49 protein-coding genes (1 of these 49 cut by a window edge) are annotated in these 47254 nt (G+C 67.6%); 19 read left to right on the top strand and 30 right to left on the bottom strand.

Translation table 11 applies throughout. The features are described 5' to 3' along the window. The first annotated feature begins 227 nt into the window (after nucleotides 1–227). Nucleotides 228–1127, top strand: coding sequence for a LysR family transcriptional regulator (locus tag CR157_RS09740; RefSeq protein WP_110283322.1), 900 nt, complete (start codon nucleotides 228–230; stop codon nucleotides 1125–1127). Nucleotides 1128–1173: 46 nt separating this feature from the next. Here the strand turns inward: CR157_RS09740 and CR157_RS09735 are convergent, their stop codons facing one another. The 6 genes from CR157_RS09735 to CR157_RS09710 all read right to left on the bottom strand — a co-directional run bounded on the left by CR157_RS09735 (nucleotide 1174) and on the right by CR157_RS09710 (nucleotide 7638). After that, nucleotides 1174–2157, bottom strand: a complete 984-nt coding sequence (locus tag CR157_RS09735) for a branched-chain amino acid ABC transporter permease (RefSeq protein WP_110283321.1) — start codon at nucleotides 2155–2157, stop codon at nucleotides 1174–1176. Between the two features lie 4 nt (nucleotides 2158–2161). After that, a complete protein-coding gene (locus CR157_RS09730; protein WP_110283320.1) occupies nucleotides 2162–3049 on the bottom strand; it encodes a branched-chain amino acid ABC transporter permease in 888 nt (295 codons plus the stop codon). A gap of 56 nt (nucleotides 3050–3105) precedes the next feature. Further along, nucleotides 3106–4326, bottom strand: a complete 1221-nt coding sequence (locus CR157_RS09725; protein ID WP_110283319.1) for an ABC transporter substrate-binding protein — start codon at nucleotides 4324–4326, stop codon at nucleotides 3106–3108. 95 nt (nucleotides 4327–4421) lie between these two features. Then, the gene (locus CR157_RS09720; RefSeq protein WP_110283318.1) at nucleotides 4422–5168 is read right to left on the bottom strand and encodes an ABC transporter ATP-binding protein; all 747 of its coding nucleotides are present in this window, start codon (nucleotides 5166–5168) and stop codon (nucleotides 4422–4424) included. Further along, on the bottom strand, nucleotides 5165–5938 hold the full coding sequence (locus CR157_RS09715; RefSeq protein ID WP_110283317.1) for an ABC transporter ATP-binding protein: 774 nt from the start codon (nucleotides 5936–5938) through the stop codon (nucleotides 5165–5167). Before CR157_RS09715 ends, CR157_RS09720 begins: the two co-directional genes overlap by 4 nt. Nucleotides 5939–6258: 320 nt before the next feature. After that, nucleotides 6259–7638, bottom strand: a complete 1380-nt coding sequence (locus tag CR157_RS09710) for an L-serine ammonia-lyase (protein WP_110283316.1) — start codon at nucleotides 7636–7638, stop codon at nucleotides 6259–6261. Nucleotides 7639–7830: 192 nt separating this feature from the next. Between CR157_RS09710 and CR157_RS09705 the strand changes: the two genes are divergently transcribed. Continuing rightward, nucleotides 7831–8757 (top strand): LysR substrate-binding domain-containing protein, encoded by a 927-nt coding sequence (locus CR157_RS09705; protein ID WP_110283315.1) that lies wholly within the window; start codon nucleotides 7831–7833, stop codon nucleotides 8755–8757. A gap of 80 nt (nucleotides 8758–8837) precedes the next feature. Then, nucleotides 8838–9494 carry a hypothetical protein gene (locus CR157_RS09700; RefSeq protein WP_110283314.1) on the top strand — a complete coding sequence of 219 codons (657 nt, stop codon included), beginning with the start codon at nucleotides 8838–8840 and terminating at the stop codon, nucleotides 9492–9494. Between the two features lie 72 nt (nucleotides 9495–9566). On the opposite strand, the gene rpoD is transcribed toward CR157_RS09700, so the two are convergent. From rpoD to rpsU, 3 genes are all read right to left on the bottom strand, one after another. Beyond that, a complete protein-coding gene (rpoD, locus tag CR157_RS09695; protein WP_110283313.1) occupies nucleotides 9567–11417 on the bottom strand; it encodes an RNA polymerase sigma factor RpoD in 1851 nt (616 codons plus the stop codon). Nucleotides 11418–11659: 242 nt separating this feature from the next. Next, a complete protein-coding gene (dnaG, locus tag CR157_RS09690; protein ID WP_110283312.1) occupies nucleotides 11660–13489 on the bottom strand; it encodes a DNA primase in 1830 nt (609 codons plus the stop codon). Nucleotides 13490–13620: 131 nt separating this feature from the next. Further along, nucleotides 13621–13836, bottom strand: a complete 216-nt coding sequence (gene rpsU, locus CR157_RS09685) for a 30S ribosomal protein S21 (RefSeq protein ID WP_086622362.1) — start codon at nucleotides 13834–13836, stop codon at nucleotides 13621–13623. Between the two features lie 313 nt (nucleotides 13837–14149). Here rpsU and tsaD point away from each other — a divergent pair, with 313 nt between their 5' ends. Beyond that, nucleotides 14150–15187 carry a tRNA (adenosine(37)-N6)-threonylcarbamoyltransferase complex transferase subunit TsaD gene (gene tsaD, locus CR157_RS09680; protein WP_110283311.1) on the top strand — a complete coding sequence of 346 codons (1038 nt, stop codon included), beginning with the start codon at nucleotides 14150–14152 and terminating at the stop codon, nucleotides 15185–15187. A gap of 292 nt (nucleotides 15188–15479) precedes the next feature. Here the strand turns inward: tsaD and plsY are convergent, their stop codons facing one another. Continuing rightward, complete coding sequence (gene plsY, locus CR157_RS09675; RefSeq protein WP_110283310.1) at nucleotides 15480–16082, bottom strand: glycerol-3-phosphate 1-O-acyltransferase PlsY; 603 nt, start codon at nucleotides 16080–16082, stop codon at nucleotides 15480–15482. A gap of 144 nt (nucleotides 16083–16226) precedes the next feature. Between plsY and folB the strand changes: the two genes are divergently transcribed. Then, nucleotides 16227–16592, top strand: a complete 366-nt coding sequence (gene folB, locus CR157_RS09670) for a dihydroneopterin aldolase (RefSeq protein ID WP_110283309.1) — start codon at nucleotides 16227–16229, stop codon at nucleotides 16590–16592. Then, nucleotides 16592–17110, top strand: coding sequence for a 2-amino-4-hydroxy-6-hydroxymethyldihydropteridine diphosphokinase (gene folK / locus CR157_RS09665; protein WP_110283308.1), 519 nt, complete (start codon nucleotides 16592–16594; stop codon nucleotides 17108–17110). The genes folB and folK overlap by 1 nt, the downstream gene beginning before the upstream one ends. Before the next feature lie 28 nt (nucleotides 17111–17138). On the opposite strand, the gene CR157_RS09660 is transcribed toward folK, so the two are convergent. The 8 genes from CR157_RS09660 to CR157_RS09625 all read right to left on the bottom strand — a co-directional run bounded on the left by CR157_RS09660 (nucleotide 17139) and on the right by CR157_RS09625 (nucleotide 25403). Next, on the bottom strand, nucleotides 17139–18278 hold the full coding sequence (locus tag CR157_RS09660) for a polynucleotide adenylyltransferase (RefSeq protein WP_110283307.1): 1140 nt from the start codon (nucleotides 18276–18278) through the stop codon (nucleotides 17139–17141). Between the two features lie 3 nt (nucleotides 18279–18281). Beyond that, nucleotides 18282–18611 carry a thiosulfate sulfurtransferase GlpE gene (gene glpE / locus CR157_RS09655; RefSeq protein ID WP_110283306.1) on the bottom strand — a complete coding sequence of 110 codons (330 nt, stop codon included), beginning with the start codon at nucleotides 18609–18611 and terminating at the stop codon, nucleotides 18282–18284. After that, the gene (locus CR157_RS09650) at nucleotides 18608–19474 is read right to left on the bottom strand and encodes a symmetrical bis(5'-nucleosyl)-tetraphosphatase (protein ID WP_110283305.1); all 867 of its coding nucleotides are present in this window, start codon (nucleotides 19472–19474) and stop codon (nucleotides 18608–18610) included. The genes glpE and CR157_RS09650 overlap by 4 nt, the downstream gene beginning before the upstream one ends. Before the next feature lie 28 nt (nucleotides 19475–19502). Further along, a complete protein-coding gene (apaG, locus tag CR157_RS09645; protein ID WP_110283304.1) occupies nucleotides 19503–19901 on the bottom strand; it encodes a Co2+/Mg2+ efflux protein ApaG in 399 nt (132 codons plus the stop codon). Then, a complete protein-coding gene (gene rsmA / locus CR157_RS09640) occupies nucleotides 19898–20716 on the bottom strand; it encodes a 16S rRNA (adenine(1518)-N(6)/adenine(1519)-N(6))-dimethyltransferase RsmA (RefSeq protein ID WP_110283303.1) in 819 nt (272 codons plus the stop codon). Before rsmA ends, apaG begins: the two co-directional genes overlap by 4 nt. Nucleotides 20717–20863: 147 nt before the next feature. Continuing rightward, the gene (gene pdxA / locus CR157_RS09635) at nucleotides 20864–21922 is read right to left on the bottom strand and encodes a 4-hydroxythreonine-4-phosphate dehydrogenase PdxA (RefSeq protein ID WP_110283302.1); all 1059 of its coding nucleotides are present in this window, start codon (nucleotides 21920–21922) and stop codon (nucleotides 20864–20866) included. Then, complete coding sequence (locus CR157_RS09630) at nucleotides 21922–22926, bottom strand: peptidylprolyl isomerase (RefSeq protein ID WP_110283301.1); 1005 nt, start codon at nucleotides 22924–22926, stop codon at nucleotides 21922–21924. Before CR157_RS09630 ends, pdxA begins: the two co-directional genes overlap by 1 nt. A gap of 44 nt (nucleotides 22927–22970) precedes the next feature. Continuing rightward, nucleotides 22971–25403, bottom strand: coding sequence for an LPS-assembly protein LptD (locus CR157_RS09625; protein ID WP_110283300.1), 2433 nt, complete (start codon nucleotides 25401–25403; stop codon nucleotides 22971–22973). Nucleotides 25404–25575: 172 nt separating this feature from the next. Here CR157_RS09625 and CR157_RS09620 point away from each other — a divergent pair, with 172 nt between their 5' ends. The 3 genes from CR157_RS09620 (at nucleotide 25576) to CR157_RS09610 (ending at nucleotide 27791) form a co-directional block, all read left to right on the top strand. Further along, nucleotides 25576–26601 carry an aminoglycoside phosphotransferase family protein gene (locus CR157_RS09620; protein ID WP_110283299.1) on the top strand — a complete coding sequence of 342 codons (1026 nt, stop codon included), beginning with the start codon at nucleotides 25576–25578 and terminating at the stop codon, nucleotides 26599–26601. After that, nucleotides 26598–27269, top strand: coding sequence for an N-acetylmuramate alpha-1-phosphate uridylyltransferase MurU (gene murU / locus CR157_RS09615; RefSeq protein WP_110283298.1), 672 nt, complete (start codon nucleotides 26598–26600; stop codon nucleotides 27267–27269). The genes CR157_RS09620 and murU overlap by 4 nt, the downstream gene beginning before the upstream one ends. A 102-nt stretch (nucleotides 27270–27371) precedes the next feature. Beyond that, nucleotides 27372–27791: an OsmC family protein gene (locus CR157_RS09610; RefSeq protein WP_110283297.1), complete on the top strand. Its 420-nt coding sequence runs from the start codon at nucleotides 27372–27374 to the stop codon at nucleotides 27789–27791. Between the two features lie 115 nt (nucleotides 27792–27906). Here the strand turns inward: CR157_RS09610 and coq7 are convergent, their stop codons facing one another. Beyond that, the gene (coq7, locus tag CR157_RS09605; protein ID WP_110283296.1) at nucleotides 27907–28551 is read right to left on the bottom strand and encodes a 2-polyprenyl-3-methyl-6-methoxy-1,4-benzoquinone monooxygenase; all 645 of its coding nucleotides are present in this window, start codon (nucleotides 28549–28551) and stop codon (nucleotides 27907–27909) included. A gap of 159 nt (nucleotides 28552–28710) precedes the next feature. Next, the gene (locus CR157_RS09600; protein WP_110283295.1) at nucleotides 28711–29052 is read right to left on the bottom strand and encodes a histidine triad nucleotide-binding protein; all 342 of its coding nucleotides are present in this window, start codon (nucleotides 29050–29052) and stop codon (nucleotides 28711–28713) included. A gap of 286 nt (nucleotides 29053–29338) precedes the next feature. Between CR157_RS09600 and CR157_RS09595 the strand changes: the two genes are divergently transcribed. The 8 genes from CR157_RS09595 (at nucleotide 29339) to tal (ending at nucleotide 37330) form a co-directional block, all read left to right on the top strand. Further along, complete coding sequence (locus CR157_RS09595; protein WP_258364124.1) at nucleotides 29339–30070, top strand: SDR family oxidoreductase; 732 nt, start codon at nucleotides 29339–29341, stop codon at nucleotides 30068–30070. Between the two features lie 263 nt (nucleotides 30071–30333). Next, nucleotides 30334–31272, top strand: coding sequence for an ABC transporter substrate-binding protein (locus CR157_RS09590; protein ID WP_110283294.1), 939 nt, complete (start codon nucleotides 30334–30336; stop codon nucleotides 31270–31272). A 58-nt stretch (nucleotides 31273–31330) separates the two neighbouring features. Then, entirely contained in the window at nucleotides 31331–32833 is a 1503-nt protein-coding gene (locus tag CR157_RS09585) for a sugar ABC transporter ATP-binding protein (protein WP_110283293.1), read from the top strand. Further along, a complete protein-coding gene (locus tag CR157_RS09580; protein ID WP_110283292.1) occupies nucleotides 32830–33810 on the top strand; it encodes an ABC transporter permease in 981 nt (326 codons plus the stop codon). The genes CR157_RS09585 and CR157_RS09580 overlap by 4 nt, the downstream gene beginning before the upstream one ends. Nucleotides 33811–33817: 7 nt before the next feature. Then, entirely contained in the window at nucleotides 33818–33940 is a 123-nt protein-coding gene (locus CR157_RS23015; protein WP_258364123.1) for a hypothetical protein, read from the top strand. Between the two features lie 10 nt (nucleotides 33941–33950). Next, nucleotides 33951–35504 carry an FGGY-family carbohydrate kinase gene (locus CR157_RS09575; RefSeq protein WP_110283291.1) on the top strand — a complete coding sequence of 518 codons (1554 nt, stop codon included), beginning with the start codon at nucleotides 33951–33953 and terminating at the stop codon, nucleotides 35502–35504. Further along, nucleotides 35501–36232, top strand: a complete 732-nt coding sequence (locus CR157_RS09570) for an SDR family oxidoreductase (RefSeq protein WP_110283290.1) — start codon at nucleotides 35501–35503, stop codon at nucleotides 36230–36232. Before CR157_RS09575 ends, CR157_RS09570 begins: the two co-directional genes overlap by 4 nt. Nucleotides 36233–36376: 144 nt before the next feature. Next, a complete protein-coding gene (gene tal / locus CR157_RS09565; protein ID WP_110283289.1) occupies nucleotides 36377–37330 on the top strand; it encodes a transaldolase in 954 nt (317 codons plus the stop codon). A gap of 166 nt (nucleotides 37331–37496) precedes the next feature. Here the strand turns inward: tal and CR157_RS09560 are convergent, their stop codons facing one another. From CR157_RS09560 to phaR, 4 genes are all read right to left on the bottom strand, one after another. Continuing rightward, nucleotides 37497–38495 (bottom strand): LacI family DNA-binding transcriptional regulator, encoded by a 999-nt coding sequence (locus CR157_RS09560; protein ID WP_110283288.1) that lies wholly within the window; start codon nucleotides 38493–38495, stop codon nucleotides 37497–37499. A 25-nt stretch (nucleotides 38496–38520) separates the two neighbouring features. Continuing rightward, nucleotides 38521–39393 (bottom strand): phosphoribulokinase, encoded by an 873-nt coding sequence (locus tag CR157_RS09555; protein ID WP_110283287.1) that lies wholly within the window; start codon nucleotides 39391–39393, stop codon nucleotides 38521–38523. A gap of 43 nt (nucleotides 39394–39436) precedes the next feature. Continuing rightward, a complete protein-coding gene (purD, locus tag CR157_RS09550) occupies nucleotides 39437–40732 on the bottom strand; it encodes a phosphoribosylamine--glycine ligase (RefSeq protein ID WP_110283286.1) in 1296 nt (431 codons plus the stop codon). Between the two features lie 80 nt (nucleotides 40733–40812). Continuing rightward, nucleotides 40813–41277: a polyhydroxyalkanoate synthesis repressor PhaR gene (phaR, locus tag CR157_RS09545; RefSeq protein WP_110283285.1), complete on the bottom strand. Its 465-nt coding sequence runs from the start codon at nucleotides 41275–41277 to the stop codon at nucleotides 40813–40815. A gap of 88 nt (nucleotides 41278–41365) precedes the next feature. Here phaR and CR157_RS09540 point away from each other — a divergent pair, with 88 nt between their 5' ends. Beyond that, entirely contained in the window at nucleotides 41366–42079 is a 714-nt protein-coding gene (locus CR157_RS09540; protein ID WP_110283284.1) for a 16S rRNA (uracil(1498)-N(3))-methyltransferase, read from the top strand. An 8-nt stretch (nucleotides 42080–42087) separates the two neighbouring features. Here CR157_RS09540 and rloA3 read toward each other — a convergent pair whose 3' ends face one another. Further along, nucleotides 42088–42678 carry a retropepsin-like aspartic peptidase RloA3 gene (gene rloA3, locus CR157_RS09535; RefSeq protein ID WP_373681015.1) on the bottom strand — a complete coding sequence of 197 codons (591 nt, stop codon included), beginning with the start codon at nucleotides 42676–42678 and terminating at the stop codon, nucleotides 42088–42090. Between the two features lie 195 nt (nucleotides 42679–42873). Here rloA3 and CR157_RS09530 point away from each other — a divergent pair, with 195 nt between their 5' ends. Next, nucleotides 42874–43458: a PRC-barrel domain containing protein gene (locus CR157_RS09530; protein WP_181422023.1), complete on the top strand. Its 585-nt coding sequence runs from the start codon at nucleotides 42874–42876 to the stop codon at nucleotides 43456–43458. A gap of 46 nt (nucleotides 43459–43504) precedes the next feature. Here the strand turns inward: CR157_RS09530 and CR157_RS09525 are convergent, their stop codons facing one another. The 5 genes from CR157_RS09525 to CR157_RS09505 form a co-directional block, all read right to left on the bottom strand. Then, a complete protein-coding gene (locus CR157_RS09525) occupies nucleotides 43505–44785 on the bottom strand; it encodes a lytic murein transglycosylase (RefSeq protein ID WP_258364122.1) in 1281 nt (426 codons plus the stop codon). Nucleotides 44786–44914: 129 nt separating this feature from the next. Then, nucleotides 44915–45319 (bottom strand): monovalent cation/H(+) antiporter subunit G, encoded by a 405-nt coding sequence (gene mnhG, locus CR157_RS09520; RefSeq protein WP_110283283.1) that lies wholly within the window; start codon nucleotides 45317–45319, stop codon nucleotides 44915–44917. Continuing rightward, on the bottom strand, nucleotides 45312–45581 hold the full coding sequence (locus CR157_RS09515; RefSeq protein ID WP_110283282.1) for a monovalent cation/H+ antiporter complex subunit F: 270 nt from the start codon (nucleotides 45579–45581) through the stop codon (nucleotides 45312–45314). The genes mnhG and CR157_RS09515 overlap by 8 nt, the downstream gene beginning before the upstream one ends. A 13-nt stretch (nucleotides 45582–45594) precedes the next feature. Next, entirely contained in the window at nucleotides 45595–46068 is a 474-nt protein-coding gene (locus tag CR157_RS09510) for a Na+/H+ antiporter subunit E (RefSeq protein WP_110283281.1), read from the bottom strand. Then, nucleotides 46065–47254, bottom strand: the 3' portion of a protein-coding gene (locus CR157_RS09505; protein WP_110283280.1) for a Na+/H+ antiporter subunit D. The gene runs 346 nt beyond the window's last position; the window shows 1190 of its 1536 coding nt (coding positions 347–1536); its start codon lies off the right edge, out of view; the stop codon is at nucleotides 46065–46067. Before CR157_RS09505 ends, CR157_RS09510 begins: the two co-directional genes overlap by 4 nt.

Here is a 47254-nt window from a genome sequence, read left to right as displayed (position 1 = left end):
ACCAGCACCTCGCCGGCCCTGGGGCCCTCGACGTCGATCTCGGTCAGCTCCAGCGGCTGGCCCGCGGCCAGGGCGACGGCGGCGCGTGATTTCATGTGACTCTCCTGCGATGGCATGGGTGATGGGGGACAATTTTCAGTCTAGATAACCCGACGGCACGAGATAAACCGCACCAACTACACTACATTATTGCCAACGAGCAATAATCCCCCCACTCTGGAGCCCCGATGCAACGCTGGGATCGAATCGAAGCCTTCGTGGAGGTGGTGCGCCTGGGGACCTTCGCGGCGGCGGCGAGCCACCTCAAGGTCTCCAACTCCCATGTCAGCCGGCTGGTCAGCCAGCTGGAGAATCAGCTCGGTACCACCCTGCTCTACCGCACTACGCGTCAGATCCGCCTGACCGATGCCGGCGCCCTCTACTATGAGCACTGCCACCACCTGTTCGACGGCTTCCGCGAGGCCGAGGCGGCCATCAACGACCTCCAGGCCCGCCCGCGCGGGGTGCTCAAGCTGACCTCGGCCACCACCTTCGGTGAACGCTTCATCGCGCCGCTGATCAATGACTTCCTCTGCCTGCACCCCCAGCTCGAGGTGCGCATGCACTTCACCAACCGCCAGGTGGACATCATCGACGAAGGCTACGACATCGCCATCCGCATGGGCACGCTCAAGGACTCGACGCTGATCGCCCGGCGGATCTGCGAGCGGCGCGAGTACGTGGTGGGCTCTCCGGCCTACTTCACCCGGATCTCGCAGCCCCACTCGCTCGCCGAACTGGCCCACCACCGCTGCCTGGTCGGCTCCCGGGACCACTGGCGCTTCGATGTCGAGGGCGTGCGCCGAGAGGTCCGGGTCGAGGGGGCCTGGGAGGCCAACTCCGGCCCGGCCCTACTGGATGCCGCCCTCAAGGGGCTGGGGCTCGCCCAGTTGCCCGACTACTACGTCGATGAATACCTGGATAGCGGTGCCCTGGTGGCGGTGCTCGATGCCTACCGCCACAGCGACACCGCGGTCTGGGCGGTCTATCCCCGCCACCGCCACCGCTCGCCCAAGGTCCGCCAGTTCATCGACTACCTGGTCGAGCATATCGGCGAGATGCTGCCGGCACCGCGCCAATCGCCCTGACCGCCGGCACCCCCAAGAAGGGCGCCCCGCGGGGCGCCCGAACGGCTCACTTGAAGTTCTTGCGCACGCTCTTGGCGATCTCGCCGACGATGCCGCTGCGGAAGCTCAGCACGCAGAGCACGAAGATCAGGCCCAGGATCACGCTCACCCAGTTGCCCAGCGGCGACTGCGCCAGTTGGGTCTGCAGGCTGACCACCAGGCCGGCCCCCACCAGCGGGCCGAACAGGGTGCCGACGCCGCCGAGCAGGGTCATCAGGATTACCTCGCCGGACATGTGCCAGTGGGCATCGGTGAGCGAGGCGAGCTGGAAGACCACTGTCTTGGTCGAGCCCGCCAGGCCGGCCAGGCCCGCGGAGAGCACGAAGGCGAGGAGCTTGTAGGCGTCGACGTTGTAGCCCAGCGATACCGCCCGCGGCTCGTTCTCGCGGATCGCCTTGAGCACCTGGCCATAGGGCGAGTGCACGGTGCGCTGGATGATGGCGAAGCCGATCAGGAAGACGGCGAAGACGAAGTAGTACATCGCCAGGTTGCTGCGCAGGCTGATCAGGCCGAACAGCTCGCCACGCGGCACGCCGTGCAGGCCATCCTCGCCGCCGGTGAAGGGCGACTGGACGAAGACGAAGAACACCAGCTGCGCCAGGGCCAGGGTCACCATGGCGAAGTAGATCCCCTGGCGACGAATGGCCAGGGCCCCGAACAGGGTGCCCAGCACCACGGCGGCCAGGGTACCCGCCAGGATGCCCAGTTCCGGGGTCAGCCCCGGGTAACTGGCCAGCAAATAGCCGGTGACGTAGCCACCGGTGGCCAGGAAGGCGGCGTGGCCGAAGGAGAGCAGGCCCGCATAGCCGAGCAGCAGGTTGAAGGCGCAGGCGAACAGCGCGAAGCACAGCACCTTCATCAGGAACACCGGATAGGCGACGAAGGGCGCCGCGAGGCCGATGGCGATCAGCACCAGATAGAGCAGGCCACGGCGCAGGCGAGCATTGCGCTGGCGCTCCATGGCCGGGGTCAGGGTTTGCGTGGTGGCCATGTCGTCATGTCTCCTTGCCGAAGAGTCCCGCGGGACGCAGCATCAGGACCAGGATCATCACCAGGAAGATCACGGTGTTGGCGGCCTCGGGGTAATAGACCTTGGTGAGCCCCTCGATCAGCCCCATGGACAGGCCGGTGATGATGGCCCCCAGGATCGAGCCCATGCCGCCGATCACCACCACCGCGAAGACCACGATCAGCAGGCTCGACCCCATGGTGGGCGACACCGGGTAGAGCGGCGCGGCGAGCACCCCGGCAAACGCAGCGAGCGCCACGCCGAAGCCGTAGGTCAGGGTGACCAGCAGCGGCACGTTGACCCCGAAGGCCTGCATCAGCGCGGAGTTCTCGGTGCCGGCCCGCAGGTAGGCGCCGAGGCGGGTGCGCTCGATGATGAACCAGGTCCCCAGGCAGACCACCAGGGCCGCCACCAGTACCCAGGCGCGGTAGGTGGGCAGGAACATGAAGCCCAGGTTGATGCCGCCCTGGAGGGCCGCGGGCGTCGGGTAGCTCGAGCCCGACACCCCGAAGAGGTTGACCAGGCTGCCCTCGGCGATCAGCGCCAGGCCGAAGGTGAGCAGCAGCCCGTAGAGGTGGTCGAGGTGGGCGATCCGGCGCAGCAAGTAGCGCTCGATCACCATCCCCAGCCCCCCCACCACGAGAGGCACCAGCAGCAGGGCCACCCAGTAGTTGATCCCCAGGTACTCCAGGGCCAGCAGCGCCGCGAAGGCGCCGAGCATGTACTGGGCGCCATGGGCGAAGTTGACGATCTTCAGCAGGCCGAAGATCACCGCCAGCCCGAGGCTGAGCAGGGCGTAGAAGGCACCGTTGATCAGGCCCAGCATCAGCTGGCCCATGAACACCGCCAACGGCACCCCGAATATCATCGTCATGGCATGGACCTCCCGTCAGGGGCGGCGGCCGAGGCCGCCGCCGGTTCGGGCTCTGCTCAGTTCTGAACCAGGTCGCACTGGCTCTCGGAAAGCGGCCGGTAGGCCTCCTCGGCGGGGATGGTGGCGAGGATCTCGTAGACGTCCCACTCTCCGGTGGACTCGTCCGGCGACTTCACCTGGGCCAGATACATGTCGTGGACCATGCGGCCATCCTCGCGGATGCGACCGTTACGGGAGAAGAAGTCATTGACCGGGGTCCCTGCCATCCTTGTCTTGACCGTCATGGGGTCGTCGGTGCCGACCTCCTCCATCGCCTTCAGGTAGTGCATGGTGCTGGAGTAGATGCCCGCCTGGACCATGGTCGGCATGCGCTCGGTGCGCTCGTAATAGCGCTCTGCCCACTCGCGTGCCTCGTCATCCATGTCCCAGTACCAGCCGGTGGTCAGCAGCAGGCCCTGGGTGGCCTCGAGCCCCATGGCATGGACATCGCTGAGGAAGATCAGCAGGCCGGCGAGCTGCTGGCCGCCCTGCACCACGCCGAACTGGCTAGCTGTGGTAATGGCATTGACGGTATCGGCACCGGCGTTGGCCAGGCCGATGATCTTGGCCCCGGACCCCTGGGCCTGAAGGATATAGGAGGAGAAGTCATTGGTCGGAAACGGATGGCGAATCTTGCCGACGATGGTGCCGCCGCTGTCCTCCACCACCTTGATCACATCGCCCTCCAGGGCATGGCCGAAGGCGTAGTCGGCGGTGAGCAGGAACCAGCTGTCGCCCCCCTGCTCGACGACCGCCTTGGCGGTGCCGTTGGCCAGCGGGTAGGTGTCATAGACCCAGTGGATGTGATTCGGCGTACAGTGCTCGTTGGTGATGCTCGAGGCCGCGGAGCCGGACACGATGCCCAGGCCGTTGTGCTCTTTCAGGACATTGGTCACGGCGATGGTCACCGAGGAGGCCACCAGGCCCGCGACCAGGTCGACGTTCTCTTGGTCGAACCAGCCGCGCACGGTGTTGGCACCGACGTCGGCGCTGTTGCGGTCGTCCGCGCTGAACACCTCGATGGGCGCGCCATTGACGCTGCCGCCGAAGTCCTCCACGGCCATCTCGAGGGCCACGAGACCGCCCGGGCCGGCCAGGTCACGGTAGGTGCCGGACATGTCGGCGAGATAGCCGATGCGTACCGCGTTGTCGCTGATCTCGGCCTGGGCGCCGGTGGCCATCATGGCGGTGGCGGCGAGGGCGATGCCGCTGGCGAGGGTCTTCCTGAGGAAAGTCATCTTCGTCTCCATGGGCCCCGTCGGGGCCTTTGTTGTTGTAGCAGTGGTGAGTAGTGAACGTTGCCCGGATGTTGGGGGGAACGAGCGAGCGGCGCTCAGACCCCCAGCAGCGTGTTGAGGTGATCGCGTCGCGAGGGTAGCTCGGCGGCGCCGATCTCCTCGATGATCTGGCCGTGTTCCATCACGAAGTGACGGTCGGCCAGCGGCGCGGCGAAGCGGAAGTTCTGCTCCACCAGCACGATGGTCATGCCGCGCGCCTTGAGCTTGACCAGCACCTCGCCCAGGGCCTGGACGATGACCGGGGCCAGCCCCTCGGTGATCTCGTCGAGCAGCAGCATGCGGGCGCCGGTGCGCAGGATGCGCGCCATGGCCAGCATCTGCTGCTCGCCCCCCGAGAGCCGGGTGCCCTGGCTGCGCCGCCGCTCGTAGAGGTTGGGAAACATCGCGTAGATGTCGTCGATCGACATGCCGCCGGAGCGCACCGTGGGGGGGAGCAGCAGGTTCTCCTCGACGTCGAGGCTGGCGAAGATGCCGCGCTCCTCCGGGCAGTAGCCGATGCCCTGGCGCGGGATGCGGTGCGGCTTCATGGCCAGGGTCTCGGTGCCGTTGATCACGATGGAGCCGGTGCGCCGTCCGACCATGTTCATGATCGCCTTGAGGGTGGTGCTGCGCCCGGCGCCGTTGCGCCCCAGCAGGGTCACCAGCTCGCCGCGCTTCACGTCGAAGTCGACGCCGTGCAGGATGTGCGACTCGCCGTAGAAGGCGTGCAGGTCGCTGACCCGCAGCATCTCGGCGCCGTCGAGGTCGTGATAGTCGGTGATCTTCTCGGCCGCCTGGCTCATGCGCTGGCCTCCTCTTCCGCCGCCTCGCTGCCCATGTAAGCCTCCCGGACCCGCGGATCGCGGGAGACGCTCTGGTAGTCGCCCTCGGCCAGCACGGCGCCGCGGGCCAGCACGGTGATGCGGTCGCACAGCCGGCTGACCACGCTGAGGTTGTGCTCCACCATCAGCACGGTGCGCCCCTTCGAGACCCGCCGGATCAGCTCGACGATGCGGTCGACGTCCTCGGCGCCCATGCCCTGGGTCGGCTCGTCGAGCAGCATCAGGGTGGGCTCCAGCGCCAGGGTAGTGGCCACTTCCAGGGCGCGCTTGCGACCGTAGGGCATCTCCACGGTGAGCACCTCGGCGTAGTCATCCAGGCCGACCTCCTCGAGCAGCGCGAAGGCGCGGTCGTTGAGGTGATCGAGGGTGCGCTCGGATTTCCAGAAGTGGAAGGAGGTGCCCATGGGGCGCTGCAGGGCCACACGCACGTTCTCCAGGGCGGTCATGTGGGCGAACACCGCGGAGATCTGGAAGGAGCGCACCAGGCCCAAGCGAGCGATCTCGTTGGCCTTCAGGCCGGTGATCGGCTTGCCGCGATAGAGGATCTCGCCGCGAGTGGGCGGCAGGAACTTGGTCAGCAGGTTGAAGACGGTGGTCTTGCCGGCCCCGTTGGGGCCGATCAAGGCGTGGATATGCCCTTCCCGGACCTGCAGGTTGACGTCGTCCACGGCGGTGAAGCCGCGGAATTCCTTGGTCAACCCGTGAGTCTCCAGTATGAACTCCTGGGTCATGTGTCGCCTCTCTGGATCGCCTCGGACGATCCGCCATTGGTTCTGTTGTCGTTGTTGTCTGCCGTTGTGGTTGTTCTGGCCTTGCCGGCATCGGGGGCAGGTCGGTGGCGAGAGCCGGCCCCGGAGAACTCTCTAACCTTTACGTTAACGTAAGCTAGAGGAGTCGAAACCGCTCGGCAACAGTTGAATGGGCGGACTCGACCAATGGTGTAGAGACACGGAACTTCAATAGCGCACCAAACAAAAGCGCGATGCCCCGGGAGGACATCGCGCCGCGATGCAGTCATCGATTGTTCTGCAAGGTGTTTCGGAGTGCGGCCTCAGCACTCGATGGCATTGACCGCGAGACCGCCGCGCGAGGTCTCCTTGTACTTCTCCTGCATGTCGGCCCCGGTGTCGCGCATGGTGCGGATCACCTTGTCCAGCGAGATGAAGTGCTCGCCGTCGCCACGCAGGGCCATCTGGGCGGCGTTGATCGCCTTCACCGAGGCGATGGCGTTGCGCTCGATGCAGGGCACCTGCACCAGCCCGCCCACCGGGTCGCAGGTCAGTCCCAGGTTGTGCTCCAGGCCGATCTCGGCGGCATTCTCCACTTGGGGCACACTGCCTCCCATGACCTCGGCGAGCCCCGCCGCCGCCATGGCGCAGGCCGAGCCCACCTCGCCCTGGCAGCCCACCTCGGCGCCGGAGATGGAAGCGTTCTTCTTGCACAGGATGCCCACGGCACCGGCGGCGAGCAGGAAGTCGACCACATCGCGCTCATCCGCGCCGGGCTGGAACTTCATGTAGTAGTGGAGCACCGCGGGAATGATGCCGGCCGCCCCGTTGGTAGGCGCAGTGACCATGCGGCCGCCGGCGGCGTTCTCCTCGTTCACCGCCAGGGCGAAGACATTGACCCAGTCCATGGCGGAGAAGGTCGAGGCGATCAGGCTGCCGTCATTCTCCGTGGCCAGCAGGCGACGATGCAGCGCCGCGGCACGCCGGCGCACGTTGAGGCCGCCGGGCAGGATGCCCTCGTTGTGCAGGCCGGTCTCCACGCAGGCCTGCATGGCCTGCCAGATCTCCCACAGCCCGCCGCGTACCTCGGCCTCGCTGCGCCACGCCTTCTCGTTCTCCAGCATCAGCTCGCTGATGCGCAGGTCGTGCATGCGGCACAGCGCCATCAGTTCGGCGGCGGAGTTGAAATCGAAGGGCAGGGCCGTCCTGTCGCTGTCCAGCTCGCCGGAGCTGGCCTGAGCCTCGTCGACCACGAAGCCGCCACCCACCGAATAGTAGGTATTGCGATGCAGCTCCTCAGTGTGGCCATGGGCGATCAGGCGCATGGCATTGGGATGGTGCGGCAGGCTCTCGTCGTGCAGCTGCATGTCCCGGGCCCAGAGGAAGGGAATCGCCAGGTGACCGTCCAGCAGCAGGGTGCCCGATTCCAGCAGCTCTTCGATGCAGGGGCCGATGATCGCCGGGTCGATGCGATCGGGGCGCTCCCCCATCAGCCCCACGATCACCGCCCGGTCGGTCCCATGGCCGATGCCGGTGGCCGAGAGCGAGCCGAAGAGATGCACCTCGATCCGTGCCACCCGCTCCAGCAGGTCCCGGGCGCGCAGCTCCTCGACGAAGTCGTGAGCCGCGCGCATGGGCCCCACGGTATGGGAGCTGGACGGGCCCACGCCGATCTTGAACAGGTCGAACACGCTGATGGACATCTCGCTTGCTCCAGGGCGACACCGACCGTCGCCATCAAGACATTGTTTTCACGATACATGAGCCTGGCTAAATCATCCCGCTTCCGCATCGCGCATGACAGATGCCTCGACGAGGCATTTGCGCTATGTTCAACGCTCCTGCAAACCAGCACAATCGATAATATCTCGTCCTGAATTTAGCAGAGCTGAACCATGAGCCGCCATCTCAATGCCCAGACCCACGCCTGGCTGAAGGTCTTCGCGATCAGTGCCCGCCACCTCTCCTTCACCCGGGCCGCCGAGGAGCTCCATGTGACCACCGGCGCGGTGAGCCAGCAGATCAAGCAGCTGGAGGAGCGCCTGGGCTTCAAGCTGTTCCGGCGCCGCCCGCGCCAGCTGGAGCTCACCGAGGAGGGCATGCGCCTGGCGGCGGTGGTGGACCAGGCCTACCAGGCGGTGGGCCTCGAGGTGAAGCGGCTGCGCTCCGGGGTGATGAGCGGCATCATCCGCCTGCGCTCGGTGCCCTCCTTCCTCGCCCGGTGGCTGATGCCGCGACTGCCGCGCCTGCAGGCACGCTTTCCCGACATCGAACTGCACGTGATCGCCGAGGACAGCAACATCTCGCTGCGTGACGGCGACTTCGACCTGGCCATCGATCTCAACGACGGCCACTACCCCGGCTTCTCGATCACGCCGCTGATGGAGGAGCGGATCTTCCCGGTCTGCTCCCCCGCCCTGCTGCGCGGCCGCCCGCCACTGCGCCGGCCCGAGGACCTGGCCTGGTACCCGTTGCTGCATGACGTCACGGCCTGGCGCGGCAGCCACGACTACGCCGAGTGGGAGCACTATCTGCAGGCCATCGAGGCGGCCCATGTCAATGTGCGCCGTGGCTACACCTTCAACCGCAACCAGCTGATCATGGAGGCCGCCACCGCCGGCATGGGCGTGGCCATCGCCCGCCAGACCCTGATCAGCGGCGAGCTCGGTAGCGGCACCCTGATCGCCCCCTTCCCGCAGCGGGTGGCCACCGGCATGCATTACGGCATCGTGCATGCCCAGGGGGCCCTGGACGACCGCCGGGTGCTGGCGGTGCACGACTGGATCGTCGAGGAAGCGAGACGCACCGCCGCGCCGGACTGAACGCGGCCATAGGCAGCGTGGCACGATGACGATACAATACGATACAACATTGCATGTCATTGTCACCGCGGAACTCCCAGATGCCCCACGAGCTGCCTCCCGGCCAGCCCTGGCCGATCGGCTTCGCCGCCACCTGCCTGCGCGCCACCCTCTATATCCTGCTGATCGGCGCCCTGGCCCAGGGGGCCTTCCTCGAGGCACTCCACTTCCCTGAGGCACGCTTCTCGGAGCGCGGCTTCATCGAGCTGGCCCAGAGCGGGCTACTGGCGATCGCCTCGGCGCTGTTGCTCTATACCCGTCAGGTGCTGAGGCAACTGCCCACCGTCACCCTGCTGATGTTCGCCTTCATCTTCAGTTCGCTGATCCGCGAGCAGGACGCCTTCCTCGACAACCATGTCTTCGACGGCGCCTGGCAGCTGCTGGTGACCCTGGTGGTCGTGCCGAGCCTCTACCTGGTGATCCGCGCACGGCGACGCTTCCTGGCCGAATTCGCCGCCTATGCCAACAGCTTCTCGTTCGGCCTGTTCGCCGCCGGCGTGCTCGCCACCTATGTCTTCTCGCGGCTCTACGGACGCAGCGCCTTCTGGGAAGCGGTGCTCGAGGAGCACTATGCGCGCACCTTCAAGGATGCCGCCGAGGAGGTGGTGGAGCTGTTCGGCTATGCACTGATCCTGATCGCGGTGATCGAACTGGCCCTGCTGGCCCGGCGCTGGACGCTGGCTCGACAGGCAAGCTAGCCATCGAGGTGGCCGAAGCGACAACGCCCGCGGCCAAGGCCGCGGGCGTTGTCGTTGATACGGGGCCCAGGCTCACTCGTCGAGGAAGGAACGCAACGGCTCCGAACGGCTGGGGTGGCGCAGCTTGCGCAGCGCCTTGGCCTCGATCTGGCGAATCCGCTCACGGGTGACGTCGAACTGCTTGCCGACCTCCTCGAGGGTGTGGTCGGTGTTCATGTCGATGCCGAAGCGCATGCGCAGCACCTTGGCCTCGCGGGCGGTGAGGCCGCCGAGCACGTTGCGGGTGGCCTCGATCAGCCCCTCGCCGGTGGCCGAGTCGACGGGCAGCAGGATGCTGCCATCCTCGATGAAGTCACCCAGGTGCGAATCGTCGTCGTCACCGATGGGCGTCTCCATGGAGATCGGCTCCTTGGCGATCTTGAGCACCTTGCGCACCTTGTCCTCGGGCATCTCGAGACGCTCGCCGAGCTCTTCCGGTGTCGGCTCTCGCCCCATCTCCTGGAGCATCTGTCGCGACACGCGGTTGAGCTTGTTGATGGTCTCGATCATGTGCACCGGGATGCGGATGGTCCGCGCCTGGTCGGCGATCGAGCGGGTGATCGCCTGACGGATCCACCAGGTGGCATAGGTGGAGAACTTATAGCCGCGACGGTATTCGAACTTGTCCACCGCCTTCATCAGGCCGATGTTGCCCTCCTGGATCAGGTCCAGGAACTGCAGGCCGCGGTTGGTGTACTTCTTGGCGATGGAGATCACCAGGCGCAGGTTGGCCTCGACCATCTCCTTCTTGGCCCGGCGCGCCTTGGCCTCGCCGATGGAAAGGCGACGGTTGACCTCCTTGATCTCGGTCACCGGCAGCTGGACCATCTCCTCCTCGAAGGCGATCTTGCGCTGGGCACGCTGGATGTCCCCGCGCAGCGGCTCGAGGCGGTCGGCATACTTCGGGTTCGCGGCGGCGAAGTCGTCCAGCCACTCCGGGCGGGACTCGCTGCCGGGGAACGCCTTGATGAAGGTCTTGCGCGGCACCCGGGCCTTCTTGACGCAGAGCTGCATCACGGCCTTCTCCTGGGCGCGCACCTGCTCGACGCTGATGCGAACCTGATTGACCAGCCGCTCGAAATGCTTGGGCACCAGCTTGATCGGCGAGAACAGCTCGGCCAGACGCGCCTGCTCGGCAAGGGCCTCAGGGGAACGGCGACCGTGCTTCTCGATGGCGGCCTGCACCAGGGCATTCTGCTCGCGGATCTGCTCGAAGCGCGCCCTGGCCTCTTCGGGATCCGGCCCCCCCTCGCTGCTGCTGGTGTCGTCGTCCTCGGCGTCATCATCGCCGTCCTCGTCGCCGTCGAGATCGTCACTGACCTCGGGCTCGGGGACCTCCGCCTCGGCCACGCCGGGAATGCCCTCGTCGGGATCGATGAAGCCGGAGAAGAGGTCGGACAGCCGCCCGGGCACCTCTTCGTCCTGGGTGGCATCATAGGCCCCGAGGATGGACTCCACCGCGCCGGGCAGGTAGGCCAGCGCCGACATCACCTCGCGCGTGCCCTCCTCGATGCGCTTGGCGATCTCGATCTCGCCTTCGCGGGTCAGCAGCTCCACGGTTCCCATCTCGCGCATGTACATGCGCACCGGGTCGGTGGTCCGGCCGACATCGCTCTCCACCGCCGCCAGCGCCGCCACGGCTTCCTCGGCGGCCGACTCGTCGGTGGAGTGATCGGACATCATCAGGGTATCCTCGTCGGGAGCTTCCTCGACGACGCTGATGCCCATGTCGTTGATCATGCCGATGATGTCTTCCACCTGATCCGGGTCGGCGATATCCTCGGGTAGATGGTCGTTGACCTCGGCATAGGTCAGGTAGCCCTGTTCCTTGCCGCGCGCGATCAACTCCTTCAGACGTGACTGCTGCTGCGCATTTCCAGCCATAGAAACCCTATCTCGACGAAGAAGAATGAAGCACCTGAAGCACTGAGGCGGAGAAAACTCATCAAGCCGAACAGTATAGCGGTAGAAAGCACCTTTCTGCCAGTTCGATCTATTTGCGCGGTCATTCAGGTGTGTTAGGTTGTCAGGTTACGCCGGTGCTGGACGCTGTCTCCTACATGGTGATAGTAGGAGAAAATTCAACCCCGACGCCAAAGTTCCGGGGCGGCGGCGGCCCCGCGATCTCAGCCATGCAGTTCGCTGAGCAGTGCCATCAGGCGCTGCCGCTCCTCCCGTGTCAGCCGCTCCCCGGCCTTCTCCCTGGCCAGCAGGGCATCGATCTCCTCTCGGGGCGACCGGCGCCGCTGGTGTCGGCGAAAATGCTCGACCAGCCCATCCAGCTCGGCCCCCCTTGCCGTACGCGGGATCAGCAGCTCACGACCCGCCAGCGCCGCCAACCGCTCGCCCTCGTGGCTGCCGTGGAAGTGCGCCAGCAGCACCTGGGCGCTGCGGTAGCGGCCCGCCCGCAGCAGCCGGATCACGTCCCGGCACAACGCACCATCGCTATCCTCCCCCGGGCACCAGTCGTCGCCTTCGGGCACCCGCTCGATCAGGGACGGCTCGTGCACCAGCAGCTGCAGCATTCGCGCCACCAGGCTCAGCGACCCGCTGCCGGCCCCGCGCCGACTCTCCCCCCTCGGGGGCGGCGCCTCGTCTCCCGATACACCGGCCGCGTCACCCACGGCGCTCGCCTCGACAGGCGACGGGGCGTTGCGCGCCATCAAATTCTCGAAGCTTGACTGGTCGACGCCGGTACGACGCGAGAGTTCACTGAGCATCAGCGATTTCAGCACGCCCTCCGGCAGCCTGCCGAGTGCCGCCAGCACCTGGCTGGCATAGCGCTCGCGATCCTCGACGCGGGCCAGGTCGCGCCCGGCGGCCGCCTGGTCGAAGAGGAACTCCGACAAGGGGCTCGCACAGGTGATCCGGTCGTTGAAGGCCTCCGGCCCCTCGCGACGCACCAGGGTATCCGGATCCTCGCCTTCGGGCAGGAACAGGAAGCGTGCCTGGCGGCCATCGATCATCAGCGGCAGCACCGTCTCCAGCGCCCGAGTGGCCGCCTGGCGACCGGCCCGGTCGCCGTCGAAGCAGAACACCACCTCGCCCACCAGCCGGAACAGCCGGGAAAGATGCTCCTCGCTGGTCGAGGTCCCCAGCGTCGCCACGGCATTGCGGATGCCGAACTGTGCCAGGGCCACCACATCCATGTAGCCCTCGACGATCACCAGGCGCTCGAGGCGCGACTCGGCCTGGCGCGCCTCGAACAGCCCGTAGAGCTCGCGCCCCTTGTGGAACACCGGCGTCTCGGGCGAATTCAGGTACTTGGGCCTGGCATCGCCCAGCACCCGCCCGCCGAAGGCGATGGTGCGCCCCTTGATATCGCGGATCGGGAACATCACCCGATCGCGGAAGCGGTCATAGGTACGCCCGCTCTCCTCGCGGTGCACCAGCAGGCCGTACTCCACCTGCACCGCCTCGGACACCCCCCGCTCCCCCAGGTGACGCTTGAGCGCCTCCCAGTCGTCGGGGGCGTAGCCGATACCGAAGGCCTGCTGCACCTCCGGCGACAGCCCGCGACGCGCCAGGTAGTCCCGGGCGGCGCCGGCTTCCGGCATCTTCAGCCGCTCGCGGAAGAAGGATGCCGAGAGCTCGAGCAGGTTGACCCCCTCCTTGCGCTTGCGCTCCCGGGCCTGGGCCCGCGGATCGTCGGCACCCTCCCGGGGCACCTCCATGCCGAGGCGGGAGGCGAGCTGCTCCACGGCCTCGGGGAAGCGCAGCTTGTCGTACTCCATCAGGAAGCGCAGGGCATTGCCGTGAGCGCCGCAGCCGAAACAGTGGTAGAACTGCTTGTCGGCGCTGACGGTGAACGACGGCGTCTTCTCCTGGTGAAAGGGGCAGAGCCCCGAATGGTTGCGCCCGGCCTTCTTCAGCTGCACGCGCTCGCCGACTACCTCGACCACGTCGACACGGGCCAACAGGTCATCGATGAAACGCTGCGGAATCTGACCGGCCATCCTGGTGAACTACCTCGAGCGGTGCGGCAACGAACGCGCGACGGAAAAAACAAGCGGCCACCGAATGGCGGCCGCTTGGCGTCCCTCCTGAGACGGCCCGCGCAGCGCGCTACGGCCGACTCCAGTACGGATCAATAGAGCCGTTCGAAACGCTTGCGCTCGCGCTGAAGCTTCTTGGCGTGGCGCTTGACGGCGGCAGCCGCCTTGCGCTTGCGCTCTGCGGTCGGCTTCTCGTAGTTCTCGCGACGACGAACCTCGGAGAGAACACCGGCTTTTTCACAGGAACGCTTGAAGCGACGCAGCGCGACGTCAAACGGCTCGTTATCACGTACTTTGACAGAAGGCATTAAGCACTCACCTACCTTAGGAAACTTGAGTTCGGTTAGCACGCACACCCCTGCGGGCGGCTCCTGCCGCGAACACCATGCCCGAACCTTCGCGCTTGGCCGGCGAGCCATCGTCGGTCAGACGGCACCGGACAGACCAGGTTCGAACGGATGCGTCACGGGAAATCGCCACCTGGGCGCACGACCCAGTCTTGCAGCGCACAGTATTCTAGACCCCACACCCAGGCTTTGCAAACCGTTTCCCCCTGGCCCTGCCGCCCCGCGGCCAAAGCGCGTAGAATACGCCCCTTCCCTGCACTACCGAGCCATCACCATGCGCGTACTGGGCATCGAGACCTCCTGCGACGAGACCGGCGTCGCCCTCTTCGACAGCGAGCGCGGCCTCGTGGCCGACGCGCTCTACAGCCAGGTCGCCATGCACGCCGAATATGGCGGCGTAGTGCCCGAGCTCGCCTCCCGCGATCACACCCGCCGCCTGCTACCGCTGATCCAGCAGGTGCTCGACGAGGCCGGCCTGGGCCGTCACCAGCTCGATGCCATCGCCTACACCGCCGGCCCCGGCCTGGTGGGCGCGCTGATGGTGGGCGCCAGTACCGCCCACGGCATGGCCCGCGCCCTGGGCATCCCGGTGCTCGGTGTCCACCATATGGAGGGTCACCTGCTGGCGCCGATGCTCGAGGATGCCCCCCCGGCCTTTCCCTTCGTCGCCCTGCTGGTCTCCGGTGGCCACACCCAACTGGTCGAGGTGCGGGGGCTCGGCCGGTACCGGTTGCTGGGGGAGTCGATGGACGACGCCGCCGGCGAGGCCTTCGACAAGGCCGCCAAGATGCTCGGCCTCGACTACCCCGGCGGTCCCCATGTGGCCCGGCTGGCCGAGGCGGGCGACCCGGGCCGCTTCCGCTTCCCGCGGCCGATGACCGACCGGCCGGGCCTGGACTTCAGCTTCTCGGGGCTCAAGACCCACACCCTGACGGCGATCCGCGAGCTGGAGGCGGCCGGGAACCTGGACGACCAGGCCCGTGCCGATGTGGCCCGGGCCTTCGAGGAGGCGGTGGTGGACACCCTGGTGATCAAGTGCCGCCGCGCCCTGGATGCAACCGGCCTCAAGCGACTGGTGGTGGCCGGCGGGGTGAGCGCCAACGTGCGCCTGCGCGAGCGCCTGGAGCGCGAGACCGACAAGCGTGGCGCCCGCGCCTACTATCCCCGCGGCCGCTTCTGCACCGACAACGGGGCGATGATTGCCTACGTGGGGGCCCAGCGACTGCTGGCCGGCGAGCGCGACGAGACCGGCATCATGAAGGCCGTGCCGCGCTGGCCGATGGATAGCCTCGAAGCACCTGCCGGCACCTGACGGCTGGCGACCTTCTCCCGCGGCTGACCCTCGGGCAGGCGCTCAGCCAAGAGCCAGTTGCCGCCTGGCTACCAGAAGCGGGCGAGACAGGGTAACGAAGCGAAGCGATATATACCCGGGGACGCTGACAACGAGCGCTGCGGCGCGCGGGAATCGACAGGGATGTCGATTCAGGGCCGGCAAGAGGGACCTTGTTCCGGCCCGACGCGCAGGCCGCAAGCGATGTGTCAGGGTTTCGTCCACGGGATCGCGAGCTTCGTCACCCTCCCGAGCCACCGACGTCGCGGGTTGACTAGTCGTGACGGCGCCCCAACCCTGGCTCGTCGCCGCGGCCCAGACGGCGGATATTGAGCACATGGCGCGCCAGCACCAGCAGGGTGAAGGCGATCACCACCCCGACGTAGTCCGGCGCCAGCCAGATACTGGCCAGCGGCGCCAGGGCGGCACTGGCCAGGGTGGCGATGGCGGCGGTGCGCACCCACCAGGCCAGCAATGACCAGAGTGCGGCGCAGACCAGCGCCACCCAGGGGGTCAGTACCAGCATCACGCCGAAGGCGCTGGCCACCGCCTTGCCGCCGCGGAAGCGGTGCCAGGCCGGATAGCTGTGGCCCAGCAGCACGCCGAGACCGACCAGGCCCTGGGCCCAGGGCGGCATTCCCATGGCCATGGCCAGCCACAGCACCGGCATGCCCTTGGCCGCATCCACCACCAGGGTGGCCAGGGCCAGGCGCGTGCCGTAGAGGCGCAGCACATTGGAGAAGCCGGGGTTGCAGGAACCGGCCAGGCGCGGGTCACGCACGCCGGCGAGCCGGCACACGGTCAGGGCGCCGAGCCAGGTGCCGCTGAGATAGCCCAGTGCCACCAGCGGAAGTAGGAGTTCGGGTTGCGCCGCCACGGGCCGACCTCTCGTGATTGTCTGGGGACGGATTCTGCCAGCCACGAGCGCAACGGGACAGCAGGACGTGGTCGGCACGGTGTCGTCCCGCGGCCGGCTCGCGTACAATCGCCGCCACACCAACGCCCGGAAAAGCCGTTCATTATGGATCTTGTGCTGATCGAGTCACTCGGCGTGGACACCGTGATCGGGGTCTACGACTGGGAACGCACCATCACCCAGCGCCTGGTGCTCGACCTGGAACTCGCCACCGACATCCGCCCCGCCGCGGCGGACGACGACATCGCCCTGACACTGGACTACGCCGCCATCAGCGCACGCATCGCGGCCTTCGCCGGGGAGCACGACTTCGCCCTGGTGGAGACCTTCGCCGAGCGGCTCGCGGCCACCCTGCGCGAGGAGTTCGCCATCGCCTGGCTGCGCCTGACCGTCCGCAAGCCCGGCGCCGTGGCCGCCGCGGCGGCGGTGGGCGTGCGCATCGAGCGCGGCACCCCACCGGAGGGCAACTGATGGCTCGGGTCAGCGTCAGCATCGGCAGCAACATCGACCGCGACCGCCACGTGCGCGCCTGCCTGGATGCCCTGGCGGCCACCTTCGGCGCACTGGCCGTCTCGCGGGTCTTCGAAAGCGAACCGGTGGGCTTCGAGGACGGTCGCAACTTCTACAACCTGGTGGCGGTGTTCGCGAGCGACTGGCCGGTGGGTGAACTGCAGGCCTGGTGCAAACGGCTGGAGTTCGCCAACGGCCGGCGCAAGGACAGCCCCAAGTTCAGTCCCCGTACCCTGGACATCGACCTGCTGACGGTGGGCGACCTCACCGGCTTCCAGGACGGCGTCGAGCTGCCACGCGCCGAGATCCTCCACCACGCCTTCGTGCTGCTGCCGCTGGCCGAACTGCTGCCGGACGCGCGCCACCCGCTCACCGGCCGGACCTACCGTGACCACTGGGCGAGCTTCGCGGCCGGCGACCAGCGCCTCTGGCCGGTGGAGTTCGTCTGGGCCGGCCGCACGATCTCCCGGGCCGACTGATCGCCGACCCCTCCCGCGCTCGCCGCCTTCACAGCGCGGCATCGATCGCCTCCCGGCGTCGCCGGGCGAGCTCCTCGCCGAGCGCTCGCCCCTTGAACCCCTCTTCCACCAGCACCCTCGGCAGGATCTGCGCCGCCAGCCGCCAGGCCAGCGCCAGGCCCACGGCCAGGCCGGGATCATCCAGGCTGACCAGGCTGACCAGGGGGGCGACCCGCTCGCTGCGCCGCCAGGCATCGATGCCATCGAGCCAGGCCAGCACCCTCGCCCCATCCGGCGTCTCGCACCCAGCCTCCAGCCTCAGTTGCCGGGTCAGAGCAGCCTGACGCGCCAGGTCGACATGGGCCCTGGGCAGGCGCAGCCGCTCGGCCAGGGCCGTCCGCGCCGATTCCCCCAGGTGCTCGACCAGCCGGGCCCAGCGCCAGCGAATCTCCTGCTCGGCCTCGATGTCCTCGGGCAGCCGGTGCAGGCGTCCCAGCGCCTCGTCCAGGGCCTCACGATCGGCCACCAGCTCCGGCAGCAACTGCGCCAGGGCACCGCACTCGTCCAGGGCCTGGAAGTAGACCTCAGGCCAGGGCTCGCCGAGGGCCTTCTCGGTCTCGGTCCAGACCCGCTCGGCCACCAGGTGGGTCAGCTCGCCACTGTCCACCAGTTCGGCCATCAGGGCCCGGGTCTCGTCGGCGATGACGAAGCCGAGTCCGGCGTAACGGGCCAGGAAGCGGGCGGTGCGCAGCACCCGCAGCGGATCCTCGACGAAGGCCGGCGACACATGGCGCAGCCGCCGCGCCTCCAGGTCGGCCAGCCCGCCGTGGGGGTCGACCAGCTCGCCCTCCGGAGTCTCGGCCATGGCGTTGATGGTCAGGTCGCGCCGTGCCAGGTCCTCCTCCAGGGTGACCGCCGGGCTGGCGTGCACCGTGAAGCCCGTGTAGCCGTGGCCTGACTTGCGCTCGGTGCGGGCCAGGGCGTACTCCTCATGGGTCTCGGGATGCAGGAAGACCGGGAACTCACGCCCCACCGGCTTGAAGCCCCGGCGCGTCATCGCCTCCGGGGTGGCACCGACCACCACCCAGTCGTTGTCATAGACCGGCCAGCCGAGCCGCGCATCGCGCACCGCCCCGCCGACCCGATAGACCTCGAGCCCGTGCAGGTGCGGGTCCCGTCCCTCGGCCATGACTCAGCGCTCCACGCGGTCGGGATGCCGCAGCTGCCAGTCGGTGAAGCCGCCGTCGAGGCTGTAGACCTCGGCGAAGCCCTGGCCGGCCAGCCAGGCAGCCGCCTGCTGGCTGGAGTGGCCGTGGTAGCAGACCACCACCAGCGGGCGGTCGCGTGGGGCCACCTCGAACAACGCCGGCACGCTGTCGTTGTCCAGATGGCGGCTGCCGGGAATATGGCCCTCGGCGAAGCTAACGGGGTCGCGGATATCGACCAGGGTGAGCGGCTCGTCACCGGCGAGCCACTCGCCCAGGGTCGGAATGTCCAGGTGTCGAAAAGCAGGCGCGTTCATGGCGAGCTCCGGGTCGTCGGAAAGGGGGATCGGGGGCGGTCCCGACGGCTCGGCACGCTGACACGCTCGCCGTTCGCCAGGTTCAGGGCCGTCAGGCGGCCGCCCCAGACGCAGCCGGTATCCAGCGCCTCGGCACGGACCCGGCTGCCGGGAACCCGGCCCTGCAGGGCGGCCCAGTGGCCGAACAGCAGCCAGGGGTCGTCGTGGCACGGGTACTGGAACCAGGGGGCGAAACCGGGAGGGGCGCTGTCGAGCCCCTCCCTGGCGGTGAAGTCGAGCCGCCCCTCGGCGTCGATGAAGCGCATGCGGGTGAAGGTGTTGACGATCACCCGCAGCCGGTCGACGCCTTCGAGGTCGTCCCGCCAGCTGGCCGGCCGGTTGCCGTACATTCGTTCGAGGAAGGCCCCGGCGTGCTCGCCGGTCAGCGTCGCAGCAAGCTCCCCGGCCAGGTCGGCGGCGCGCGCCACCGACCACTGGGGCGGCAGCCCGGCATGGGTCATCACCGTCTCGCCGCTCCCGGGCGTCCCGGCGGCACGCAGCAACAGGGGGCGCGACTGCAGCCAGTCGAGCAGCCGCTCGCGGTCCGGCGCCTCGAGCACCTCCGCAAGGGTGTCGCCGGGCTTCTCGCGCTCTCCCCCCCGCGCCACCGCGAGCAGGTGCAGGTCGTGGTTGCCGAGTACCGTGGTGGCCGCCTCGCCCAGCGCCATCACCTCCCGCAGACAGGCCAGCGAGTCGGGCCCGCGATTGACCAGATCACCGGCGAGCCACAGCCGGTCGCGGCGCGGATCGAAATCGAGCCGTTCGAGCAGTTCGACGAATTCGACGTGACAGCCCTGCAGATCGCCGATGGCGTAGGTGGTCATCTCCGCTCCTTGCGACGCGTGTGGTGGCTCAGTGCACCTGGTTGGGGCCGGCCAGGCGGAAGGGCGCGATGGCCACCTCGAAGGGGTGCTGACTGGCGGTATCGACACAGGTGTAGGCCCCTTCCATCACCCCCACCGGGCCATCGAGGATCGCCCGGCTGGTGTAGCGGAAGGTCTGGCCCGGGCCGATCATCGGCTGCTGCCCCACCACGCCTTTGCCGCGCACTTCCTGCACCTTGCCACTGCCCTGGGTGATCTTCCAGTAGCGGGCGAGCAGTTGCACGCTGCGCCGGGAGTGGTTGTGCACCGTGACCGTGTAGCTGAAGACGAAGCGCCGCTCGTCGGGGGCGGACTCCTCCACGCGGAAGACCGGCTCCACGTCGACACGCACGGCATCGACGAACTCTTCGGGAGGTGTCAGCGTCATGGGGTCGCTCCTTGCCCGGCGTCGGCCAGGTGGTTGGCGATGCGCACGAACTCGGCCACCGTCAGGGTCTGGGGGCGGCGACCGGGGTCGACCCCCAGCCCCTCGAGGTCGGCCGCCGCGATGCGGCCCTTGAGGTTGTTGCGCAGGGTCTTGCGCCGCTGGCCGAAGGCCTCGCGAACCAGGGTGAACAGCAGCGCCTCGTCGTGCGCCCGGCACGGCCGTTCGGCGTGGGGGGCGAGGCGCACGATGGCCGAGTCGACCTTGGGTCGCGGCACGAAGGCCTCCGGCGGCACCACGAACAGGGCGTCGACCCGGCAGTGGTACTGGGCCATCACCGAGAGCCGGCCCCAGTCGGCGCCGCCCGGCTCGGCGGCCAAGCGGTCGACCACCTCCTTCTGCAGCATGAAGTGCATGTCGGCGACCGCATCGCCGGCCTCGAGCAGGTGCATGATCAGGGGGGTGGAGATATTGTAGGGCAGGTTGCCCACCACCCGCAGCGGCTCCCCTGCCCCCCGCAGCGCCCCGAAGTCGAACTTCAGGGCGTCACCCTCGTGGATCACGAACCCGGGATGGTTGAAGAACTGCACGCGCAGGCCGGGAATCAGGTCGCGGTCGAGCTCGATCACCTCGAGCTGCCCGTCGGCCGCTTCCAGCAGCGGCTCGGTCAGTGCGCCCTGGCCGGGACCGATCTCCACCAAGCGTTCGCCGGGGCGCGGCCCGATGGCGCGCACGATGCGCGAGATGATGCCCGGGTCGCGCAGGAAGTTCTGGCCGAAACGCTTGCGGGCCCGGTGAACCGGGGGGCGGGATGCCATTCAGGGGTGTCCTTCTATCGCTGTGGTCTTCTTCTGGATGTTAGATCCGGCGACAGACCTGCGCGGAGGCGCTGTGAACCCTTCCATGGGCGCTACCGACGCCATTCCTGGCGCAGGACCTCCGCTTCGGTCTGTCCCCGGCGCTCCTCACATGGGTGCTACTTCAGCGCCGCGCCGCGCCATGTCGGCGGCCAGCGCCACGGCCACGCGCAGGCTGCCGGGGTCGGCGCTGCCGCGGCCGGCCAGGTCCAGCGCCGTGCCGTGGTCCACCGAGGTGCGGACCAGCGGCAGGCCCAGGGTGATGTTGGCGGCACGGCCGAAACCGGCGTACTTGAGCACCGGCAGCCCCTGGTCATGATACATCGCCAGCACCGCATCGACGCCCTCGAGGTGGCGCGGAGTGAACAGGGTATCGGCGGGCAGCGGGCCGTCAAGGGTCAGGCCCTCGGCGCGCAGCGCCTCGAGCACCGGGATGATGACATCCAGCTCCTCCCGCCCCAGATGGCCGCCCTCCCCGGCATGGGGATTGAGCCCGCACACGGCGATGCGCGGCGCGGCCACCCCGAACCAGCGTCGCAGGTCGGCGTCGAGGATGCGCAGGACCCGCGCCAGGCGGGGCGCGGTGAGGGCGTCGCTCACCTCGCGCAGCGGCAGGTGGGTGGTGGCCAGGGCCACCCGCAGCGCGGCACTGCCGCGCCAACCGGGCTGGCCGGCATGCAGGGCGCTGTCGGTGGCCAGCAGCATCACCACCTCGTCGACGCCACAGGCGTCGCGCAGGTACTCGGTGTGGCCGGTGAAACCGGCATGACCGGCATCGAGGATCACCCCCTTGTGCAGCGGCGCGGTGACCATGCCGGCAGCCTGACCCTCCCGGCAGGCCCGGACCGCCAGGTCCAGGGTCTCGAGCACGTAGGCGGCATTGGCCACCTCGAGTTCGCCGGGCCGCGACGGCGCGCGCAGCGCCACCGGCCACACCGGCAGCATGCCGGGGCGAGGCGTGGGCAACGGCTCGCCCGGCGTACACTCGACGAGCTCGACGTCACGACCGATCAGCGCGGCGCGCTCGGCCAGCAGGCCGGGGTCGCCCACCGCCACCAGCCGGGCCGCCGGCGCCTCCTCGGCGGCCAGCATCACCGCGAGCTCCGGCCCGATGCCGGCGGGTTCGCCAGTGGTCAGGGCCAGCACGGGGACCGGGATGTCGGCCATCAGCGGTCGGCGAGCCGGTTGTCGACGAAGGCCTGGGAGCGGATCTCCTGCAGCCACACCTCCAGCTCCTCGTTGGCCTTGCGCTGGAACAGCGCCTGGCGGATCTGGTCACGCCGCGCCTCGCCGCTGACGTCCTGCCGGCGACGCTCCCCCACCTGGATCAGGTGGTAGCCGAACTGGGAGCGCACCGGTGCAGAGATCTCGCCGATCTCGAGGTCCTCCAGGGCCTCCTCGAAGGCCGGCACGGTCTGACCGGGGCGCACCCAGCCGAGCTCGCCACCGTTCATGGCACTGCCGCGGTCGCCACTGTACTCCTGGGCCAGGGCGGCAAAGCTCTCGCCGGCCTCGAGGCGGTCGCGGAGCTGCTCGGCCAGCCGGCGGGCCTGGTCGTCGTCGCGCTCGGGGGTGAGGTCGATCAGGATATGGCGGGCGCGATGCTCCTCGATCACCCCCTGGCCACTGCCGCCGCCCTGCTGCTCGAGGAAGCGCTCGACCTCGCGGTCGCTGACATTGACCCGGCTGGCGACCTGGCGCTGCTGCAGTTGGCGCAGCAGCATCTCGCGGCGCACTTCCTTGCGCACCGACGCCAGCGTCAGGCCGTCGGCCTCCAGGGCATCGGCGAACTGCTCGAGGGTCATGCCGTTGCTCTCGGCGATGGCGCGCACCTGGCGGTTGAGTTCGGTGTCGTCGACGGAGAGCCCCGCGTTGCGCGCCATCTGCAGCTGGATCTCCTCGATGATCATGCGGTCGAGCACCTGCTCGCGCAGGACACGTTCCGGCGGCAGTTCGGTGCCACGTCCGGCGAGCTGGCTACGGGTCTGGGCGACACGCTCGGCCAGCTCGCTCTCCATGATCGCCCCCTCGTTGACCACCGCCACGATGCGGTCCAGCACCTGGCGCTCCGTCGGCTGGAAGTCCTGGGCCTGGCCCGCCAGGGGCAAGACCCCGAGACACAGGGCCAGGAGCAGGCCGGCGCCCAGGGTGGCGGTACCTCGACTGCGCATAACGTTCTTTCCTCTCATCGATTCTCTCATTGGCGGCCTCCGGGTCAGAAGGCGGTGGAGCGATAGCCCGGAATGGCCTCCTCGAAATAGCTGTCGGCTTCGCGACCCACGCCGCCCAGGCCCTTGAACACGAAGCGCAGGAAGACCCCCCGATCGCCGAAGTCGTCGTCGACACCCGCGGTATCGTTGTCGTCGATCCACTCGCGCCAGACCAGCTGCAGACCATAGCAGCAGTCGTTCCACTGCACACCCGCCAGTTGCTCCAGCGTCCGGTCGTTGGTGTTGTCGTAGAGGAAGCGACCGATCATGTCGACCCGGGGGCTCGCCTTCCAGGCGAACGACAGGTCGTACTCCTCGCGGTTGAAGTTGCGGAAGTCGTCGTCGTCCGGCTCCACCGAGGGATCGAAGCCTTCGAGTTCCCAACGGTAGCCGAGGTTCACTACGTGGCCGGCCGGGGCACGGTACTGCAGGTCCGTGGAAGCCCGTTCGGTACGCTCCAGGCGGTCGTCATAGAGCCACTCCCAGCGCGAGCGCCACCGGTCGGTGATGCGCCAATCGAGCCGGGTCACCAGCGGTGAGCGATTCCGGGTGGCGTTGCGGTGGAGCTCGACGTTCGACTCCGGCGGCAGGGTATCAGGGTCGCCATCGAGGTCGATGGTGCGATCATCGAAGAACACCGCCTGCCCCATCCCCACCGAGAGGCGCTCGCGGCCACGCTCATCCTCCAGCAGCCGTGACTCGACACCCAGCGAGAGCCGGTTGAGATCCCCCACCCGGTCGGCCCCGGAGAAGCGGTGCGGCGACCAGAGCTGCTGCCAGGAGAAGGCCCGCTCGTTGGCGTCGAAATCGGGAAAATCGCTCTGGTCCCGAGCCGGTACGTAGGCGTAGTTGAGCCGCGGCTCGAGGGTCTGGCGGTAGTCACGCCCGCCGAGTTCCACTTCACGCTCGAACACCAGCCCGCCGTCGATGGAGCTCACCGGCACCTGGCGGGTCAACGAGGTGTCGCGGTCGGTCTGGCGTTCGCCGAAGTCCAGGTCGTAGGCGGTGGCGAACCACTCCACGCGGGGCTCCAGGTGCCCCCAGCTCCGATCGAAGCGCCAGCCGGTCGCCGGCGACAGGTGCAGCCGAGTGCCGGTGGCCGACTCGCGCAGTGGCACCCGGTTCTCGTCCACGTCCCGCCAGAAGTGAGTGGCGTTGGAACGCCACTGCTGGTAGAAGCCGGTCTGCTGGGACCAGCGGGCGTTGGCCGTCAGGCTGGGCAGGCGGTAGAAGGGCTTGTCGCGATCGAGCAGCGGGTCGTCGAGCTTCTGGTAGCCCTGGGCCCGGGCGTCGAGCTGCCAGACATCGCCACGGTAGTCGATCTGCGCCAGCCGCAGCAGGTTCGAGGTACTCTGCTCGCCGAAGTCGCGGCCGAAGTCGTCGAAGTAGCGTCCGTCGCTGGCCACGCCATAGCGCAGCCGGTAGCGGGTACGGGCATCGAAGCGGCCGGCATGCCGGTAGTCGACATACCAGCGGTCTTCGCCTTCGAAGCGCCGCGAGGGGGCATTCGGGTCGCTGCTGGAACCGCCGTCATCGCTGCCGAGGAAGGCCCCGTCGATCTGGCCGGCGTCGCTGGGGAAGAGGTAGCGGTACTCGCCACCCAGTTGCAGGCCGCGGTCGGTGATCCAGCGCGGGGTGATGGTGGCGTCATGGTTGGGGGCGATGTTCCAGTAGAACGGCTGGGCATAGTCCAGTTCATCGCTGGAGAACCCGATCGACGGCCACAGGAAACCGGTCTGGCGGCGGTCATCGATGGGAAAGCGCACCCAGGGCCAGTAGAAGACCGGCACCCGCCCCATTTCCAGGCGGGCGTGACGGGCGGTACCGAAGCCGCTCTCGCGGTCGAGCACCACGTCGTTGCCGATCAGCCGCCACAGCTCGCTGCCCGGGTCGCAGCTGGTGAAGCTCGCCTCCGAGAGGCGATAGCGGCCGTCCTCGAGACGCTCGAGGCGTACGGCGTCGCCGCGCAGATGGTGGTCATGGACCACATAGTGGGCGGTGTCGATGCTCGCCGCATCACTGGTCAGGGAGAGTTCGCCGGCCTGCCCCCGCACCAGCAGGCCCTGATCGCGCAGCGCCAGCGGCCCCTCGGCGAAGGCGCTCTCCCGCGAGCCCGGCACCCGAACGCGCGGCGCCTCGAGCTGGGAGGTGCCACGGCGCAGGACCACTTCGCCCCCCAGGATGGACTCACCGTCCTCGCCGTAGTGGGCGCTGTCCGCCTCGATGCCGACCCGCTCCCCCTCGGGCGCCGGCAGCCGGTAGTCGGGCATCACGTAGGTACCGCGGCACAGCGCGTCAGCGGGGCGGTCGTCGCCCCAGGGTTGCCAGTCCAGCGACTCGGCCGGCAGCGGCTCGGGAGGCGCCGCCGAGAGCGGCCCGCTGAGCAGGCCGGAAGTCGCCAGGCCGGCCAGGGCCGTCCATGTGAGTCGCTTGCCCATGTTCCTCGATGTCCTTGGCGGGATGAACCGGTATTATACAGGCCGCACCGGGCCTGTCCCGCCGACTTCCCGCACCCGGTAGGCCGGCGGAGGTGGGCTCAGCATGCGGTGAGGCCATGGACCCGTCAACCGGGCATGGCCATCCAGCCCGTCCATCGACTCAGGAGCGAGAATGCCCCAGGCCACCCCCGCCACGCGAACCGAACGACTGCGTCACTGGGCCGCTTCGCGACATGGCCTGGCCCCCGACACCCTGGCACTGTGCCTGGCCGCCGGCGATGCCAGCTTCCGGCGCTACTACCGGCTGCACCTCCCCGACGGCACCACACGCATGCTGATGGATGCGCCGCCCGAACAGGAGGATAGTCACCCCTTCGTGGCCATCGCCCGGCACTGGCGCTCCGCCGGCCTGCCGGTGCCGCGGCTCCACGGCGAGGACCTGGAAGCCGGGTTTCTCGAGCTCGACGACCTGGGTGACACGCCGCTGCAGGCCCGCCTGCGCGGCGATACCCACCCCGACACCCTGGCCTGGCACGAACGCGCCCTCGTGCTGCTCCACGAGCTGCAGAACCGCGCCACCCCCGAGGCGCTGCCGCCCTATGATGCCGCCCTGCTCGGCCGCGAACTCGACCTCTTCCCCGACTGGTGCCTGGGGCGGTGGCTCGGGCTGAGCACGCCACCGGGCTGGTCGGCGCTGCGCGAGATGCTGATCGCCTCTGCCCTGGCCCAGCCGGTGGTCACGGTGCATCGCGACTTCGACGCCATGAACCTGATGCTCCATGACGACGACCTCTACCTGATCGACTTCCAGGATGCCGTGGCGGGGCCAATCAGCTACGACCTGATCTCGCTGCTGCGCGGCCGCTACTGCCGCTTCGCCCCCGAACGCTTCGCCGCCTGGGTCGAGGCCTTCCGCCGGCGCGCGGTGGCCGACGGCCGCCTGCCGGCCACCACCACTGCCGAGGCCTTTCACCGCCAGGCCCAGGCCATGGCCGCCCAACGCGCCCTCAAGGTACTGGGCATCTTCTGCCGCCTGACCCTGCGCGACGGCCGCGACGGCTACCTGGAGCGGCTGCCGCACTTTCTCGACCACCTCGATGACAGCCTGGCGAGCCTGCCCGACCAGGACGCCTTCCGCGCCTGGCTGACCCACGAGTTCCGCCCAGCGCTGGCGCGGCGCCTGGAGGCCACCCCATGAAGGCGATGATCCTGGCCGCCGGGCTCGGCACCCGTATGCGCCCCCTCACCGATCACTGCCCCAAGCCGCTGCTGCCGGCAGGTGACCGGCCGCTGATCGCTCACCACCTGGAGCGGCTGGCCGCGGCGGGCATCAGCGAGGTGGTGATCAACGTCAGCTACCGGGCCGAGCAGATCATCGCGGCCCTGGGCGACGGCAGCGACTTTGGCGTCTCCATCGCCTGGAGTCGCGAGGAGACGCCGCTGGAGACCGGCGGCGGCATCCGCCAGGCCCTGCCGCTGCTGGGCGAGGCACCCTTCCTGCTGATCAACGGCGACATCTGGTGCGACCTGGACCCGGCCAGCCTGCCGCCGCTCGGCGACGACCTGGCCCACCTGGTGCTGGTGGACAACCCCGACCACCATCCGGCCGGCGACTTCCACCTGGATGACCGCGGCCGGGTCCATGCCCGGGGCGAGCCGCGGCTCACCTTCGCCGGGATCAGCCTGCTGCAGCCGTCCCTGGTGGCCGACCAGGCCCCGGGCGCCTTCGCCCTGGCCCCGCTGCTGCGCCGGGCCATGCACGCCGGCCTGGTCGGCGGCCACCACCACCGCGGCGCCTGGATCGACGTGGGCACCCCGCAGCGCCTCGACGAACTGGATCGCCGGCTGCGCGCCGACCGGGGCTGAGCCCCGGTCCATCAGGTGCTATGCTGCCCTGCCCGAAGCGTGTGAAGCCACGCTCCCTGCGGTGCAGCGAGCCAACCCATTCACAGGAAGGAAATCAGTCTCATGAAAGCCAGCGTCAAGTGGACCGACGGTCGTCAGTTCGTGGCCGAATCCGGAAGCGGTCATAGCGTGGTCATCGACGGCCCGCCCGACCACGGCGGGCGCAACACCGGGCCGCGCCCCATGGAGATGCTGCTGATGGGCCTCGGCGCCTGCACCTCCTTCGACGTGCTGGAGATCCTCGAGAAGTCCCGTGCTCCCGTGGTCGACTGCGTGGCTACCGTCGAGGCGGAGCGTGCCGACAGCGTGCCCAGTGTCTTCACCCGGATCCACGTGCACTTCACCGTCTCCGGCACGGGACTGAAGGAGAACCAGGTGAAGCGGGCCGTGGAACTCTCGGCCGAGAAGTACTGCAGCGCCTCGATCATGCTGACCAAGGGCGGCGTCGAGGTCAGCCACTCCTTCACCATCGTCGAAGAATAGAGCCGTAAGCTTTAAGCTGTAAGCCGTAAGTACACGGCCTACATGGTATCTAGACCAGAACCCCCCGGAGAGCTGGCTCTCCGGGGGGTTCTGCTTATGGCTTAAAGCTTACGGCTTATAGCTTATAGACGCTCCTGGTCATCACCCTGGACATCAGCGACATGCCGAACTTCACCGGCGCCGGGAAGCGGGCGCCGCCGGCCTCCAGCGCCAGCTGGGCGTGATGGGCCTCGTCGATGGCCATCTGCCGGAGTACCGCGCGGGAGCGGTGGTCGCCCGGTGGCAGGCGCTCCATATGGTCGTCCAGGTGCTTGCCGACCTGCTCCTCGGTGGCCGCGACGAAGCCCAGGCTGAGGCGATCACCGATCGCCCCGGCCACGGCGCCGAGGCCGAAGGAGGCGGCATAGAAGAACGGGTTGAGCCGGCTGGTGTGGTCATGCAGCTCCTGGAGGCGCTCGTCGCACCAGGCGAGGTGGTCGATTTCCTCCTGGGCGGCCTCCTCCATCTGGCCGCGCACCTCCGGCAACTTGGCGGTCAGCCCCTGCCCCTGGTAGAGCGCCTGGGCACAGACCTCACCGGTGTGGTTGATGCGCATCAGTCCCGCGGCGTGGCGCCGCTCCTCCTCGCTCATCGGCTCGTCCCGGATTTCCTCGCCGGCGGGAGTCGGTCGTGACGCCCGGGCGGCATGGGGGACCAGGGTGCGCAGCACGGTATCGAACTGGTGGATCAGGTTGTCGGTACGGGAGAGCTTGCGGTTCATGGCGGCCTCGTCGCGGATCCTGGCGCCATTGTAACCGAGCGCGATTGGCGCCAGAAGCTCCGCTCTGCAACGCACAACGCCACCGTCCGGTGGCGTCGAAGGGTGCACCTGATGCGTCGAACCGCCCGGACGCGAGCGGCTTTCGCCGCCGAGCGCCAGCTAGCCAGCCGGCCAAGTGAAGCGTCGACCGCCCATCAGGTGCATATGTATATGATAGACGGTCTGTCCGCCCTGGTCATTGCAGTTCATCACCACCCGGTAGCCGTCGTCGGCGAAGCCACGCTCCTTCGCCAGCCTGGCCGCCGTGTACGCTAGCCGGCCGACCAGCCCCAGGTCGCCCTCCTCGAGATCGTTGAGGGTGGCGATGTGCTGCTTGGGCACGATCACGACATGGGTCGGCGCCTGGGGGTTGATATCGTTGAAGGCCAGCACCTCGTCGTCCTCATGGACGATGTCGGCGGGAATCTCGCGGTTGATGATCTTGCAGAACAGGCAGTCCATGGATCACTCCAATTCGAATCGGCTGTAATGATGCCACCAAGGCAAGAGGTTACTCCCGCACGACGCCGATGTCAGTCCCTATGCTCTGTGCTCGGTGCCCGATTGGGCCCCGCCCGCCTCACTAGACATTGGTCTAAGGTCTGTTGACCTGCCATCAGGAGCCATCTAGCCTGCGAAAATGTTGACGTTAACATTTCAATGATGTCAGCACCCACTCGCTTCACAGAGGCCTGAAGAAAAAGCTTCGAGTCGAAGTGATCACCAATGGCAATTGAAAGGAGAGAACATGATGACAAACGAATTAACTGGCAAGGTTGCAGCCGTCACCGGAGCGGCGTCGGGCATCGGGCTGGCCAGTGTCAAGGCAATGATTTCGTCGGGCGCCCGCGTGGTACTGGTCGACCGCGACGAGGCCGCCCTGACGGCGGTCTGCGCAGAGCTCGGCGATGCGGCGATTCCATTGGTCATCGACCTGCTCGACCCAAAGGACTGTGCGACGCTACTGTCGCGGACCCTGGAGAAGGCAGGCCAGCTCGATATCTTCCACGCCAATGCCGGTAGCTATATCGGTGGTGACCTGATCGATGCCGACCCGGACGCGATCGACCGGATGGTGAGCCTGAACGTCAGTGTCGTGATGAAGAACGTCCATAATGTCCTGCCACACATGATGGAGCGTGGCACGGGCGACATCATGGTGACGAGCTCGGTGGCAGGGCATTTTCCCGTCCCCTGGGAGCCGATCTACGCCTCCTCCAAGTGGGCCATGACCAGCTTCGTCCAGACCGTGCGCCGCCAGGTCCTTAAACACGGCATACGGGTCGCCTCGGTCTCGCCCGGCCCCGTCAACAGCGCCCTGCTTGCCGACTGGCCCGAGGAAAATCTGCGCAAGGCGAAGGAGTCCGGCAGCATCATCGAGCCGACCGAGGTAGCCGATGCCATCATGTACATGCTGACTCGCCCTCGCAATGTGACCATTCGCGATATGGTGGTCCTGCCGAGCAATTTCGATATGTAGAGAGAACATCCGACATCGTATCGGCAAGAATGCCCCCTTGGACTCGGCCCACCTTCCGGAACATCAAGTTTCGAAGATTCTGGACTTACAAAACTAATGCATCCACCAGACGAAGACTGGCAAGGATAAATGGAAGGATTAGACATTGGTCGGAGCCCTGTTGATTTGTCAGCCGGGGCCTTCTAGCCTTCAAAATGTTGACGTTAACATTCAAAACAATGTCAACACATCACAACGTGACAAGAACAAGCCTGGAGCCAACCATGAAATTCCGCGAAATCTCAGTTCCCTTCCGCAATACCGCTCTTGCAGTGGCCAGCTCGACCGCTCTGGCCGCGGGCACCGTGGGGGCAGATGACCACAACCTGAAAATCGGCATGTCCTTCCAGGAGCTCAACAACGAATATTTCGTGACCATGCAGGAGGCGCTCGAGACCGCCGCCGCCAGCCTGGGAGCCGAGGTGATCACCACCGATGCCCGCCATGACGTCGCCAAGCAGGTCAACGATGTCGAAGACATGATCCAGCGGGGCATCGACATCCTGCTGCTCAACCCCGCCGACTCCGTAGGTGTCGAGACGGCGGTGCTGGCCGCCAAGGAAGCCGGCGTCACCACCGTCGCGATCGATGCCCAGGCCAATGGCCCGGTGGACGGCTTCGTGGGCTCCAAGAACTACGACGCCGGCTACAAGGCCTGTGACTACCTGGCCCAGCAGCTCGACGGTGAAGGCCAGGTGGCCCTGCTGGACGGCATTCCGGTCGTCCCCATCCTGCAGCGCATCGACGGCTGCACCGCCGCGCTCGACGAATACGACGGTATCGAGATCGTCGACAAGCAGAACGGCCGCCAGGAGCGCACCCATGCCATGACGGTCACCGAGAACATCATCCAGGCCCACCCGGATCTCGACGGCCTGTTCAGCGTCAACGACATCGGTTCCCTGGGGGCCCTGATCGCCATTGATGGGAGTGGCCAGGACATCAAGCTGGTCAGTGTCGACGGTCATCCTGAAGCCATCGAGGCCATCCAACGCCCGGACTCGGCCTTCATCGCCACCTCGGCGCAATACCCCCGCGACATGGTGCGCCTGGGCCTTGGCCTGGGTCTGGCCAAGCACTGGGGCGCCAGCACGGCTCCCGCGGAGATCCCCATCGATGTGGAGCTGATCGACCGCGACAAGGCTGCCGACTTCAGCTGGTAACCCCTATCCCTGACGCTGACAACGTGTGCCGCCTCGGGCGGCACACGAGGGTATCCCCATGACTCCTTTACTTTCCCTGAGGCACATCTCGAAGTCGTTCCCCGGGGTGAAGGCCCTGCAGGATGTGTCACTCGATGTCCACGCCGGCGAGGTGCATGCCCTGCTCGGCGAGAACGGGGCCGGCAAGTCGACCCTGATGAAGATCCTCTGCGGCATCTACCGCCAGGACGAGGGGGACATCATCATCGATGGCAAGACATGCGACTTTCACGGCTACCAGGACGCCCTCAATGCCGGGGTCGGCATCATCTTCCAGGAATTCAGCCTGATTCCCCACCTGGATGCCGTGGATAACATCTTCCTGGGCCGCGAACGGCGCAACCGGCTCGGGCTCCGCGACCGGCCCGGCATGATCCGCGAAGCCCGGCACCTGTTCGACCGCCTCAAGGTCTCGATTCCCCTGGACTGTCCCATCGCCGAACTGAGCGTCGCCGACCAGCAGTTCATCGAGATCGCCAAGGCCCTGTCGCTGGATGCCCGCATCCTGGTCCTCGATGAGCCGACCGCGACCCTGACGCCCAGCGAAGCCGATCACCTGTTCACCATCATGCGCGAACTGCGCAAGCAGCAAGTCGGCATGGTGTTCATCTCTCACCATATGGAGGAGATCTTCACCATCTGCGATCGCGTGACCGTGATGCGCGATGGCGAGAAGGTCGACGACTGCGACATCGCCTCGACCACCCCCGACGACCTGATCGAGAAGATGGTCGGCCGACGCGTCGAGAATATCTTCCCCGAACACCGTTGCGATGCCGACTACAACGATGTGGTGCTGGACATCGAGGCCCTGCGCCTCGACGCCGATGGCCCCGAGCACTCGCTGAAGCTCCACCGTGGCGAGATCCTCGGCTTCGCCGGCCTGGTGGGATCCGGTCGCACGGAACTGGCCATGGGGCTGATCGGCGCGACGCGCCCCGTTCATGCCAGGATCAGCATGGAGGGAAAGCCGGTCAGGCTCCGTCACCCCGCCAGTGCCCTCAAGCAAGGGATCGGCCTGCTGCCGGAGAGCCGCAAGACCCAGGGACTGATCCTGCCGTTCTCGTGTCGCGACAACATCTCCTTGAACAACCTGACGCAATTCCAGGGAGCCTTGCCGCTGATCCGGCGCGATCAGGAGTCGCGCACCGCCGCCCAGCTGATGGCATCGGTACGCGTCAAGGCGCCCAGCCCCGAGACGCCGGTGGGCGACCTCAGCGGCGGCAACCAGCAGAAGGTGGTCATCGCCCGTTGGCTGGGCCACCAGTGCAAGGTGCTGATCTTCGATGAACCCACCCGCGGCATCGACGTCGGCGCCAAGTCGGAGATCTACGCCCTGATGAAGGAGCTCACTGCCCGGGGGGTGTCGATCATCATGATCTCCTCGGAGCTGCCCGAAGTGCTCGGCCTGTGCGACCGCGCCGCAGTCTTCTACCACGGCCGCATCGCCGCCGAACTGCAGGGCGACGATCTCAACTCACGATCCATCATGCATCATGCCACGGGGGGACTCAGCTCATGAGCCAGCTCGCCTCAACGCCCGGCACCGCCCGTCAGTCCCTCAAAGCGCGACTGGCCCGCTGGCGCCGTACCCCGATCTTCTACCCGCTGATCGGTTTCATCGTCGTCTTCATCGCCATGGCGGTGATCAATGACAACTTCCTGTCCGGCAGCAACCTGTCCAACCTGGCGCGCCAGGCGTCGATCATCGCGATCATCGCGGTGGGCATGAGCCTGGCCATCCTCACCGGCGGTATCGATCTCTCGGTGGGCCCGGTGATGGCCCTGTCGGGAACGATCATGGCCGGCCTCATGGTCGCCGGTGTCCCACCCTCACTGGCCATCATCATCGGACTACTGGTGGGCGCCGCCTTCGGCGCCTTCAATGGCGTCTTCATCGCCTTCGCCGGCATGCCACCGATCATCGTCACCCTGGCGACCATGGGCATCGCCCGCGGGCTCGGCCTGATCTATACCGGTGGCTATCCCATCTCCGGCCTGCCCCCGGAATTCGCCTTCTTCGGACGCGGCAGCCTGGCCGGCATCGAGATGCCCATCCTGATCATGATCGCCGTCTACGCATTGGGCTATGTGCTGCTCAGCCATACCGCCACCGGTCGCTACCTGTATGCCATCGGCGGCAACGAAGAGGCCACACGACTGTCCGGCATCCGGGTCTCACGCTACAAGCTGCTGGTCTACACCCTGAGCGGGACGACCGCGGCCATTGCCGGGCTGATCCTGACATCGCGCCTGATGAGTGGCCAGCCCAACGCCGGGGTCGGCTTCGAGCTCGACGCCATCGCCGCCGTGGTCCTGGGGGGGGCCGCCATCACCGGTGGGCGCGGCATGATCCTCGGTACCCTGGTCGGGGCCCTGCTGCTCGGCGTGCTCAACAACGGCCTCAACCTGATGGGCGTCTCGCCCTACCTCCAGAACGTCATCAAGGGCCTGATCATCCTGCTGGCCATCTATATCAGCCGCAAGCGCACGCCCTGAGCCCCTGGTGCCATCGACATCAGCCCAGGTGTTCCGAGAAGGCGACGAGCCCCGGGTCAAGGCCCCGGTGGCCGCCGGCGTCCCGGCCGGAGTGTCCCAGGAACTCAAGGTGACCCGCAGCCGCGAGTGAGGAGAACTACATGGAGACCGTCATCGGTATCGATATCGGCACCCAGAGCACCAAGGCAGTGGTGATCGATCACCATGGCCGGATCCTGGCCGAGCATAGCCAAGGCTACCGCGTCGACACCCCTCGCCCACTCTGGGCCGAGCAGTGGCCGGACGTGTGGTGGGAGGCCGTGCTCCGCTGCCTCCGGACCTGCCTTGACGCCCCCGGGATTGACCCCAGGGGCGTCAAGGGGGTTTGCGTGAGCAGCCTCTACGGGGGATCGGGGATCCCGGTCGACGCCGAGATCCGCCCCCTGCACCCCTGCCTGATCTGGATGGACCGCCGGGCCGAGGCCCAGGTCCAGTGGGTGAAGGAGCATGTCGACATGGCCCGCCTGGAGGCCGTCACCGGCAATGGCGTGGACAGCTACTACGGCTTCACCAAGATGATGTGGCTCAAGGCCGAGCGTCCCGATGTCTGGGAACGGACCCGCTACCTGCTGCCGCCCAACAGCTATATCAACTATCGCCTGAGCGGCGAGATCGCCATCGACCACAGTTCGGCCGGCAACATCGGCGGCATCTACGACCTGACGGCACGCGCCTGGTCGACGGAGATGCTCGACGCCCTGGACCTCGATCGGGACAAGCTCCCGACCCGACTGGTGGAGTCGGGCGCGACCGTCGGCGGCCTGCTGCCGGCGCTGGCCGATTCGCTGGGCCTGTGCGCCAATATCCCCGTGGTCGCCGGCGGCGTCGATGCGGCAATGGCCACGCTGGCGGCGGGGGCGACCCGCCCCGGCAATCACGTCGCCATGATCGGCACCAGCATGTGCTGGGGGGTGATCAACCAAAGCGTCGAGCCCGGTCAGGGGCTGATCAGCATGCCGCATGTGCTGAACAGCGGCCGCGACCTCTATACCTTCGGCGGCGCCCTGACCGCCGGCGCCTCGGTCAGCTGGTTCGTCGACACCCTCTGCGGCGAGGACCGGGTCGCCGCCGGGGAGCATGGCAGCGCCTACGACCAGCTCGAGCCGCCCGCCCGAGAGCTCCCCCCGGGCGCCGATGGCCTGCTCTTCCTGCCCTACCTGATGGGGGAACGCAGCCCGGTATGGGATGCCCAGGCCAGTGCGGGCTTCATCGGTCTCAGTCTCTATCACCGCCGCCATCACCTGTATCGCGCGGTGCTGGAAGGCGTGACCTTCGCCCTGCGGCACAACATGGAGGCGGGCAAACGTCAGGGGGTGCCCCTCGATTCCCATCTGATCGTGGTCGGCGGGGCCACCCGGTCGGACCTGTGGATGCAGATCATCGCCGACGTGACCCGCATGCCGGTCTACACCTACCGCGAGAACGTGGAGGCGGCCCTGGGAGCCGCCCTGCTGGCCGGGCAGGCCACCGGCCTGATCGACCTCGACCAACCGCTGCGGCATGGCACCCTGATCGAGCGTGCCGAACCTTCCGAAGCGGCAGCGCGTCGCTACGACGACCTCTTCGCCCTGTATTGCCGGCTCTATCCGACGCTCAAGCCGATCATGCACCGGCTCAGCATCAACAACACCCGAGCGAGTGAAACCACATCATGAATTTCGAACTCCAGAATCAACGCATCCTCGTCACGGGTGCGACCAGCGGCATCGGTCTCGACATCGCCCGGTCCCTTGCCGAGCTCGGTGCCGAACTGGTGCTGTTCGGTCGCAACCGGGACAAGCTCAGCGAACTCGAGCAAGAGCTGGGGGCACGCACCCTGACCGTCGACATCACCGATGAGGCCGCGGTCACCGAGGCCTTCATCGAGATGCCCGTCCTCGATGGCCTGGTCAACTGTGCCGGCATCTCGATCCTCGACGACGTCCTGGACGTCAAGGCACAGGACCTCGAGCGGATCATGTCCACCAACGTCACCGCCAGTGCCGTGGTGGCGCGGGAAACGGCACGCCACATGATCGCGCACGGCCGCCAGGGCAGCATGGTCAACGTCTCCAGCCAGGCGGCCATGGCCGCCCTGCCAGGCCATCTCGGCTACTGCGCGTCCAAGGCGGCCATGGATGCCATGACCCGCGTGCTGTGCCTCGAGCTGGGGCCCAAGGGCATACGCGTCAACAGCGTCAATCCGACGGTGACCCTGACCCCCATGGCCGAACGCGCCTGGGCGGATCCCGCCAAGCGCGACCCCATGCTGGCCGCCATTCCCCTGGGACGCTTCGCCACCCCCCGGGAAGTCGCCCTGCCGGTGGCCTTCCTGCTGAGCCCGGCCGCGTCGATGATCAGCGGCGCCTGCCTGCCGATCGACGGAGGCTTCACGTCCCACTAGTCCCGCATGCTGCAAGGAGCCTGACATGTATATCGGTGTGGACTGTGGCACCCAGAGTACCAAGGTGCTGGTGGTCGATATCGCCAGGCCCTGGCCGATCACTACGCCTGACCAGACCGATCACTCACCTGAGGGAGCCACTCCATGACCCATCAACTCGACGCGCTCAGACAACACTCCCTGATGGTCGCCGATACCGGTGACCTGGAGGCCATCCAGCGCTACCAGCCCCATGACGCCACCACCAATCCCTCGCTCCTGCTCAAGGCCTTCGAGCTGCCGGGCTACCGGGCGTTGATCGACCAGGAACTCGCCGCGGTCAAGGCCAAGACCAGCGACCGGCAGGAAGAGCATGCCGTGGACCGCCTCGCCGTGGCCATGGGCAGCGAAATCGCCAAGGTGGTGCCCGGCCGGGTGTCCACCGAGGTGGCCGCCAAGCTGTCCTTCGACACCCAGGCCAGCATCCGCAAGGCCCACGAGCTGGTCGCGCTCTACGACAAGCGCGGCGTGTCCAGGGACCGGGTACTGATCAAGCTGGCCTCGACCTGGGAGGGGATCCGCGCCGCCGAGGTGCTGGAGAGGGAAGGCATCAACTGCAACCTGACCTTGTTGTTCAGCGACGCCCAGGCCCAGGCCTGCTTCGATGCCGGCGTCTTCCTGGTCTCGCCCTTCGTCGGCCGAGTCACCGACTGGTACAAGCAGGCGACCGGGCAGGACTTCACCCCCGACACCGACCCCGGCGTGCAGTTCGTGCGCGGCGTCTGCCAACGCGTCAGCCAGGGTGGCTACGACACCGTGGTGATGGGCGCCAGCTTCCGCACCACCGGCCAGGTGCTGGCACTGGCCGGCTGCCCGCGGCTGACCATCTCGCCCGCGCTGCTCGAGGAGCTGGCCACCACGCCGGGCGAGATAAAACCCAGGGTGCTCATGACGCGCCGCGGCGGCCCCCGGCCGACCCCGCTCACCGAGCCCGCCTTCCGCTGGGGCCATAACCAGGACGCCATGGCCAACGACAAGCTGGCCGAAGGCATCCGCCGCTTCGCCGAGGATCAGGACAAGCTCGAAGCACTGATTGCCGAGCGCCTGGCCTCGCGCTGATCCCGACCATGCCCCGCGAACCGCGACACCCCGGAGGATTCCCCCTGCCAAGGGCGTGTGTGGCCAGCCGCAAGGCCTCGCTTGGCTGCCTCAACGCTCTCGGCCCGTAGCTGCTCGGCGGCAGCGGGCCGCAATGTAATGGGCCGACCGCTCTCTGATGTGGAAGCTACCGGATCAGGGAAGAGGCAATCACGACCTCGCGGGCTGACGCCGCGGGGTCATTGATCTTCTCGAAGAGCAATTGAATCGCTTCGTGCCCCGCCTGATAGGTGTCATGAACGGCGCACCATACCGACACATCGAAAATATCGGCATACGGAAGGCGATCGATACCCACCACGAGCACATCGTCCCGGGACACATGGGCATCGTGCAGGGCGCGCATCGCACCCAGGGTGATCAGCTGGTTGAAGCCGAACACGGCCTCGGGGAGCATGCCGTGACGCAGGTAATCGGCCATGTCACGATAGGCTGGCTGCAGGGTGTAGTCCCCCGGACGCTGTTCCAGCGCCAAGGGGACGCCCGCAGCGGCATAGGCCTCCTTGAGGCCGGCCAGGCGCTGTTGCGTTATCCGCGAGCCACGCGGGCCGGTCAATGCCAGCACCTGCTGGATGTCTTGCTTCACCAGCTGCTCGCCGAGCAATCGTCCAGCACGGTGGTTGTCCAGGACCACGCGACTGAAATCAGCCACGTCCAGCGTACGGTCCAGCATCACCACAGGCAGCCTGGCCCGGCGCAGTCGATCGAGATAGGCGGGACGATACTCGGCATCGTCGGAGACCGGCGACAGGATGATACCGGCCACCTGGTAACTGAGGAGGGTCTCGATCGCCACTTCCTCGAGTTCCGGCGCACCATCGGTATCGATGAGCATGATGGTGTAGTTCTGCTTCTTTGCATCACGCGAAATCGCCTTGATTACCTCGCTATAGAAGGGGTTGTCGACACTGGCCGTGACCAGGCCGATCAAGCGATTCTCGCGACTCCTGAGGTGGCTGGCAAAGGCATTGGGGACATACCCCAACTCCCGAGCCGCAGCGAGAATCCTTTCTCGTGTCGCAGGCTTGACCTTGTCGGGCTTGTTCAAGGCACGCGATACCGTCATGTTGGTCAAGCCCACATGCCTGGCGATATCGGCAATGGTCACCTTGTCACGTCTCGCCATGTCTCTCCCGAGATGCCAAGCCAGTTCAGCGGAAGCGCCGCTGGGCCAGCAGGTGGCGCACCAGCGGCGCCAGGATCAGCTCCATGGCCAGCGACAGCCGCGATCCCGGCACCACCAGGGTATGCGGACGGCTCATGAAGGCATCCTGAACCATCGCCAGCAGGTAGGGGAAATCGACCGTGGAGGGGTCGCGGAAGCGGATCACCACGAAGGACTCGGCATCGGAGGGGATGTCCTGCACCTCGAAGGGGTTGGAGGTATCCACCGTGGGCACCCGCTGGAAATTGATATGGGTGCGCGAGAACTGCGGCTGGATGTAGCGCACATAGTCGTCCATGCGCCCCAGGATAGTATCGATCACCGCCTCCTGGGAGTAGCCACGCAGCTTGATGTCACGGTCGATCTTCTGGATCCACTCCAGGTTCATGGTCGGCGCCACGCCCACCAGCAGGTCGACGTGACGGGCGATGTCGTGCTCGGCGGTGACCAGGCCGCCGTGCAGCCCCTCGTAGAACAGCAGGTCGGTGCCGCAGGGCAGCGACTGCCACTCGGTGAAGGTCCCCACCCGATAGCCGGCCTCGATCATCTGCTTGTCTTCGGCGTGGATATAATGGCGGAAGGTGCCGCTGCCGAACTCGCCATACTCCTGAAACAGCGCCTCGAGACGATCGAGCAGGTTGGCTTCCACGGCGAAGTGGGAGAGCTCGCCCTTGCGCTCGGGCTCGTCACGGAAGATGCGCGCCAGCTCCTCCCGGTTGTAGCGATGGAAAGCGTCGCCGTCGACGAAGGCGGCGTGCACGTCCTCCCGGGCGAACATGCGCTCGAAGGTGCGCTTGACCGTGGTGGTCCCGGCCCCGGAGGAGCCGGTCACGGCGATGATCGGATACTCGCGGGACATCGGCTCGCTCCCTCGTCTTGTTGTTCGGTTCGGGACCGGGCAATCAGCCGGCCTGGCGCTCGCGTGCGATGGCGCGAAAGGCGATATCGCGACGGCAGAAGGCACCCTCCCAGGTGATCGCCTCCACGCCCCGGTAGGCCAGGTCACGCGCCGCCGAGACCCCCTCGCCGAGGGCCGTGACACAGAGCACCCGGCCTCCGGCGGTGACGACCTCGCCCTGGGCGTTCTGCCGGGTCCCGGCATGGAAGACCTTGCAGCCGGTAGCCTCGGCGGCCTCGAGCCCGGCGATCACGTCATCCTTGCGATAGCTGCCGGGATAGCCGCCGGCGGCCAGCACCACGCCCACCGCGGCACGCGAATCCCAGTCACAGGCGAGCCCTTCGAGCTCGCCTCGGGCACCGGCCAGGCAGAGTGCCGCCAGGTCGGACTGCAACCGCAGCATGATCGGCTGGGTCTCCGGGTCGCCGAAGCGGCAGTTGTACTCGATCACCCGGGGATTGCCCTGGGGGTCGATCATCAGGCCGGCATAGAGGAAACCGGTGTAGGGGTGGCCCTCCTCGGCCATCCCGCGCACCGTGGGCAGGATGACCCGCTCCATGATCCGCGCATGCACCTCGTCGGTAACCACCGGCGCCGGCGAGTAAGCCCCCATGCCGCCGGTGTTGGGGCCGGTATCGTCTTCACCGACCCGCTTGTGATCCTGGCTGGTGGCCATGGGCAGCACCGTCTCGCCATCGACCATGACGATGAAGCTGGCCTCCTCGCCCGCAAGGAACTCCTCGATCACCACCCGGGCGCCGGCATCACCGAAGGCGTTGGCCTCGAGCATGTCGCGGATCGCCGCCTCGGCCTCCTGCGAGGTCATGGCCACGATCACGCCCTTGCCGGCGGCAAGGCCGTCGGCCTTGATGACGATGGGCGCCCCCTTCTCGGCCAGATACTCGAGGGCCGGCTCCACCTCGGTGAAGGTCCGGTAGTCGGCGGTGGGAATGGCGTGCCGCGCCAGGAAATCCTTGGTGAAGGACTTGGAGCCCTCGAGCTGGGCGGCGGCCCGGGTCGGGCCGAAGATCGTCAGCCCCGCTTCGCGGAACCGGTCGACGACGCCCTCGACCAGCGGTGCCTCGGGGCCGACGATGGTCAGCGCGATGTCCTGCTCCCGGGCGAAGGTCACCAGGCCCGCCAGGTCGGCGACACCGATGTCGACGTTCTCCAGGCCCGGCTCGCGGGCGGTGCCGGCGTTGCCGGGCGCAACGAAGACAGCTTCCACCCGGGGCGACTGGGCGACCTTCCAGGCCAGGGCATGTTCGCGGCCACCGCCGCCGATGATCAGAACCTTCATCCGTTCAACCTTTGGCATCTCGAAACGTCGCGGCATTATGTCAGAAAGTCGCCGGCGCCGCCCTCCCGAGCCACCCGGCGTCACTTCGGCTCGTCGTCGTCCTTGTCGTCGTCCTTGTCGCCGGCCTGGCTGATGGTCTGCTGCCAGAACCGCATGTTCTCCTCGGCCAGCTCGCGCATCAGTTCCATGGGCGAGTGGCGCATGGCCTGCTGCCACTGGTCCTGCACATGCTTCTGCTGTTCCAGCATCAGCCGCGTGCCCTGCTCCAGGTAGCGAGCCAGCGGCAGTGGCTGGGACATGGCGTAGACACGGATCAGCTGCTCGAGCAGGTCGTTGGAGAAGACTTCCGACTCGCCATCGGCCTGCTCCTGCTCGATGATGATCGACAGCAGGATGGTCCGGGTCAGGTCCTCGCCGGACTTGGCGTCCTCGACCCGGAAGGGGACCTCGTCGAGGATCAGGCCCCGCAGATCCTCGAGGGTCACGTAGCGACTCTGTTCGGTATCATAGAGTCTGCGGTTGGCATACTTGCGTATCACGCGCACGGCGCTGCTCCTTGTCGTGAGGTGGGGTCTTGCCCCCATACTGGTATTGTGCACCGCGACACCGCCCATGCAAGGGAAACGAGGCCCCATGAACCTGATCCTGCTCTCGCCCGCCGACCTCGAGGGCGAACGCCTCGCCCGGGTCCGCGACCCGCGCCGCCTGGCCCATCTGCACGCGGTGCACCGCGCCCGTCCCGGCGACCGCCTCACCCTGGGTGTCGCGGGTGGCGGCATCGGTCGCGGCGAACTCCTGGCCCTCGACGGGCACGAGGCACGCTTCGCCATCGATGCCCTCGACCAGCGCCCGCCACCGGCGCTACCGGTGCACCTGGTGCTGGCGCTGCCGCGCCCACGGATGCTGGCGCGCAGCCTCGAGCACGTCACGGCAATGGGCGTGAAGCATATCACCCTGCTGCACAGCCGCCGCGTTGAAAAGAGCTACTGGCAATCGCCGGAGCTGGCTGCGGAGAAGATCCAGGCCCACCTGGTGCTGGGCCTGGAGCAGGCGCGAGACACGATGATGCCGGAGGTGACACTGGCGAAGGGCTTCCGCCCCTTCGTCGAGGACAGGCTGCCGGGGCTGCTGAAGGAGCACCGCGGCCTGCTGGCCCACCCCGGCATGCCCCGGGCCTGTCCGCGCGGGCTCACCGGGCCCACTCTGCTGCTGGTGGGGCCGGAAGGGGGCTTTATCCCCTGGGAAGTGGAACGACTGCTCGCCGCCGGCTGCGAGGGCATCCACCTGGGCCCGCGCATCTTGCGCGTAGAGACTGCGGTGACTGCCCTGCTCGCCCGGCTGTTCTGAGCAGGGGGTCAGTCCTGGTCCGGCTCATGGGCGACCAGCCGTGAGTCCTCGTCACACTGCGGGTCGCTCAGGAAGGTCTCGCGGACGTCCAGAAACCCCAGGTGGCCGATGGTGCGCCGGCCCAGCAGCAGCGGATAGTGCATCTCCTCGCGATCGCGCAGGCTGAACTGCTCCTCGTAGACGGTGTCGCCCATGCACACCTTCATCAGCACCACCGGACGCCGGTCGGTGCCGCCGGCGCCGCGCAGGCGGATGCTGCGATAGACCGGCAGCTCCATCTCATGGGTGAAAAGTTCACCGGTCACCTCGTCCTCCAGCTCCAGCCGGAAGCGCACCCACTCCTCGCCCTCGCGCTCGAAGCGCTCGACCTCGCGGGCATCGAGCGAAGAGGTCAGGGCGCCGCTGTCGAGCTTGGCCTTCACCTCCACTCCCCAGGGCTCCAGGGTGGCCTTCTCCACCCAGCCGAATACCTTCTCGTCGGCGGGGTTCTCGTCGGCAGGGGCCTGGGACATCCCGATGGCCAGCAGCAGACCGGCCCACAGGCCGAGCATGGTCCGCGACCGGCGAATCGCGGGCGGGGATGACAGGGCGGCTCTCATTGGCGAACTCCTCTTCATGCTGGACAGGCGATGGACCGAAAATGGGCAAAAAAACGTGCAGATGGACCACACCGGGCGCCGGGGGTTCCCTACTTGACGCCCCGGCGCGACTCGCAAATGCTGTGAACACGGCTTGCCGGACGCGCCGCCGAGGCACCGGCTGGCCCCATGGAGCCATCAACAGGAGGAGAGCCCATGATCACTGGACGCATCACAAGGACGATACTGCCCGGCGCCCTGGGCCTGATCGCCACTGGCCTGGTCATCAGTGCCCAGGCCCAGTCGGACCCCCAGGGGCTCTACTCGGCCCGCATGATTCTCGACGCCGATGTGCACCTGGCATCCGACCCCGACACCCCGGTCGGCGAGGTCGATGATATCCTGCTCGGTGACGACATGGCAGTCCATGCCCTGGTCGTGGAGAGCGGGGACACCCTGGGGCTCGGCGGCCAGGAAATCGTGATCACCAACGCCCTCTACCGGCTGGATACCCGGGTCGACGAGGACGGTGCCATCACTCACCGGGTGGTGGTCGAGGCCAGCGAGGAGGAGTTCGCGGCCCTGCCCCATTACGACCACGACTGGCAGCAGCAGGCCCGGGAGCGTTCGCGTGCGGCCTGGGAACGCACCCAGGAGGGTGCCGAGAGTGCCTGGCAGCGTACCCGTGAGGGGGCGGAACGCGTCGGCGACCGCGCCGGGCGCGCCTGGGAGCGCACCCGGGAAGGCGCGGAGCGCGCCGGGGACGCGATCAGCGAGGCCCTCGACGACATGACCAACTGAGCCCCTCGCCAGCGCTGTCCGCTCCACCCGGCCGCGGGGTTTCCCTTCAACGCGTCAGCCGCTCCAGCAGGCGAACGGTGGCGAAGCCGTCCGGCGTGGCATCGATCGACTGCTGGAAGGCCCTCAGGCCGCGGCGCGTGTTGGGCCCCATGACACCGTCCGGGGTGCCCACCTCGAAGCCGCGGGCATTCAGCGCCTCCTGCATCTTGCGCACCTGGCTGCGCATCAGCGGCTGCTCGCCCCGGGGCCAGCCCTGCACCACGCCGTCGCGCCCGGCGATCTCGTCGGCCAGGGTGCCCACCGCCAGCGCATAGCTGGTGGCGTTGTTGTAGCGCAGGATGGCCCGATAGTTGGGGCCCACCAGGAAGGCGGGCCCGCGAGCCCCGGCCGGGGCGATCACCGAGGCCGCCGCGAACCCGGGCAGCGGCTCACCGCTCACCGTGCGCACCCCCTGGTCGGCCCATTCGCGGCTCGAGCGACGGGTGGCGAGTTCGGTCTGGGCATGATCAAACCCCTCCGGCAGGCGCACCTCCACCCCCCAGGGCTGGCCCGGCTGCCAGCCGGCCCGTGCCAGGTAGTTGGCGGTGGAGGCCATCACGTCCGGGATGCTGCCCCAGATATCGCGACGTCCATCGCCGTCCCCGTCGACCGCATAGCTCTCGAAGCTCGAGGGAATGAACTGGGTATGGCCCATGGCCCCGGCCCAGGAGCCGACCATGCGCTCGGGGGTGATGTCGCCCTGGTCGAGGATGCGCAGGGCCGCCAGCAGCTCGCCGCGGGCGAAGTCGCGACGGCGGCCATCGAAGGCCAGCGTGGCCAGGGCATCGAGGGTCGAGAAGTCACCGAAATTGCCGCCGTAGTTGCTCTCGATGCCCCAGATCGCCACGATCACCTCGGCCGGGACACCGTAGTGCCGCTCCATGCGGCGGGCCGTGCCAAGGTGCGCCGAGAGCCGATCCCGCCCCGTGGTCACCCGTTGGGCGGAGACGGCGCTGTCGAGATACTGCCAGATCGGCCGCACGAACTCGGGCTGGGAGCGGTCGAGCTCGAGGACCCGCGGACGATAGCGTACGCCATCCAGCGCACGGGCCAGGGTCGACTCGGTGATGCCCTCGGCACGGGCCTCACGCCGGAAGCCGGTCAGCCAGCCGTGAAAATCCGCCGGCGGCGCAACGTCGGCCACGTCCTCGGGGGTAGCCGGGGACGGCGCGGCCGCCGCCTCGGCACCTTCGGCGTTACGGCCCGCGGCACTGGCCTCGGTGGTCGGGCCGCTCTGGCAGCCGGCGAGCAGCGCCAGCAGCATGGTAGTGGAAAGCATCCTGCGCATCGTCACTCCTGCACTCCTTGACCATCATCCGGCGTCGATCATCGCGCAGAAACCGCGTCCAGACCAGAGGTGTCGCGCCCCCTCATGGGGTCCCGGGGATGGCCTTCGTGCCCTGCTCGCCGTGAGGGCTCAGGGCCGGTCGTTCTCCCTGGGCTGATGCCTGGCATTGGCTTCGGTCTCGAGCCCGCTTTTCAGCTCGTGGGTCAGCGGGTCGTAATTGGGTCGCAGCTCGTCCTTCACCGTGCCGCTCCACAGCTTCGCGCCGACGAAGTAGCCGGCCCGGCCGATCACGTGGGCCGCCACCGGCGCGGTCATCATGATGAAGAGGATGACCCCCAGGGCCCTGGCGACCACCGCCACCTGGGAGAAGTGCAGTGCCACCGCCAGCATGATCAGGGTGGCCCCCAGGGTCGCCGCCTTGGTGGTGGCGTGCATGCGCGTCAGCAGGTCGGGCAGGCGCACCACCCCGAGCGCGGCCAGGAACATGAAGATGGCCCCTACCAGGATCAGCGCTTCCTTGACGAGCTCAATCATCCCGCGGCCCTCCCCGCTCCAGGAAGCGCGCGAAGCCAATGGTGGCCATGAAGGCCATCAGTGCCATGACGATGGCCACATCGAGCAGGCTCGGCACGTCGGTGGCGATGGCCACCACCCCGATGATGCCCACGATCATCGAGGAGAAGAGTTCCAGGGCCACCACCCGGTCCGGCAGGCTGGGGCCGCGGAACAGGCGCACGAAGGCCAGGCAGAGCGCCAGCGCCATCACCACCAGGCTCAACAGGATCACGATCGACATGAGGGGTCCCCTCTCAATGGAACAGTTCCAGTGCACGACGCTCGAGCTCCGCCAGGCCGCGCCGCAGCGCCGCCTCGTCATCGAGGAACATGGCATGGATGTAGAGCACGCGGCGGTCGTCGGAGACGTCCAGGCTCAGGGTGCCCGGCGTCAGCGAGATCAGGTTGGCGACGAAGGCGATCTCGAACTCGGTACTCGCCTTCAGCGGCATGGCGATCACCCCCGGCTTCATGTACCAGGGCGGCGTGACGATGTCGAAGGCCACCTTGAGGTTGGCCAGCAGCAGTTCCTTGAAGAAGAAGCCGACGAAACGGATCAGCCTTGGCAGGCGCTGTGCATAGCCGGCCAGCGCCGGCACCTGGGGCTGGATCAGTGCCAGCACCAGGTAGCCGAACAGCAGACCGGCCAGCAGGTTGCGGCCGCTGAAGTCGCCGGTGAGCACGATCCAGGCCAACCCCAGCAGCAGGTTCCAGGCGGCCCCGATCATGGCGCTCCCCCCCCGCCCATGCCCCGCTCTCCACCTGATCCAAGTACCGCCTCGATATAGCGCTCCGGATCGAGCAGCTCGGCGGCCGAGGCCTCGGCCAGGGCATGAATGGGCCCGGCGTTGAGGCCGATGAACAGGGTGCACAGGGCCAGGCCGATCGCCGGGGCCGTCATCAGCCAGAGCTCTCGCTGGTTGACCTCCGGATAGGGGTCGACATCCCCCTCCGGCGGCGTGGCCTTCCAGAACACCTCGGCCCAGATCTTGATCATCGAATAGAGGGTGAGCAGCCCCACCAGCAGGGCGATGAAGGTGACCCCGTAGGCCTCGGCCTCGATGCCGGCACGGATCACGATGAACTTGGCGAAGAACCCGGAGAGCGGCGGCATGCCGGCCAGCGACAGTGCCGGGATCAGGAACAGGACCGCCAGCCAGGGATGCGTGCGGTAGAAGCCGCCGAGCTTCTTGAGCTCGTAGCTGCCCCGCAGCCGGTGGACGATGCCGCTGACCAGGAACAGGTTCGTCTTCACGATGATGTGGTGCATGATGTAGAAGACCCCACCGATGATCGCCAGGGGCGTGAACAGCGCCAGGCCCAGGATCATGTAGCCGATCTGGCTGACGATGTGGAACGACAGGATGCGCCGGAACTCGAACTGGGCCGCCGCACCCAGCACCCCGGAGAGCATGGTCAGTCCCGCGCCCCACAGCAGTATCTCGTGGGTATAGCCGGGGCTGTGATGGAAGATCAGGGTGAACACCCGGTACAGCGCATAGACCCCCACCTTGGTGAGCAGCCCGGCAAACAGTGCCGAGACCGCCACCGGCGGCGTGTGGTAGGAGGCCGGCAACCAGAAGAACAGCGGGAAGGCCGCCGCCTTGATGCCGAAGGCGACCATGAACATCATCGCCAGCACGTCGACCATGCCGTTGCCTTCCAGGCTGGCCAGGCGACGGGCGATGTCGGCCATGTTGAGGGTGCCGACCATGCCGTACAGCAGGCCCACGGCGACCAGGAAGATCACCGACGACAGCAGGTTGAGGGTGACGTACTTGATCGCCCCCTCCATCTGCGCCTTCTCGCTGCCCAGTATCAGCAGCGCGAAGGAGGCCACCAGCATCACCTCGAACCAGACATAGAGGTTGAAGATATCACCGGTGAGGAAGGCCCCGGCGACCCCGGCCAGCA

The sequence above is a fragment of the Halomonas sp. LBP4 genome (assembly GCF_003202205.1).
GTDB classification, from domain to species: Bacteria; Pseudomonadota; Gammaproteobacteria; order Pseudomonadales; family Halomonadaceae; genus Halomonas; species Halomonas flagellata.
Note: the sequence above shows the minus strand (reverse complement) of the source record. Positions and strands in the feature narration are given on the sequence as shown.

Bases quoted from the DNA above. Each gene is read 5' to 3' on its own strand.
- CR157_RS09740 (WP_110283322.1), top strand. From the start codon at position 228: ATGCAACGCTGGGATCGAATCGAAGCCTTCGTGGAGGTGGTGCGCCTG.
- CR157_RS09735 (WP_110283321.1), bottom strand. From the start codon at position 2,157: ATGGCCACCACGCAAACCCTGACCCCGGCCATGGAGCGCCAGCGCAAT.
- CR157_RS09730 (WP_110283320.1), bottom strand. From the start codon at position 3,049: ATGACGATGATATTCGGGGTGCCGTTGGCGGTGTTCATGGGCCAGCTG.
- CR157_RS09725 (WP_110283319.1), bottom strand. From the start codon at position 4,326: ATGACTTTCCTCAGGAAGACCCTCGCCAGCGGCATCGCCCTCGCCGCC.
- CR157_RS09720 (WP_110283318.1), bottom strand. From the start codon at position 5,168: ATGAGCCAGGCGGCCGAGAAGATCACCGACTATCACGACCTCGACGGC.
- CR157_RS09715 (WP_110283317.1), bottom strand. From the start codon at position 5,938: ATGACCCAGGAGTTCATACTGGAGACTCACGGGTTGACCAAGGAATTC.
- CR157_RS09710 (WP_110283316.1), bottom strand. From the start codon at position 7,638: ATGTCCATCAGCGTGTTCGACCTGTTCAAGATCGGCGTGGGCCCGTCC.
- CR157_RS09705 (WP_110283315.1), top strand. From the start codon at position 7,831: ATGAGCCGCCATCTCAATGCCCAGACCCACGCCTGGCTGAAGGTCTTC.
- CR157_RS09700 (WP_110283314.1), top strand. From the start codon at position 8,838: ATGCCCCACGAGCTGCCTCCCGGCCAGCCCTGGCCGATCGGCTTCGCC.
- rpoD (WP_110283313.1), bottom strand. From the start codon at position 11,417: ATGGCTGGAAATGCGCAGCAGCAGTCACGTCTGAAGGAGTTGATCGCG.
- dnaG (WP_110283312.1), bottom strand. From the start codon at position 13,489: ATGGCCGGTCAGATTCCGCAGCGTTTCATCGATGACCTGTTGGCCCGT.
- rpsU (WP_086622362.1), bottom strand. From the start codon at position 13,836: ATGCCTTCTGTCAAAGTACGTGATAACGAGCCGTTTGACGTCGCGCTG.
- tsaD (WP_110283311.1), top strand. From the start codon at position 14,150: ATGCGCGTACTGGGCATCGAGACCTCCTGCGACGAGACCGGCGTCGCC.
- folB (WP_110283309.1), top strand. From the start codon at position 16,227: ATGGATCTTGTGCTGATCGAGTCACTCGGCGTGGACACCGTGATCGGG.
- folK (WP_110283308.1), top strand. From the start codon at position 16,592: ATGGCTCGGGTCAGCGTCAGCATCGGCAGCAACATCGACCGCGACCGC.
- CR157_RS09660 (WP_110283307.1), bottom strand. From the start codon at position 18,278: ATGGCCGAGGGACGGGACCCGCACCTGCACGGGCTCGAGGTCTATCGG.
- glpE (WP_110283306.1), bottom strand. From the start codon at position 18,611: ATGAACGCGCCTGCTTTTCGACACCTGGACATTCCGACCCTGGGCGAG.
- CR157_RS09650 (WP_110283305.1), bottom strand. From the start codon at position 19,474: ATGACCACCTACGCCATCGGCGATCTGCAGGGCTGTCACGTCGAATTC.
- apaG (WP_110283304.1), bottom strand. From the start codon at position 19,901: ATGACGCTGACACCTCCCGAAGAGTTCGTCGATGCCGTGCGTGTCGAC.
- rsmA (WP_110283303.1), bottom strand. From the start codon at position 20,716: ATGGCATCCCGCCCCCCGGTTCACCGGGCCCGCAAGCGTTTCGGCCAG.
- pdxA (WP_110283302.1), bottom strand. From the start codon at position 21,922: ATGGCCGACATCCCGGTCCCCGTGCTGGCCCTGACCACTGGCGAACCC.
- CR157_RS09630 (WP_110283301.1), bottom strand. From the start codon at position 22,926: ATGCGCAGTCGAGGTACCGCCACCCTGGGCGCCGGCCTGCTCCTGGCC.
- CR157_RS09625 (WP_110283300.1), bottom strand. From the start codon at position 25,403: ATGGGCAAGCGACTCACATGGACGGCCCTGGCCGGCCTGGCGACTTCC.
- CR157_RS09620 (WP_110283299.1), top strand. From the start codon at position 25,576: ATGCCCCAGGCCACCCCCGCCACGCGAACCGAACGACTGCGTCACTGG.
- murU (WP_110283298.1), top strand. From the start codon at position 26,598: ATGAAGGCGATGATCCTGGCCGCCGGGCTCGGCACCCGTATGCGCCCC.
- CR157_RS09610 (WP_110283297.1), top strand. From the start codon at position 27,372: ATGAAAGCCAGCGTCAAGTGGACCGACGGTCGTCAGTTCGTGGCCGAA.
- coq7 (WP_110283296.1), bottom strand. From the start codon at position 28,551: ATGAACCGCAAGCTCTCCCGTACCGACAACCTGATCCACCAGTTCGAT.
- CR157_RS09600 (WP_110283295.1), bottom strand. From the start codon at position 29,052: ATGGACTGCCTGTTCTGCAAGATCATCAACCGCGAGATTCCCGCCGAC.
- CR157_RS09595 (WP_258364124.1), top strand. From the start codon at position 29,339: ATGATGACAAACGAATTAACTGGCAAGGTTGCAGCCGTCACCGGAGCG.
- CR157_RS09590 (WP_110283294.1), top strand. From the start codon at position 30,334: ATGAAATTCCGCGAAATCTCAGTTCCCTTCCGCAATACCGCTCTTGCA.
- CR157_RS09585 (WP_110283293.1), top strand. From the start codon at position 31,331: ATGACTCCTTTACTTTCCCTGAGGCACATCTCGAAGTCGTTCCCCGGG.
- CR157_RS09580 (WP_110283292.1), top strand. From the start codon at position 32,830: ATGAGCCAGCTCGCCTCAACGCCCGGCACCGCCCGTCAGTCCCTCAAA.
- CR157_RS09575 (WP_110283291.1), top strand. From the start codon at position 33,951: ATGGAGACCGTCATCGGTATCGATATCGGCACCCAGAGCACCAAGGCA.
- CR157_RS09570 (WP_110283290.1), top strand. From the start codon at position 35,501: ATGAATTTCGAACTCCAGAATCAACGCATCCTCGTCACGGGTGCGACC.
- tal (WP_110283289.1), top strand. From the start codon at position 36,377: ATGACCCATCAACTCGACGCGCTCAGACAACACTCCCTGATGGTCGCC.
- CR157_RS09560 (WP_110283288.1), bottom strand. From the start codon at position 38,495: ATGGCGAGACGTGACAAGGTGACCATTGCCGATATCGCCAGGCATGTG.
- CR157_RS09555 (WP_110283287.1), bottom strand. From the start codon at position 39,393: ATGTCCCGCGAGTATCCGATCATCGCCGTGACCGGCTCCTCCGGGGCC.
- purD (WP_110283286.1), bottom strand. From the start codon at position 40,732: ATGAAGGTTCTGATCATCGGCGGCGGTGGCCGCGAACATGCCCTGGCC.
- CR157_RS09540 (WP_110283284.1), top strand. From the start codon at position 41,366: ATGAACCTGATCCTGCTCTCGCCCGCCGACCTCGAGGGCGAACGCCTC.
- rloA3 (WP_373681015.1), bottom strand. From the start codon at position 42,678: ATGAGAGCCGCCCTGTCATCCCCGCCCGCGATTCGCCGGTCGCGGACC.
- CR157_RS09530 (WP_181422023.1), top strand. From the start codon at position 42,874: ATGATCACTGGACGCATCACAAGGACGATACTGCCCGGCGCCCTGGGC.
- CR157_RS09525 (WP_258364122.1), bottom strand. From the start codon at position 44,785: ATGCGCAGGATGCTTTCCACTACCATGCTGCTGGCGCTGCTCGCCGGC.
- mnhG (WP_110283283.1), bottom strand. From the start codon at position 45,319: ATGATTGAGCTCGTCAAGGAAGCGCTGATCCTGGTAGGGGCCATCTTC.
- CR157_RS09515 (WP_110283282.1), bottom strand. From the start codon at position 45,581: ATGTCGATCGTGATCCTGTTGAGCCTGGTGGTGATGGCGCTGGCGCTC.
- CR157_RS09510 (WP_110283281.1), bottom strand. From the start codon at position 46,068: ATGATCGGGGCCGCCTGGAACCTGCTGCTGGGGTTGGCCTGGATCGTG.